This is a genomic window from Bacteroides sp. LFL-34, assembly GCF_027257075.1.
GTDB classification, from domain to species: Bacteria; Bacteroidota; Bacteroidia; order Bacteroidales; family Bacteroidaceae; genus Bacteroides; species Bacteroides ovatus.
The window spans coordinates 1-52335 of the sequence record NZ_JAPQKZ010000045.1; the positions used below are offsets into that span (position 1 = coordinate 1).

The following is a 52335-nucleotide window of genomic DNA, read 5'->3' on the forward strand; positions in this document are numbered from 1 at the left end:
TGGCTTTAGTGCCATTAGCAAAGATATAGGAATGTATTATCCAAACCTATTCATCCTATAACAGAATGATTTACAGAATAAAAAACTGTATTTTTAGGATAATGCTGGGGTTTGGATAATTCTTGTTCGTTGGTGAAGATTATATGCAAGAGAATTATAAGGTAACGTTACATTTGAGTGGTGTTTCTGTTAGTACATTGTTTAATGAGATCCAAAAACAGACCAAACTGGATTTTGTTTATAATACAGAATTATTGGAGACTATAACACCGATTTCCGTTACGGCAGAAAAGGAATCAGTTTTTGATGTTTTGAATCGTTTGTTTAATGGAACAGGTTTTATTTTTAAAAAGTCTGGCAATATTATCACTGTTAATAAAAAAGAAGAACTACAGCAGGATGATAAATTCTTAGTAACAGGAGAAGTAAAGGATGATACCGGTGAACCATTAGTCGGTGTAACTATACAACAAAAGGATACTCGTAATATTACGATAACGGATATGGATGGACGCTATTCAATTCAAGTGTCTAGTAAGGCAGAGGCTTTTTTAACTTTTTCATTTGTGGGGATGAAAACGAAAACAGTACCCGTTAAGGGAAGAGTACTTAATGTAAAACTTGTTCAGGATGCGATTTCTATTGATGATGTCGTGGTTGTAGGAGCGTATGGTACAGCACAAAAGAGGCTAGACCAAGTCGGTAGTGCTTTTCAAGTGAATGCTGACCAGTTAAAAGCATTACCAGCTTTACGAGTGGATAAAATGTTGGATGGCTTGATTCCGGGAGTGAAAATTGATCCGAATACAGATTCACCGGATAATACACGTGCACGTTACAATGTAAGGGTTCGTGGAGATGCTTCTCTATCTGCTTCGAACGAGCCATTGTGGGTTGTGGATGGGACTCCTATTTATACAGGTGAACATACTAATTTGATTCCTGGAATGAGTACGACTATCAGTCCGTTATCTTTTATCAATCCTGATGATATTGAGTCAATAACAGTATTGAAGGATGCTACGGCAACTTCCATTTACGGAGCGAATGGTGCAAACGGAGTCATATTGATAACAACTAAAAAAGGAAAAGAAGGTGACTTGCGTATTCATTTAACGGCTCAATATGGAGTTGCAAAGATTGATAAGAGTACTAGTCCGAAAGTTCTGAATGCCAATCAATATCTAATGTTAGCTAAGGAAGCTTATCAAAATGCAGGGAACGATTTAAAATACTTTCCCTATACTGATAATGAAATGAACAAATACAGCCTTACAAATACAGATTGGACAGATGTGTTTTATGATACCGCTAATACTTTTCAAACAAATTTATCTTTAATGGGAGGGGCTCGGAATACAGCGTATTATTTATCAGCTTCTTATTTAGAGAATACAGCAACGGTGAAAGGGAATAAACAACAGCGTTTTTCTATTCGTTCTAATTTGGATTTTACTTTTCTTCGAAAGTTTAAGGTCTCGGTTGATCTTGCTACTTCTTATAATGTGAATGATTTGTTTAATCCAGGAAGGGATTATTATGAGTACTTACCGATATTCGAACCATATAATGAAGATGGAACTTTTCGTCTTTACAATAAGGTTATATCCGGAAAAGAAACGGATGGAAGCCCTAAATGGTCGGAGAACCGTTTCTTGAACAGTGTAGCGGAAAGGGAAGAGAATATTTATAATCAAAAGACTTTATATACGAATGCCAATTTAATGTTGAGATATGATATTCTTTCAGGGTTATCTTACACAGGACAATTTGGTGTTGATTATCAGTCAGGTAAGGAAGAAATTTATTATGCTCGTACTAATTGGTCCGGAATGACGAGCGCTGATGGTCCGATAGGTTATTCCACTAGAAACTCATTAAATATGATGAACTGGACTACTGTACATCGCATTAATTATAAGCAGTCTTTTGATAAACATGATATAAGTGGATTATTGGGGATTGAGGCTGGTTCACAGGACTATGTGACACTTGGAGTTACAGGGTCAGGCTTCATTAATGATCATATTCAAGATGTGTCTTATGCAAAAGAGCGTAAAGGGACTAATACTAGTAAGACGAAACGCAAAGCTTCTATGTTAGGGCAGCTTAGTTATTCTTACGATCATCGATATTATGTGACATTAAATGGACGTAGAGACGGAAATTCACAATTTGGGTCAGATGTACGCTGGGCTAATTTTGGTTCTATAGGAGTTTCTTGGAATGTTCAGAATGAGAGTTTTTACAATATTCCATGGATGAATATTTTGAAAATAAAAGCTAGTTATGGGGCAAATGGAAATTCCCGCTTAGGTTCTCAGGAAGCTCTTGGCTTATATTCTTATGGGGAAAGTTATTCTTATGCAGGAGAAATAGGTGGTGTTATGTCGGGCTGTCCAAACAGCCGTTTGAGTTGGGAAACTACTTATATGACAAATATAGGTGTTCGTGTACGCTTGTTCGATCGTTTGGATATAGAAGTTGAAGGGTATCATAATAAGACAACTAATTTGTTGAGTAATTTAGATGTTTCTCGAACGACAGGTGATACTCGTGTGTATAGAAATGTAGGAACAATATTAAATAAAGGGATTGAAGTGACTATAACTAGTCACAATTTCCGGCCGAAGAAAGATGGTGATTTCAGTTGGTTAACTGATCTGAATCTAGCACATAATAGTAATAAACTCTTAGAGCTATATAATGGCATTCAGAAAAATATGGGTGAGATGGTTTGGAGGGAAGGATATGACATACATACATATAACTTAGTGCGCTGGGCTGGAGTTGATCCTCGTGACGGAGCACCTTTGTGGTATGATGCAAAAGGGAATATAACACGGATTTACAGTACGGATAACCGTGTCCCGTATAAGAGTTCAACTCCTGTCCTAGCTGGTGGCTTGACAAATACTTTAACGTACAAAGATTTTAGTTTGCGCTTTATGTTCAATTATTCAATAGGAGGCTACGGATTTACATCTTTCGGTAGGGCAAGTAATTCGGATGGGTTGAATATAATGACGGAAAATCAGTCTATTGACCAGTTGAATCGTTGGCAAAAATCCGGCGATTTAGTGCTGAACCCTAAACCAATATGGGGTGTCTCTACTCAGTCGGTGATGAACTCTACCCGTTATTTGTATAACAAAACTCAGGTTCGTTTGCAGAATCTAGTATTTTCCTATCGAATTCCCCGGACAATTCTACATTCGACTGGCTTAAAAGATTGTTCTATTTCTTTAATTGGAGATAATTTATGGGTCTGGACCCCTTATTCGGGAAAGGATCATAATTCTTATAAAACATGTATGAGTGGTTATCCGATGGAAAGATATTTCTCGATAGCACTAAATGTAGGATTATAATTAAATAGGTTTAAGATAACATGAAAAAAAGAATATATCTACTAGTCGGTGCTTTATGCATCATTATGCAATTGGTTAGCAGTTGTACCAATTTTTTAGAAGTTGAAGAAAAAGGAAAAACAACAATCCCTTCATTCCTTTCAGATCCTGACGGACTTAATGCAGGGCTGGTTGGCGCATATAATAAGATGTATGCTTATTATGACAATGAGTTTACAAAATATCCGGATGTTGCCGGAAATATGTTGTCAATGAAGTATGTCTCTGCAGGAGCAGATATGCTTGATCAGTATAATTTTACTTCTGATGCTTTACAAGAGACAGGAGCTGTAGGGTATATTTGGCGTAAAATATATGAAGCCTTGGCAAATGTGAATAATGTAATTCAATATCAGCCTCAGGTGATTTCAGCTTATCCGAATGCAAAGGATATGTGTCAACGTATTCTCGGAGAAGCTTTATTCTTGAGGGCATTGTGCCATTTCGATTTATGTAGGGTATATGCACAACCTTATAATTACACGTCAGATGCTTCACATTTAGGAGTTCCTATTCTATTAAAAACTCCAGGTCCCGATGATAATGTTTCCAGGGAGAGTGTTAAGAAAGTATATTTACAAATTTTAGCAGATTTGGAACGAGCTGCCGATTGTTTCAGGGGCATTGAATCAAGTGGAATATATTATGCTTCTTTACAAGCGGTCAACGCATTATATTCGAGAGTCTATTTGTATATGGAAGATTGGAATAACGCCCTGAAGTATGCAAAACTGGCAATTGGGACAGGGAAACTGTCTCAAGGAGATACCTATTTAAATATGTACCAGGATCTTTCTACTACGGGAGAAGCTATCTTTCGATTGAATGGAATAGATCAATCAGGAAAATTAAAGGCTTTTTATGATGCTTCCTGTGTTCCTGCAGATACATTATTTACGTTGTTCGATGAAGGAGATATCCGTCTTGGCTTACTTAGAAATAAAGATGGAATAGCTTATTGTTCCAAATATTATTCTCTAAAACAGCCAGATAATCAAGTGAATAGGGATGATCCATTTGTTTTCCGTCTTTCCGAAATGTATATGAATGCTGCTGAAGCAGCTTGGCATCTGAAAGATTATACAGCTGCTTCCGGATATCTTAAATCTATTTTGGAGCGTGCTGTAGATACAGACTATGCAGTCAATACACTTAGTCAATATTCAGACGCAAAACTGATACAACTGATAGAGAAGGAACGTGTAAAGGAACTCTGTTTTGAGGGACATAACTTCTTTGACATTATACGCTGGAAGCAGGATCTTAAACGTGAGGAAAATACGAATTCTTCAGTGGAAAAGATCGTTTATCCTAGTGATTATTTTGTATTGCCTATTCCGCAAGTAGAATTGAATGCGAATACAAATATGCAACCCAATCCGACAGTAAACAATTAAAAATAAATCATTTATGAGATCACTATACTTTATATTACTAATAAGCTGCCTTTGGGCATGTACTACTGATGAGAAAGAGCCTTATGATACGCCTTTTATTCATATTATGACAGATAAAGGTGTATCTAAAGTTATTGTCAAGTCGGATGTGAATAACATTAATACTTATAGTGTGTATCTGAGTTCGAAACCTCTGACTGAGAATCTGGAAGTGAACTATCAAGTCATAGTAGGAGATGGTCTGAAATCCGGTGTTGATTTTGAACTGGTAACAAAGGGTAGTACATTAACTTTTCTACCGGGTATTTATGATATGCCCATACGCATCCGATGGATGCCAAATCATTTAGATGAGAACAAAGACAATACAATAACCATTCGTTTGACTGGCAATAATCAAGGACTGACTATGGGGCTTCCAGGTCCCGACGGTTTACAGCGCGAACTGGTGATAGAGAAACAGAATTAATGAAGGAGTAGAATGAAAAAGTTTTTATGGCTGATTTTTATAGGCTTATTGCTAAGCCCTGTTGTATACGGGCAATCATCGGAGTTCTTACAGTATGATAAGAATCTGATTGTAAGAAAACTGGATAATGGATTAACCTATTATATTTACCCGAATACGAATCCCAAAGGGGAAGCCGTTTATCGTTTGTTTGTGAAGGCTGGTTCCGTCATGGAGAAGGAGAATCAACGAGGATTGGCTCATTTCCTAGAACACATGGCATTTAATGGTAGTTATCATTTCCCCTCTGATGGTATGGTTCGTTTCTTAGAGTCGAAAGGAGCCAAATTCGGGAAAGATTTAAACGCGCACACCTCGTTTAATGAGACTGTGTATAAATTGCAGTTGCCTTCATCCAATCCTCAAATGGTAGATTCAACATTAACTATCTTAGCTGATTGGGCAGGCGGGCTTTCTATCGATTCAATGCAGGTAGAAAAAGAACGTGGAGTTATACTTTCGGAATGGTTGTCGAAGAGAGATGCCAAACGCGATAGTGATACAGCTTTTCTATTGGAGCTTCTGAATAGTTCGCACTATTCCGAACGAATGACTATTGGTGATACGGCTGTCATTAGAAACTGTAAACGAGAGGATATTCTGGATTATTATCAAACATGGTATCATCCTTCACTAATGGCTGTGGCCGTTGTAGGTGATATAAATCCTGAACAGGTTGAGACGCTTATAAAGGAGAAATTCGGGAAACTATCGTCTCTTGCCTCTCCTATTTGGAAGCAATGCCACATTCCTGTTTATAAAAAGGAAGCGGTAAAGATACTTACCAATGAATCGCTGAAAACAATAGAATTGGATATGATTCAGTTGCTGCCACTTTCAAAACCGGTTCAGACAGCAAAGGATTATAAGGCTTATTTGACCCGAACATTATTGAATCGCCTTTTTAAGATGCGAATGAATGCTTGGGCTTTTGAAAATCCTTCTTATAGGAAAGCCAGTATTCAGTACTCAAGTTTTCTGAATGCAACTGGAGTATTGCTATGTTCGGTAGAACTACTACCTGGGAAAATGGAAAAAGGTATTTCGGAGTTTATTGCACAGCAACAGCAAATCTTTCGTTATGGGTTTACTGAGACGGAAATAGAACGTGCCAAAAAGGTTATTTATAATAACTTGGAGAATAAACTTCAAAATCAGCAAAATCCTGCTTCCGTTGAATTAATGAACGATATTTATGCCGATTTTTATGTAGGAAACAGATTTACCTCATTACAAGAAGAGTATCGATTAGTTCAACGATATTTTCCAGAACTAGACTCTGTTGCTTTGGTTAGGAATTTGGCAAAAGTATATTCACCCCAAAAGATGCATTATCTATTGCGAGCAAATGAAAAAGCTAATAAGGAAGTGAATGGAGATGCGACTTTGATGTCAATTATAAAAGAAGCCAGAAAACAATCTTCGAAACGGTATAATAAATATTTTTCTGTACCGGATGAATTATGCCAATTACCGTCGGGGGGACATATTGTCAGAGAAGAAAATATACCAGAGATAGGAGCTGTGTCTCTTTGGCTAAATAATGGCACGCGCATTATATTTAAGTCTTCAGAACTCGATAAGGGGAAGGTGTTGTTGACTGGTTTTCGGAAAGGAGGGCTTTATTCTTTAGATTCTTTACATTATTATACAGGTCTATTCGCTCCCAGTATTATTTCACTTTCTGGAGCCGGAAATTTTTCAAGGGATGCATTGAACTATTTTCTGGCAGGAAACTCTGCTTCTATGCGTCTACTTGTTGATAAGACACGTACTGGGCTAGCTGGAGTATCGCAGGTAAAGGATATGGAAACAATGTTTCAACTACTCTATACCAAATGGATGTACCCTCAGTTGGATACAGCAATTTGTAAACAAACAATAGAGAAGACAAAAGAAAATTATCGTGTCAAGCAAAAAAGTCCGACGGAGTTTTTTCAGGAAGAACTAATGTGGCTTTTGAACGGACGAAATTACACAAATACAATACTTTCTGATTCTTTAATAACACGATATGTAAAGCAAGAGGATATGCTTCCTCTATTCAATCGTTTTTATGGTGCAGCGAAAGATTACACATTTGTTATTTTGGGAGACTGTACTATACAGGATATAAAGCCGTTAATCACTACATATATTGGTGGATTACCTAAAGGATCGAATGATACGGATTGGTGTTATACAGAACGTAATATACCTTATAAATCCTGTTCATTGATACGTCACACGGGGGATTCTCCTAAAGCATCAGTTTCATTGATTTTCCAGCAAGACAGTTTGTTAGAGGAGTTTAGCTCATTCACATTGAAATCGAATGTAATGAAAGCGATGTTGCGCACTTGTTTACTTAACCGTTTGCGTGAGGAAATGGGAAAAGTCTATAGTGTAAGCGTAGCTTCGAGTGCGGGTTTATATCCTTCTTTCTTATCACGAACGATGATTGGATTTGTCTGCTTGCCAGAGGATGTTGATAGTTTGGTTAATGCTACACAAGAAGAATTACAAAGACTTTATGAATATCCGGAATCATTTGACGGTATATTAACGGATGTTAAACGTAATCTTTTGAAAGATTTTGAATTGGATAAACAAAAAAACTCTTTTTGGACTTCTTGGATTCGCAATTCCATATTCAATCAACAGGAGGATTGGAAATATCTGAATAATTATGCACAAACAGTAAATAGTATAACAGCAAAAGATATTTCTTCTTTTGCAAAATCTTTATTGAGCACTACTCCCATGATAAAAGCTGTGCTTTACCCTAAAAATTAGTAATAATATGATTGTATAACAGGACTCCGGTCCACAAATATTTATGGTATGAATAGAATGAAAGATTTATTTTGGATGGCAGTAATTGTTTTGTTTGCTGCGTTTTCATCTTGTTCGGATGACAAGAATGATGGGACAGATGAAGGAGTTGAAGCTAAGCTGTTAACCTTTGGGTTTTATGCTGAAGATAATTCAAGTATATTATCAGATGATTATATAGCTACCCTATCTTCCACAACAGCTAAGGTTACTATGCCTGCATTTATAGATAAAAGTGCACTTGTCGCTCGCTTTACGACGAACGATGGTAATATCGTCTTGGTAGATGGAGTTACACAAGTTAGTGGTGCTACTGCCAATGATTTTACAGCTCCTGTAGATTACATTGTTAGTAATGGAAAACAGAATGTAAAGTATACGATAACAGTTGCTAAGTCTTCTAATATGGCTTGGGTAAGAATGCCGGACTTTACAGCGACATCAGTTTTCAGTGGATCTGTTTTAAAAATAAACCCGGTGGATCAAGTTCCATATCTTGGTTTTAAACTAAAAGAAGAAGAGAAAATGGCTGTCATAAAACTTGTTGATGGTACAACTTGGACAGCAGTTGGTTCTTTAGAAGGCTTTGGAGGAGAAGTTAGTTTGTCAAATTATGATTTTGATATTGACAAGGATGGAATTCCTTATGTCGTTTATTCTGATAACAGTGCTACCACAGTTGCAGGTGCTGCGTCTTTAATGAAATGGAATGGGACTACCTGGAATTATGTAGGTAATCAAGGATTTGTAAATGCTCAATCTCAGCAATTACATTTAAGAGTATTAGATAATGGAGAGACTATTGTTTCACAAGTGAACAATAGCAACAAAGTTTCTTTTCCAAGGCGAGTGTTAGTTATGTCTATTTATCAGAACAGTTGGGCGAGTAGTGAATTACCACTTTTGGCTTCCGGGACTCCAATCTATAATTGTAATCTTGCTAAGACAGAGCATGCTGCCTATCTGTTGGTGGTTAACCGTGGGGCAGTAGCAGGCGTAAATTATGGTCATTCAGTATATGAATATAAAAATGGAACATGGAGTATTCTATTAAATAACTATGTAGAACCAAATGCTACTCAGACTGGTATTGTTGGATTGGATATTGAAGCAGAAGAAAATGGTACACTTTATATCTTAACAAGTGATGATGCAGTGACATCAGGTGTGTATAACTTGAGACTAAAGAAATATGATCCGGTAACAAAACAATGGTCCACAGTAGGAGGAAATCCATTGCCTTTGGATTTTAAAACCTCAACTTCAACTTCAGTGGCCATATCAATAGCTCCTGATGGTACTCCTTTTGTTGCCTACAGAGATGAACAAGATCAAGATTATCCAAAGGTTATTTATTTGGATAATGAAACTAAGCAATGGTCAGATCCTCATAAATTAGCAGATATTGCTTCTAGTAATTTGAATATAGCTTTCTCCTCCACAGGAGTTGGATATATTTCATTTACAGATGACAATAACCATGCTATAGTTTTTAAATATACAGATAAGTAAACGTTATGCTTTTAATAAAATAATGTAAATGCGAGGAAGGGTATAGATGGTTTTTATCTTAATATATCCTTCCTTGTTTTTATCTTAATAAGATGAAAAAATGAAAAAGTTCATGATTATATATATATTCTTCTTATTAGGCAGTTTTGTTTCCACAAAATGTTTGGCTCAAGATGTTGCTTGGATAGAAGGTTGTGTCTATGAAGATGGTAATCAAAATGGGATTCAGGACAAAGGAGAAAAAGGTATTTCGGGAATAGCCATATCTAATGGAGATACTGTTCTACTTGCAGATAAACAGGGACATTTCAGAATCAGACTTTCTAAGGGAAACAGTATCTTCCCGATTCTTCCGAATAATTGGACACTATTGTCTAATCAAATAGTAAATTCAGGATTTTATTATTGGAATAGTCATGGGGATACCGAGATGCAACAAATCAATTTTGGATTGAATAAGAAAAAGGTAAATAAGCATTTCTCAATAAACGCAATAGGAGATGTACAAGTCGGTAATTCTCAGGAGTTGGATTATGCTTCCCGTTCTTTATGGCCAGAACTTTTGCAAGCAGATTCGTCTTCGTTCAATATATTTTTAGGTGATTTAGTGAATAACAATTTAAATTTATTTCCCGCTATCAAACAGATGATGGAACTATTGCCTGTACAATCATGGACAGTTATAGGTAATCACGATCGGGATGCTGATTCTATAAGGATTAATCAAACCTTTTCATATAATACAGCTTTTGGATCAGCGACTTATGCTTTTAACGAAGGAAACGTACATTTTATTGTTCTAAATAATGTCTATGGTAAAGGAACACGTTCTTATGTAGGGAAGATTTCTGATAGTCAATTGCGCTTTGTCTCAAATGATCTGAAACTTGTACCTAAAAATGCTCAGATCGTACTTTGTATGCATATTCCATTAGTACATACTACTAATTCATCCGCATTGATTGAAATATTAGAAGGACGAGGGAATGTTTTAGCTTTGACTGGGCACATGCATCAGGTGGAGAGGAATTTTTTACATGGTCAGGATGTTTGTGTACATGAATTAGTAACAGGGGCTTCTTGTGGTTTCTGGTGGGTGGGAGAAAAGGATTGGGAAGGTATTCCGTCTGCTTTGATGCAATGTGGTACTCCTCGTAATTATTTTGTTTTTGATTTTACAGAGAAAGACTATTCTTTCCGGTATAAGGGCATAGGGATGGATGCTTCCCGACAGATGAATATTTGGATTGCAGGTATTGACTCGACAGATGTTTATATCGATGAATTGAGAAACAAACACCAGGGAGAAATGCTTGTAACTGTTTATGGAGCTTCAGATAGTACAATAGTACGTTGTCGTTTGGATAATGGTGAATGGTTATTATGTGAGAAGAAAGAAGAACTTGATGTGAATGTAGCAAGGGTGAGAAGTTGGAATCAGCTAAAAATATATCCAACTCGTTTCAATCGTAGAAATCCGTTCAGAAGGCAATTTTCTCCTCAAATCTGGGGACTACAATTACCTAAAGAGTGCTGCGAAGGTGTTCATTTGATCGCTGTTGAAGCTTCTGATCAATGGGGATTTAAAGCTAGTGGCGAACGCTGCTTTTATTATCAAAGATAGTATTTTTTAAGGAATTCTGTATATCTGTAAATAGAGCCAATATCTGTCTTATTAGACAATCGGATACATTGGGTAATATGACTAACAAGTAACTTCATCTTTTTTATTATGATATAAATGAAGCAATATAAGTCGCTGCTTCTGGTGAAGTCAGAAAAAACAGAATACTTATATTTCTTTTGTTGCAGAACATTTTGCTCCTGTCGTCAACCTTTTTTCGGAATAATTTGTTTACTTTGTGTCACCTTATTTACACTGACACATTTTACATGAAACGAAAATGGATACGTTGGGTAAGCTGGATACTGCTTACTCCTATAATACTCTTTGTAATACTAATGGTATTGCTTTATGTTCCTCCCGTTCAGAATCTTTTGCGTCGGGAGGTTACTGCATACGCCTCTAAAGCAACCGGCATGCAGATTCAGGTGGAGCGGATAGACCTTCGTTTCCCACTTAATCTGTTGGTACGTGGCGTGGAGGTCATTCAACAGCCGGACACCCTTTTGTCTTTAGAAAGCCTCAATGTCCGTGTACAGGCATGGCCGTTGATAAAAGGAAAAGTTGAAGTGGATGAAGTGACTTTGAGCCGGGTAGCCGTTAATTCAGCCGATTTGATGGAGGGAATGAAGATTAAAGGCGTTTTGGGACGTTTCTTCCTGCAAAGTCATGGCGTCGATCTGTCTAATGAACTAGCGGTTATCAATCAGGTCGAACTATCCGACACTCACATGCAGCTACTGATGAATGATACCACAACTACGCCCAAAGATACCACAGCTTCTGCTCCGATCAACTGGAAAGTAGCTCTTCATCAGTTGAAATTGAAAAATGTATCGTTCAGCATGCAACTTCCTGCTGATTCCATGCGTATGACGGCCCATATTGGAGAAGCGGCCATCAATAATGCTCAAGCAGATTTGAAGAATCAATACTACGACTTGAAGAAGTTCTTATTATCGGGAACCTCCGCCAGCTATGATACCGGAACTGCTCAACCGACAGAGGGCTTCGACGCTTCTCATATTGCCGTTCGGGATATTCGCATCGCTCTGGATTCCTTGCTGTATAAAGGGAGGGATATGAACGCAGTCATTCGTGAATTTACCATGAACGAACGCTCCGGATTGAGCGTCACTGCCCTGACGGGTAGAGCCTACTCCAATGATTCTGTTATCTGTGTTCCCAGTTTGAAACTGAACACTCCACATTCTGAAATCGATTTATCTGCACATACCTATTGGGAACTGGTCAACATCCCGACTACGGGCCGCTTATCTGCCCGTCTCAATGCCTATATTGGCAAAGAAGACGTCATGCTATTTGCCGGTGCTCTACCTGAAAGCTTCAAAGAAGCCTATCCATTCCGCCCGCTCGTCATCCGTGCCGGTACGGATGGCAATCTGAAAGAAATGCAGATTTCCCGCTTTACAGTAGACCTGCCGGGGGCTTTTGCATTGGAGGGCGGTGGTCTTTTGGAAAACCTCGCCGACAACCTCACACGCACCGGAACCATCGGTCTGAAAATGACCACTCAAAACCTAAACTTCCTGACCGCTCTGTCGGGAGAAGCCCCTAATGGCACGCTTGTTATTCCTGACAGTATGAATCTGGTGGCGAAAGTGGATATCAAAGGTCCTGAATATAAAGCAAATCTCCGTTTGAAAGAAGGACAAGGAGCTATGGATGTGAATGCGGCCTTAAATACCGCTACCGAAGTCTATAAGGCTGATCTGAAAATAGACAATCTGCAACTTCATAGTTTCCTCCCGAAAGACTCTATCTATGAACTTTCTCTCTCGGCTGCAGCTAATGGTCGTGGATTAGATGTCATGTCCTACCATTCATTTGCCAAATTGAATCTTGCATTAGATCAACTTCATTATGCTAAATACCATCTTTCCGATCTTGATCTGACGGGAGAACTTAAAGGCGCATTGGTCACTGCACATCTGACAAGCGATAATGCTTTATTGAAAATGATAACAGATGCTGAATATAATCTGGCACACAGTTACCCCGACGGTAAAATAACGATTGATGTTACTCAACTGGATTTGCATGAACTGGGAATTATGCCGCAGCCAATGAAGCGTCCGTTGACTTTTAACTTAGTTGCCGAAGCCCGTCGGGATTTAGTTTCGGCACATTTAATCTCCGGTGATATGAAACTCGACTTGAGCGCACGCTCCGGTGTTAATCCTTTAATTCGCCAATCTACTCATTTTGTGGATGTATTGATGAAGCAGATTGATGAGAAAGCATTGAATCACGCTGAATTGCGTAAGGCGTTACCGACGGCAGTTTTCTCTTTCTCTGCAGGGCAAGAAAACCCCTTGGCGTATTTTCTGGCTACTAAAAAGATTGCTTACCATGATGCTTCAGTGAAATTTGGAACGGCTCCTGATTGGGGAATCAATGGAAAAGCCGCTATTCACGCTTTGAAAGTAGACACCTTACAACTAGACACGATTTTCTTTACCGTCAAACAAGATACTACACTCATGAAATTGCGTGCCGGCGTTATTAACGGACCGAAGAATCCGCAATTCTCTTTTTCTACTACACTGACGGGAGAGATTCGTGACCGGGATGCAGAACTGTTGGTAGACTTTAAGAATGGAAAAGGAGAAACAGGCGTACTGCTCGGTGTCAATGCTCGTCCTCTGTTTGAAGGTCATGGAAAAGGCGATGGGTTAGCTTTCACATTAATTCCGGAAGAGCCGATAATAGCCTTCCAAAAATTCCACTTTAATGAAAATCACAACTGGATTTATGTGCATAAGAATATGCGTGTATACGCTAATGTAGATATGTGGGATGATGAAGGAATGGGATTCCGTGTACATTCGGTGCGGGGAGATACTGTTTCTTTACAGAATATTGATGTCGAAATCCGAAGAATCAGTTTAGCCGAATTGAGCAAGGTACTACCTTATTTCCCGGAAATAACCGGTTTGTTCTCTGCGGAAGCACACTACGTACAGACTGAAAAAGATCTTCAGCTTTCGGTTGAATCATCTATTGACGAGCTGACTTATGAACATCAACGAATTGGTGATATAACATTAGGAGCTACTTGGTTACCGGGAGAACAGGGGAAACAATATCTTAACGCCTATCTGAATCATGACAAAGTGGAAGTGATGGTGGCGGATGGTAAGCTGGTTCCAACCCAGACAGGAAAAGACAGTCTGGAAGTAAACGCTACTCTGGAGCATTTCCCGCTACGTGTAGCTAACGTATTTATTCCTGATAAAATGGCTACGCTGGCCGGTGATATGGATGGTAATCTGAATATTGCGGGTAGCACCGAGCAGCCTTTGATAAATGGCGAACTGATATTGGATAGCGTTTCTGTTCTTTCCCGCCAATATGGTGCTAATTTTAGGTTCGACGACCGTCCGGTACAGATAAAGAATAATCGGTTGGAATTTGATAAATTCGCTATCTATACAACAGGAAAAACTCCATTCACGATTGACGGTTATGTTGATTTCAGGGATATGTCCCGACCGATGGCGAATCTGAATCTGCTGGCGCAGAACTATACGCTTCTGGATGCCAAACGCACTCGTGAGAGTCTGGTCTACGGAAAAGTCTTTGCCGATTTCCGGGCAACAGTGAAAGGGCCGTTGGATGGATTGAACATGCGTGGAAACATGAGCCTGCTGGGTAATACAGACGTTTCCTATATCTTGACCGACTCGCCGTTGACGGTACAGGATCGTTTGGGAAGTCTGGTAACCTTTACTTCGTTTAGCGACACCACTACGGTTGTCCAACAAGAAGTGCCGACTGTTTCTTTAGGCGGGTTGGACATGGTGATGATGGTACATATCGATCCATCCGTCCGTTTGAAAGTCGATTTGGATGCAAGCAATGACAATCGTGTCGAACTGGAAGGGGGAGGTGACCTCTCTATGAAATATACTCCGCAAGGTGATCTGACATTGACCGGACGCTATACGTTGAGCGGCGGTTTGATGAAATATGCTTTACCTGTCATTGCTGCCAAAGAATTTGCTATCGATAACGGTAGCTATGTGGAATGGACAGGAAACCCCATGGACCCGATGTTGAACTTCAAAGCAACCGATCGTATCCGTGCTTCTGTTTCCGAGGGAGAGAACGGCGGAACACGTTCGGTTAATTTCGATGTGTCCATCGTTGTCAAGAACCGGTTGGATAATCTTTCTTTTGCATTTGATGTATCTGCTCCCGAAGATGCAACCATACAAAACGAGTTGACAGCCATGGGGGCGGAAGAGAGAGGTAAACAAGCCCTCTATATTATGGTTATGAAAACCTATCTTGGGACCGGACCGATTGGTGGCGGAGGTGGTGGATTGGGTAAACTGAATATGGGTTCCGCACTGAACTCCGTATTAAGCAGCCAAATCAACTCATTGATGGGAAATTTGAAAAATGCCAGTGTTTCTGTCGGTATCGAAGATCACGATTTGTCGGATACGGGTGGTAAGCGTACGGATTACAGTTTCCGTTATTCACAACGTCTCTTTAACAACCGTTTCCAGATTGTAATCGGAGGTAAGGTGTCTACAGGTGAGAATGCGACGAATGATGCGGAATCCTTTATCGATAACATCTCTCTGGAATATCGTTTGGATAGAACCGGAACCCGTTATGTTCGTCTGTTCTACGATAAAAACTACGAGAGTGTACTCGAAGGCGAGATTACGGAAACAGGAGTCGGTCTGGTACTTCGCAAGAAACTGGACAAACTCAGTGAACTGTTCATCTTTAAGAAAAAGAAGTAAGCATGAAAGGGATATATAATAACATATTAGCAAGTTGTCTGATGGGTCTCATCTTATTTTCGGGTTGTTCGGTGACAAAGCATCTGCCCGAAGGGGAGGTACTTTATACAGGAGGAAAAACTGTCATACAGAATAAGTCGACAACACCGGTAGGAGGGACGGCTCTGACAGAGATTGAGGCGGCCCTTGATAAAACTCCCAGTACGAAGATGTTGGGAGGGCTTCTGCCTATTCCTTTTAAGATGTGGATGTACAATGACTTTGTGAAATATAAAAAAGGATTTGGAAAGTGGATGTTCAACCGTCTGGCTGCTAACCCTCCGGTATTTATTTCCACTGTCAATCCGGAGGTTCGTATCAAGGTGGCTACAAACTTACTCCGTGATTATGGTTACTTCAATGGAAAAGTGACTTATGAAACATTGGTTGATAAGAAAGACAGCCTGAAAGCAAGTATTCTTTATACGGTAGACATGAAGAATCCTTATTTTATAGATACGGTTTATTATCAGCGTTTCACTCCCCAAACGTTGCGCATTATGGAACGGGGACGTCGAATGTCTTATATAAGTCCCGGCGAGCAGTTTAACGTGGTCGATCTGGATGAGGAGCGTACCCGTATCAGTACGCTGTTGCGTAACCGGGGATATTTTTACTTCCGTCCCGATTATATGACTTATCAGGCAGATACGACATTGGTTCCCGGTGGACATATCAGCCTTCGTCTGATTCCCGTTCCGGGATTACCCGCTGCGGCACAACGTCCTTACTATGTAGGAGATGCCTCTGTTTACCTGTTTGGCAAGGATGGTGAGGCGCCCAATGACAGCATGATGTATAAGAATCTGAATATACATTATTATAAGAAATTGCAGGTACGTCCGAATATGCTTTATCGTTGGTTGAACTATCAACAGTTTGTGCGGAATGCACAGATGCGGGCTTCCAATCGCACCCGTCTTTACAGTCAGTATCGACAGGAGCAGGTGCAGGAGAAACTTAGCCAGTTGGGAATCTTCAGTTATCTGGATTTACAATATGCTCCGAAAGATACGACAGCCGTTTGTGATACGCTGAACGTAACCATGCAGGCCACGTTTGCCAAGCCGCTGGACGCCGAACTGGAATTGAATGTCGTAACCAAAAGTAACGACCAAACCGGGCCCGGAGCATCATTCGGCGTCACTCGGAACAATGTATTCGGAGGTGGCGAAAGCTGGAACGTGAAGCTGAAAGGCTCTTATGAATGGCAAACCGGCGGAGGAGAAAAAAGTTCTTTGATGAACAGTTGGGAGATGGGAGTTTCCACCTCTCTGACTTTCCCGCGCGTGGTTTTCCCGCATTGGGGGAAAAGGGAGTTTGACTTCCCGGCTACCACTACATTCCGTCTATACATCGACCAGTTGAACCGTGCCAGGTATTATAAACTGTTGTCATTCGGCGGAAATGCTACCTACGATTTCCAGCCGACACGTACAAGCCGGCATAGTATCACCCCTTTTAAACTGACATTCAACGTCCTTCAACACCAATCGGAAGAGTTCAGGGAAATTGCCGATGCCAATCCTGCATTATATATCAGTTTGAAAGACCAGTTTATTCCTGCTATGGAATATACCTATACCTATGATAATGCTTCCGCACGCGGTATTAAAAATCCGATTTGGTGGCAATCGACTGTAACCTCTGCCGGTAACCTGACCTCGGTGATTTACCGTGCTTTTGGTCAGTCTTTCAGCAAAGAGGACAAACGTTTGCTGAACGTCCCTTTCGCACAGTTTGTGAAACTGAATACGGAATTTCGCCATTTGTGGAATATGGACAAGAATAATAAGATTGCTTCCCGTGTAGCTTTGGGCGCTCTCTTCGCCTACGGTAATGCAACGATAGCCCCTTACAGCGAACAATTCTATGTGGGTGGTGCCAACAGCATCCGCGCTTTTACAGTACGTAGCATCGGTCCGGGCGGATACCATCCGGCAGAAAGCCGCTACTCTTACCTCGACCAGACGGGTACTTTCCGTTTTGAGGCAAATGTAGAATATCGTTTCCGTATCTTTAAGAGCATTTGGGGAGCCACTTTCCTGGATGCAGGAAACGTCTGGTTGATGCGCAAGGATGAGGCCCGTCCCAATTCACAACTCGAACTGAAAACGTTCCCGAAACAGATCGCTTTGGGCACCGGTGTCGGTATTCGTTATGATATGGATATTCTTGTGTTCCGTCTTGATTTCGGTATTCCTTTGCATCTGCCTTACGATACAGAACGAAGCGGATATTACAATGTCACAGGATCCTTTATGAAGAATCTGGGAATACATTTTGCTATCGGTTATCCCTTCTAACGTTCTTTCTTTGTCTTGAAACAAAGAAAGAACCAAAGAAAATTCAAGGCTGCGTTTTTCCGGCTACTCCGGTGTTCTCTCCGGCTAAAGGGCAGAAACTCGCTTCGCTCAAACAGTCTGCCCTTTTTAACGCTGGAGAAAACGCCTGCGCTTAACGCCGGAAAAACGAGGCCGATCCCCTTTCGGCGTGTTTGCTGCATAGGTTAATGAATTACCGGATTTCTAGATTTGTCATTGATGTACTTTTGATTCTGCATAGGTTTACATGCCGAAAGGTTTTCCGACCTACTTTTTTCTCCGTTAAGCGAACACCCGTAACGAAGTGTTAAAAGGGCAGATTGTTTGAGCGAAGCGAGTTTCTGCCCTTTAGCGTAGTGAAGGGTGTGAGTAGGAGAAAAAAGTCAGTCTTGAATTTTTCTTTGTTTCTTTCTTTTGTTTCAAGACAAAAGAAAGAAAGTTTTTGTAAATTTGCAACGAAATCTGATGCCGTTGACATCACTAACCTTTTAATATTACACAATTTATGAAACCAACTTTATTCTTATTGGCAGCCGGTATGGGTAGCCGTTATGGAGGCTTGAAGCAATTAGACGGACTGGGTCCTAATGGCGAAACTATTATGGATTACTCAATCTATGATGCTATCAATGCCGGATTTGGCAAACTTGTATTTGTAATCCGCAAAGATTTTGAACAAGATTTCCGTGATAAAATTATTTCCAAATACGAAGGTCACATTCCTTGCGAACTGGTATTTCAATCAATTGACGATCTTCCGGAAGGCTTTACTTGCCCGGCAGACCGTACCAAACCTTGGGGTACTAACCATGCAGTAATGATGGGTGCTGATGTGATTAAAGAACCGTTTGCAGTGATTAACTGTGATGACTTCTATGGTCGTGATTCTTTCCAAGTGATGGGTAAATTCCTTTCTGCTCTTCCTGAAAATTCAAAGAACGTTTATTCAATGGTAGGTTTTCGTGTAGGAAATACATTGAGCGAAAGCGGTACGGTATCTCGTGGTATCTGTAGTACAGATGCTAAAGGATTGTTGACATCTGTAGTAGAACGTACGAAGATTCAACGTTTGGACGGTGAAGTGAAATATATCGGTGATGATGGCGAATGGACGGCTACTCCCGATACGACTCCGGTAAGTATGAACTTCTGGGGCTTTACTCCTGATTACTTCGCTTACAGCCAGGAATTCTTCAAGACTTTCCTTAGCGATCCGAAGAATATGGAAAACCTGAAGAGCGAATTCTTCATCCCATTGATGGTAGATAAATTGATTAATGACGGAACTGCCACTGTTGAAGTACTGGATACTACCAGCAAGTGGTTCGGCGTCACTTATCCGGAAGACCGTCAGAGCGTAGTAGACAAGATTCAGGCATTGGTAGATGCTGGTGAATATCCTGCTAAGTTGTTCTAAAGAAGAGCCATTGATTAAGATAGAGAGCAGCCATTCATAAGAATGACTGCTTTTTTTGTTTTTCATAACGTATCATACTAAGTAGTATCTAATAAATATTCAGTATCTTTGCAGTCCAAAATGTTATAAATCAGAAGCAGAAGTGATTTCAGTAGAAGGATTATCAGTAGAATTTAATGCGACGCCGCTTTTTGAGGACGTCAGCTATGTAATTAATAAGAAAGACCGCATTGCATTGGTCGGAAAAAATGGTGCCGGCAAATCAACCATGCTGAAGATATTGGCAGGTTTGCAGTCACCGACACGCGGAGTGGTAGCTACTCCGAAAGATGTAACCATCGGATATTTGCCACAGGTCATGATTCTTTCCGACAACCGGACGGTGATGGGAGAGGCAGAACTGGCATTCGAACATATATTTGAGCTTCAGGCGAAGTTGGAACGGATGAATCAGGAACTGGCGGAACGGACAGACTATGATTCGGAAGAATATCATCAGTTGATAGACCGTTTCACGCATGAAAACGACCGCTTCCTGATGATGGGCGGTACGAACTTTCAGGCGGAAATCGAACGGACACTTCTTGGATTGGGATTCAGCCGGGAAGATTTTGAGCGCCCTACTTCGGAGTTTTCCGGTGGATGGCGTATGCGTATCGAATTGGCAAAACTGCTTTTACGACGCCCGGACGTGCTTTTGCTCGATGAGCCGACCAATCACCTTGATATTGAAAGTATCCAATGGTTGGAAAACTTTTTGTCTACACGTGCCAATGCAGTCGTATTAGTCAGCCATGACCGTGCTTTCCTGAATAACGTAACTACCCGCACCATCGAAATCACTTGCGGTCAGATTTACGACTACAAAGTGAAGTACGATGAATTTGTAGTCTTGCGTAAAGAACGCCGTGAGCAACAGCTCCGTGCTTACGAAAATCAGCAGAAACAAATACAGGATACAGAAGACTTCATCGAACGCTTCCGCTATAAAGCAACGAAAGCCGTACAGGTGCAAAGCCGTATCAAGCAACTGGAAAAGATAGACCGCATCGAAGTAGATGAGGAAGATAATTCCGCCTTGCGTTTAAAATTCCCTCCAGCCAGTCGTAGCGGAAACTATCCTGTGATTTGCGAAGATGTGCGCAAAGCGTATGGCAGCCATGTCGTTTTCCATGATGTCAACCTGACTATCAACAGGGGAGAGAAAGTGGCTTTCGTCGGGAAGAACGGAGAGGGTAAGTCTACCTTGGTGAAATGTATCATGGACGAGATTGATTTCGAAGGCAAACTAACGATCGGACATAATGTACAAATCGGTTATTTTGCGCAGAACCAGGCACAAATGTTGGATGAGAACCTGACTGTATTTGATACGATTGACCGGGTAGCGACAGGAGATATCCGTCTGAAGATACGTGATATACTGGGAGCTTTCATGTTTGGAGGCGAAGCTTCGGATAAAAAGGTGAAAGTCCTTTCCGGAGGAGAACGTACGCGATTGGCGATGATTAAACTTCTGCTGGAACCCGTAAATCTACTGATTCTGGACGAACCGACCAATCATTTGGATATGCGTTCGAAAGATGTTTTGAAGGAAGCTATCCGCGAATTTGACGGAACAGTGATTCTTGTCAGCCACGACCGTGATTTTCTGGATGGACTTGCGACTAAAGTATATGAGTTTGGCGGTGGACTTGTAAAAGAACACCTTGGAGGTATCTATGAATTCTTGCAAAAGAAAAAGATAGATAGCTTGAACGAGCTTCAGAAAGGAGCGGGATTGTCGGCTTCTCCTACGGCTTCAGCTAAAGGTAATGAACCTGAAACCGTTCAGCCTTCGGAGAATAAGCTCTCTTACGAAGCCCAGAAAGAACTTAATAAGAAGATTAAGAAACTCGAACGCCAAGTGGCGGACTGCGAAGCCTCAATAGAGGAAACCGAATCCGCGATTGCTATCGTAGAAGCGAAGATGGCAACTCCCGAAGGAGCTTCGGATATGCAGCTCTATGAACGGCATCAAAAACTGAAGCAACAGTTGGATGGCATTGTTGAAGAGTGGGAACGGGTTTCGATGGAACTGGAAGAAACGAAAAATTAGAACAAAACGCATACTTCCGGGCAGTATGTGAGAGAAACGTTATACCTCGGTAGAAGGTATTCCTGGCGGGTATCTGTTTCTCGGTGTCGAAACAGGTGTTTCTCGTTGAGGAACGAGGCGTTCCTCGGTGTCGGTCACCTTCTTCCTCGGTGCCGGACTGCGGGTAGGATGATTGTTGATTAGAGAGACTATTTAATTATTTATACAATATGAAAGTAACCAAGTATTTACCAATTCTTGCCGTATGCCTTATGACAACAGGATGTAACAGTAAGAAAGAGGCCGTGCTGACGTCCGGTATCGACCTTGCTAATCTGGATACCACGGCTATGCCGGGTACAAGTTTTTATCAATATGCCTGTGGAGGTTGGGTGAAAGATCATCCGCTGACAGACGAGTATTCACGTTTCGGTACATTCGACATGTTGCGCGAAAACAGTCGTGAACAACTGAAAGCATTGATTGCCGAATTGGCAGCGAAGAAAGATAATGCACCGGGCAGTGCTGCGCAGAAAGTAGGCGATCTTTATAATATCGCAATGGATAGCGTGAAGCTGAACCAGGAAGGTGTAGCTCCGATCAAAGCAGAACTGGCAGCCATTGACGCTCTCAAGGATAAAGGAGAAATCTATGCATATATCGCTGAGAGCCAGAAGAAAGGCATCCGTCCTTACTTCACCATGTTCGTAAGTGCAGATGATATGAACAGTTCCATGAATATCGTACAGACCTATCAAGGTGGTATCGGAATGGGACAGCGTGACTATTATCTGGAGAATGACGAGCAGACTAAAAATATCCGTAATAAATATCAGGAACATATCGCCAAAATGTTCCAGTTGGCAGGTTATGATGAGGCTACTGCACAGAAAGCGGTGAAAGCAGTGATGAACATCGAAACTCGCTTGGCGAAAGCAGCTCGTTCACAAGTGGAATTGCGTGATCCTCATGCTAATTATAACAAGATGGATAGGGCGACGCTGAAAAAGAACTTCCCGACTTTTGACTGGGATACTTATTTCACCGTTTCCGGTTTGAAAGATTTGGAAGAAGTGAACGTAGGTCAGCCTGCTGCCATGAAGGAAGTAGCCGATGTGATTAATACCGTATCACTGGACGATCAGAAATTGTACCTCCAATGGGGATTGATAGATGCTGCCGCTTCTTATCTAAGCGATGATTTTGAAGCACAAAACTTCGACTTCTACAGTAGGACAATGTCTGGTAAGAAAGAAATGCAACCTCGCTGGAAACGTTCCGTGAGCACCGTAGATGGTGTACTTGGCGAAGTGGTAGGACAGATGTATGTAGAGAAGTACTTCCCGGCTGCTGCCAAAGAACGTATGGTTACACTGGTGAAGAACCTGCAAACTTCTTTAGGAGAACGTATCAAAGGTTTGGAATGGATGAGTGAACCGACCAAGGAAAAAGCGTTGGAGAAACTGGCAACCTTCCATGTAAAAATAGGTTATCCTGATAAATGGAAAGATTACTCCGCACTGGAGATCAAAGATGATTCTTACTGGGCAAATATCGAGCGTGCCAACGAATGGGATTACAACGAAATGATTGCCAAAGCCGGCAAACCGGTAGACAAGGATGAATGGTTGATGACTCCTCAAACAGTGAACGCTTATTATAACCCGACTACCAATGAAATCTGCTTCCCGGCAGCTATCCTGCAACCTCCGTTCTTCGATATGAATGCGGACGATGCTATGAACTACGGTGCAATCGGCGTGGTAATCGGCCATGAAATGACTCATGGATTTGACGATCAGGGACGTCAATATGACAAAGACGGAAACCTGAAAGACTGGTGGACAGAAGAAGATGCTAAAAAGTTCGAAGAACGGGCACAGGTGATGGTTAACTTCTTTGACAGTATTGAAGTCGCTCCGGGCGTACACGCAAACGGTAGCCTGACACTTGGAGAGAACATTGCCGACCACGGAGGTTTGCAAGTTTCTTTCCAGGCATTCAAGAATGCAACAGAAGCCGCACCGCTGGAAATTATTGACGGATTTACTCCGGAACAACGTTTCTTCCTAGCTTACGCTAATGTGTGGGCAGGAAATATCCGTCCGGAAGAAATTCTCCGATTAACCAAACTTGATCCTCACTCATTAGGCAAATGGCGTGTGGACGGTGCTCTTCCTCATATCCAGAATTGGTATGAAGCATTCAAAATCACCGAACAGGATTCGATGTTCGTACCTAAAGAAAAACGAGTATCTATTTGGTAATAGTTTTTGAATAGAGAACATATATGCGAAGAGGCGTTGATTTTCCGTTGAGGAGAGTCAACGCTTTTTTTTATTAATTCACACCTTATTTATTACGTACGATAAACAATATTTCGTAACTTTGCACACCAAATACTTAATAAGCAATTCAATGTCAGAGTCTAAAAGAATAAAAACTGCATTGGTATCTGTATACCATAAAGAAGGTTTGGATGAAATTATTACCAAACTTCATGAAGAGGGAGTAGAGTTCTTGTCAACAGGCGGAACTCGTCAGTTTATTGAATCATTGGGATATCCTTGCAAGGCAGTGGAAGATTTGACCACTTATCCTTCTATTCTCGGTGGTAGAGTAAAGACATTACATCCGAAAATTTTCGGAGGTATTCTTTGTCGTCGTGGTCTGGAACAGGATATGCAACAGATTGAGAAATATGAAATTCCCGAGATAGATCTGGTTATTGTTGATTTGTATCCGTTCGAAGCTACCGTAGCTTCCGGTGCATCTGAAGCAGACATTATTGAAAAAATCGATATAGGCGGAATCTCACTGATTCGTGCCGCAGCCAAGAACTACAACGATGTAATCATCGTAGCTTCTCAAGCTCAATACAAACCATTATTGGATATGTTGATGGAGCACGGCGCTACTTCTTCACTCGAAGAACGTCGCTGGATGGCTAAAGAAGCATTTGCCGTTTCTTCTCACTACGATTCGGCTATTTTCAATTATTTCGATGCCGGCGAAGGTTCTGCTTTCCGTTGCTCTGTTAATAGCCAGAAGCAACTTCGTTACGGTGAAAACCCACATCAGAAAGGTTATTTCTACGGAAATCTGGAAGCAATGTTCGACCAGATTCACGGAAAAGAAATCTCTTATAACAATCTTCTCGACATCAACGCAGCCGTTGATCTGATCGACGAATTCGATGACCTCACTTTCGCTATCCTGAAACACAACAACGCTTGCGGATTAGCTTCCCGTGCTACAGTTTTGGAAGCTTGGAAAGACGCATTGGCCGGTGATCCGGTTTCTGCTTTCGGAGGTGTATTGATTACGAATGGTGTCATCGACAAAGAAGCTGCGGAAGAAATCAACAAGATTTTCTTCGAAGTGGTTATCGCGCCGGATTATGATGTGGATGCACTCGAAATCCTGGGACAGAAAAAGAACCGCATCATCCTCGTTCGTAAGGAAGCTAAATTGCCTAAGAAACAATTCCGTGCTTTGCTGAATGGCGTATTGGTGCAGGATAAAGATACTAATATTGAAACGGTAGCCGACCTGAAAACCGTGACAGACAAAGCTCCTACTCCGGAAGAAGTGGAAGATATGTTGTTTGCCAACAAAATTGTAAAGAACAGCAAATCCAACGCCATCGTATTGGCAAAGGATAAACAACTTCTTGCAAGCGGTGTAGGACAGACTTCACGTGTAGACGCATTGAAACAAGCAATTGAAAAAGCCAAATCATTCGGTTTCGACCTGAATGGTGCAGTAATGGCTTCCGATGCCTTCTTCCCGTTCCCCGATTGTGTGGAAATTGCAGATAAAGAAGGTATTACGGCTGTTATCCAACCGGGAGGTTCGGTAAAAGACGATTTATCATTTGCTTATTGCAATGAGCACGGTATGGCGATGGTGACTACCGGTATCCGTCATTTTAAACACTAATATTAATGAAGAATGAAGAACTAATAATGAAGAATGACTGCACGTGACAGCATCCTCATTCTTAATTCTTCATTCTTAATTCTTCATTTAAAAATATGGGATTATTTTCTTTTACACAAGAGATAGCAATGGACTTGGGCACAGCCAATACTATCATCATCACGAACGGAAAAATCGTGGTGGATGAGCCTTCGGTTGTAGCTCTGGATCGCCGTACAGAAAAGATGATTGCCGTGGGGGAAAAGGCGAAGTTGATGCATGAAAAAACCCACGAAAACATACGTACCATCCGTCCGTTGAGAGACGGAGTGATTGCCGACTTCTATGCTTGCGAGCAGATGATGCGCGGTTTGATAAAGCAGGTGAATACTCGCAACCATTTGTTTTCACCTTCTCTTCGCATGGTGATTGGCGTTCCTTCGGGGAGTACGGAAGTTGAACTCCGTGCTGTCCGTGACTCTGCGGAACATGCTGGCGGTCGTGATGTTTATTTGATTTTCGAGCCGATGGCTGCGGCAATCGGTATCGGCATCGACGTGGAAGCTCCGGAAGGAAACATGATTGTCGATATAGGTGGTGGATCTACGGAAATTGCCGTTATCTCTTTGGGAGGTATCGTTTCCAACAACTCCATCCGTACTGCCGGTGATGACCTGACGGAAGATATTCGCGAATACATGAGCCGTCAGCACAATGTGAAAGTCAGCGAGCGTATGGCAGAACGTATCAAAATCAACGTGGGTGCTGCTTTAACCGAACTGGGTGAAGACGCTCCGGAAGATTATATCGTTCATGGTCCGAACCGTATCACAGCTCTTCCGATGGAAGTGCCTGTATGCTATCAGGAAGTGGCTCACTGTTTGGAGAAATCTATTTCAAAGATCGAAACGGCTATCTTGAGTGCATTGGAAAATACGCCTCCTGAACTGTATGCTGATATTGTACACAATGGTATCTATCTCTCCGGAGGTGGTGCATTGCTTCGTGGACTGGATAAGCGTTTGACCGACAAGATCAACATTCCTTTCCATATTGCGGAAGATCCTTTGCACGCAGTTGCCAAAGGTACAGGTGTGGCATTAAAGAACGTAGACCGTTTCTCTTTCTTAATGAGATAAACCGGGAATGAGGAATTTATTAAACTTCCTTCTGAAATACAATTACTGGTTCCTCTTCATCTTATTGGAGGTAGCCAGTTTTGTTTTGTTATTTCGGTTCAACCGTTATCAGCAGAGTGCATTCTTCACTTCTGCCAATACGGTTGTGGGGGCGGTTTATGAAGTTTCGGGAGGGATTTCCTCTTATTTTCATCTGAAATCGGTCAATGAAGATCTGTTGGATCGCAACATGGTGCTCGAACAACAGATCACTAATCTGGAAAAAGCATTGAGAGAGCAGCAGCTCGATTCTATGGCCATCAACAGCATCCGGCAGGTGCCGCAAGCAGATTATCAGTTGTTTAAAGCGCATGTGATAAAGAACAGTTTGAATCTGGTTGATAATTATATCACGCTTGATAAAGGTTCCTCTTCTGGTATTCGCTCCGAAATGGGAGTGGTGGATGGTAATGGGATTGTAGGGATTGTTTATGAAACCTCTCCTTCCTACTCGGTGGTGATTTCGGTACTGAACAGCAAGTCGAATATCAGTTGCAAGATTATCGGCAGTGATTATTTCGGCTACCTGAAATGGGAACATGGAGATTCGCGCTATGCTTATCTGAAAGACTTGCCTCGACATGCAGAGTTTAATTTGGGAGATACAGTCGTTACCAGTGGTTTCTCCACCGTCTTTCCCGAAGGTATAATGGTGGGGACGGTAGATGATATGTCCGACTCTAATGACGGACTTTCCTATCTGTTGAAAATCAAGCTGGCTACTGATTTCGGTAAGTTGAGTGACGTTCGGGTGGTAGCCCGGACAGGTCAGGAAGAACAGAAGAAACTTGAAAACAAGGTGATGAAAGAATGATTATTACTTATATACATAGAATCGGATGGTTTATCGGCTTGGTACTTCTTCAGGTGCTAATCCTTAATAGTGTACATATTGCCGGCTATGCTACTCCTTTTCTCTATATCTATTTTATTCTGAAATTCAGCTCCGGCACTTCCCGGAATGAACTGATGCTGTGGGCTTTTTTCTTCGGGCTGACCATTGATATATTCTCCGATACTCCGGGAATGAATGCGGCAGCTACCGTGCTGCTAGCCTTTCTTCGTCCCTCTTTACTTCGTCTGTTCACGCCCCGTGATAATCCGGACAGCCTTATTCCCTCTTTCAAGACGATGGGAATCAGTCCTTTCTTAAAATATACTACTGCAAGTGTTTTTGTGCACAGTCTGGCATTACTCTCCATTGAGTTCTTCTTATTTACCAGCATTTGGCTGTTACTGTTGCGAGTGCTTCTTTGCACTATTCTGACTGTAACCTGTATCATAGCTATAGAAGGGATTAAGAAGTAACGATGGCAAAAGATTATATCTTAGAGAAGCGCAAATTTGTAATCGGAGGCATTGCTATCTCCATTGTTTTGATTTATCTGATACGTCTTTTTGTATTGCAGATTACGACTGATGACTACAAGAAGAATGCTGACAGTAACGCTTTTCTGAATAAGATCCAGTACCCCTCGCGTGGCGCTATTTATGATCGGACCGGTAAACTGTTGGTATTCAACCAGCCGGCATACGACATAACGATCGTGCCAAAGGAAATAGAGAATCTGGACACACTCGATTTATGCCAATCGCTGAATATCACCCGTGCACAGTTTCTCAAAATAATGAGCGATATGAAAGACCGTCGCCGCAATCCGGGGTATTCCCGCTATACCAACCAGTTGTTTATGTCGCAACTTTCGGCGGAAGAATGTGGTGTCTTTCAGGAAAAGCTGTTTAAGTTTCGTGGCTTTTATATCCAACGGCGTACCATCCGTCAATATTCGTACAATGCTGCCGCCCATGCTTTGGGAGATATCGGAGAAGTCTCCGCAAAAGAAATGGAAGCGGATGAAGAAGGATACTACATCCGTGGGGATTATGTCGGCAAGTTAGGAGTCGAGAAATCGTATGAAAAGTACCTGCGTGGCGAGAAAGGAATTGAGATTTTGCTTCGTGATGCACACGGTCGTATCCAGGGGCATTATATGGATGGTGAATATGACCGTCCTTCCGTTCCCGGCAAGAATCTGACATTGAGTTTGGATATTGACTTACAGATGCTGGGCGAACGTTTATTAAAGAATAAGATTGGAAGCATTGTGGCTATTGAACCGGAGACCGGAGAAATCCTTTGTCTGGTATCCTCTCCCAATTATGACCCGCATTTGATGATTGGCCGCCAACGTGGCAAGAACCATCTGGCCTTGCAACGTGATATGACCAAACCGCTTTTGAATCGTGCTCTGATGGGAGTGTATCCTCCGGGATCTACGTTCAAAACAGCGCAAGGACTGACGTTTCTGCAAGAAGGAATTATCACTGAACAAAGTCCGGCATTTCCTTGCTCACATGGATTCCATTACGGAAGATTGACAGTAGGCTGTCATGCTCACGGATCTCCCTTGCCATTGATTCCGGCTATTGCTACATCGTGCAACTCCTATTTCTGTTGGGGATTGTTCCGTATGTTTGGCGATCGTAAATACGGTTCGCCACAAAACGCCATTACGGTCTGGAAAGACCACATGGTTTCGCAAGGATTTGGCTACAAACTGGGAGTTGATTTGCCGGGAGAGAAACGGGGGCTGATTCCGAATGCGCAGTTCTACGATAAAGCTTATCGCGGACATTGGAACGGACTGACAGTAATCAGTATCTCTATCGGACAGGGGGAAATTCTATCCACTCCCCTTCAGATTGCTAACTTGGGAGCAACGATTGCTAACAGAGGATACTTTGTGACACCGCATATTGTAAAGGAAATCCAAGATAATCAGTTGGACAGCATCTATCGCGTACCACGTTATACCACTATTGAGAAAAGACATTATGAATCAGTCGTAGAAGGGATGCGTGGCGCAGCCACCGGAGGAACTTGCCGTATGCTGTCAGTGATGGTTCCGGATTTGGAAGCCTGTGGAAAAACGGGTACTGCGCAGAACCGCGGACACGACCACTCGGTATTTATGGGCTTTGCTCCGATGAACAAACCGAAGATAGCTATTGCCGTCTATGTAGAGAACGGCGGATGGGGGGCTACTTACGGAGTTCCTTTCGGCGCACTGATGATGGAACAGTATTTGAAAGGCAAGCTCTCGCCGGAGAACGAGTTGAGGGCGGAAGAATTTAGTAACAGAGTGATATTATATGGTAACGAGGAACGATAGTTTGTGGAAAACGCTGGACTGGGTAACGATTTTTATTTACCTGCTCCTGATTGTTGGCGGATGGTTTAGCGTCTGCGGAGCCAGCTATGACTATGGCGAACGCGACTTCCTCGACTTCTCGACCCGTGCCGGCAAGCAGTTTGTATGGATTATCTGTTCCTTCGGACTCGGATTCGTGCTGTTGATGCTGGAAGACCGTATGTATGATATGTTCGCGTACATTATATATGTGGGGATGATTCTCTTGCTCATTGTTACCATCTTCATAGCGCCGGACACCAAAGGATCACGCTCCTGGCTTGTCATGGGGCCTGTGAGCCTGCAACCCGCCGAGTTTGCCAAGTTCGCTACGGCTTTGGCGTTGGCCAAATACATGAATTCTTATTCATTCAGTATCAAGAAAGAAAAGTGTGCCTTTATCCTGGGATTCATCATTCTTCTCCCGATGTTATTGATTATCGGGCAGCGGGAGACAGGGTCTGCATTGGTTTATCTTGCTTTTTTTCTGGTGCTTTATCGTGAAGGAATGCCGGGAGTAGTGCTTTTTGCGGGCGTATGTGCGGTAATCTACTTTGTGGTCGGCATTCGTTTTGATGAAGTCTTTATCGCCGATACTCCTACACCACTGGGAGAATTTATCGTATTACTATTGATCTTATTATTTGCCGGTGGTATGGTGTGGGTATATCGTAAGAAATGGTCTGCTACCCGCAATATCATTGGTGGAAGTTTGGCTATATTACTGATTGCTTATTTAATATCCGAATATTGGGTACATTTTAGCCTCGTTTGGGTGCAATGGGCACTTTGTATTGTGGTGATAGGCTATCTGATTTATTTGGCATTAAGTGAGCGGCAGCGTACTTATTTCCTGATTGCCCTGTTTACAATCGGTTCTGTCGGCTTCCTGTATTCCAGTAACTATGTATTTGATAATGTGCTCGAACCTCACCAGCAAGTCCGTATCAAAGTAGTGCTCGGTTTGGAAGAAGATTTGACCGGTGCCGGATATAATGTGAATCAGTCCAAGATTGCCATCGGTTCCGGTGGGTTGACAGGAAAAGGATTCCTGAATGGTACGCAAACAAAATTAAAGTACGTGCCCGAACAGGATACCGACTTTATATTCTGTACAGTGGGTGAGGAGCAAGGATTTGTCGGTTCGGCTGCTGTCCTGTTGGCTTTCCTTATTTTGATCTTACGATTAATCTTCCTGTCCGAACGGCAGACTTCCAACTTTGGGCGGGTTTATGGATATTCGGTTGTCAGTATTTTCCTTTTCCACTTATTTATTAATATCGGTATGGTGCTGGGGTTAACTCCGGTTATCGGTATTCCATTGCCTTTCTTCAGCTATGGAGGTTCTTCTTTATGGGGATTTACGATATTGCTGTTTATCTTCCTGCGTATTGATGCAGGACGTGGCAGAAGACTCTAATCTTACTGCTTCTCAATACGGATACCTACATCGCTCAATCCTTGTAACTTTTCATCTTTCATTCCGCTCATAATTTTAATAGTATAATTTGTAGGATGTAAAGGGCGAACAGATGTAATAAAAGTTTCCGATTGGTAAATGCTTCCCCATCCGTGTCCCGTCCATCTTCCGGTAGAGTCAGCCAGGCAGAAAGCAATGGTATCAGTGCGCCATACCGTAGAATCCTGTAGATTCTGACTGATAAATAAATGGAGGTCATGATAAGGATATTCGATACTGTTGCGGACTTCCGCAAAAAGCCGGAGAGTAGTGGGAACGCTGTCAGTTATGGGAATCTGAAAAGAGAGTGTATCACTCTTTCCCCATCCCTTGTTGGGAAGGGATTGATAAGAGTGATACACTGTATGTTCATTGCAGGCTGTCAGTAAGCAAGCGCTGAATAGACTCAATATACTATTCTTGAGTAGGCTTTTCATTAGTTGACTGTTTCTCCTGATTCTGATTTCTTTCCGGTCTGGAAGGACGCTCGTGGTTGGGACGACGTTCTTGACGTTCCTGTCCTTGCTGTTCGCGTTGACGGTCTTGTTGCTGCGGACGTTCCTGATTCGACCGTTCCTGTCCTTGTGGACGTTCCTGATTTGATCCTCTTTCCGGACGTCTGTTTTCGTTGTTCCGTCCTTGGTTCTGTCCTCTGTTCCGGTTGTTGTTATTGTTATTTCTCGGGCGGTTGTCTCTTTCCCCTCTGTTGCCGTTTTCTGACTGTTGCGGGCGGTTTTCATTTTCCCGTTGAGGTTGTTGCGGACGATTGCCGCCTTCTGCTTGCTGTTGCGGGCGGTTTCCGTTATTATTGTTTCCTTTCTTCTTCTTTTTATTATTCCGGTTAGCGTTATTGCCGCCCTCTTTATTATTCCGGCTGCGGTCGAAACGGGTAACACTTTCCTGTTCCAGCAAATCAACTGGTTTTCTCGGTTCCGGTTTCTTTTCTTCTTCGAGCAAGCTGTCCGGTTTCATCCCTTTCTTATTCATGGAGATTACTTCGAACGCACGTTTGCCGCTGATAGTGACCAGATTGGCTGGGAAGTTTTTATCCGTAGAATAAGAAACCTGATTGCTTAGAATATCCGCTTTGAAGAAATAGAAAGTACCATCCTTCGTTTCCAGTTCTATCTCTCTCGAAGGGAGACGTTTTTGAGCTTCCACGTAACAGTCCACCTCATAATTCAGGCAGCATTTCAGCTTGGCACATTGTCCGGCAAGTTTCTGCGGATTTAATGAGATGTCCTGAAAACGGGCTGCACTGGTAGAAACAGAGACGAAGCTCGTCATCCACGTAGCGCAGCAAAGTTCGCGTCCGCAAGGGCCGATACCGCCGATGCGTCCTGCTTCCTGACGGGCACCGATTTGTTTCATTTCGATACGTACGCGGAATGCTTCGGCCAATACTTTAATCAGCTGCCGGAAGTCTACCCGCTCATCGGCGATATAGTAGAAAATAGCTTTGTTGCCATCTCCCTGATACTCCACGTCTCCGATTTTCATATCCAGATTGAGATTCAACGCAATCTGACGCGCACGAATCATCGTTGCATGTTCTTTGGCTTTGGCTTCGTTGAACTTTTCCATATCTACCGGCTTGGCTTTCCGATAGACACGTTTGATTTCCGTATCTGCTTTGAAGTTTGCTTTCTTCATTTGCAGGGGAACGAGCCGGCCGGTCAATGTAACCACGCCGATGTCATGGCCGGGAGCCGCTTCAACGGCAACTACATCTCCTTTTTCCAGTTTAATCTTGTTGCTGTTTCGAAAATATCCCTTCCGGGTATTTTTGAATTGCACTTCCACCATGTCACTCTCTTCCGCATTGCCCGGAATGTCCGCCAGCCAATCGTAGGTGTTCAGCTTTTTATCTTGTCGGGAGCATCCTTTGCAGCAAAGGCCACCGCTTCCATTATGAAGTTTATATTCCATAAGTTTATATATTTATTATTGCTTCAACAGTACAATCATCTTCAGCGAGAAGTTGAAGAATACCATTTTAGCATTTACATTCTGTTCTATATGTAGTTGCGCTTCGCTTAATTCGTCCATGATGCCCATCACGTTACGTTCGTTGACAAAAGGCGCAAAGCGGGTTGCAAAATTCTGTTCATTGATAGTCATATACGTCAAGTTGCGCTGGTGCAGGTTGAAGATAAAATTCTCCCGAATCATGCGCTGGCAATATTCCAGGAAGTTCTTCTGACGTTCACGTCCCATGCCCGCCACTTGCTCGCTCCACATTTTCATCTCCTTGATTTTCCGTTGGTAAGACAACCGCATCAGGCTGACAAACAAGTCAAAAAACAACTGGTTCTCTTCATTCAGATGAATTGTTTCGAGTGCCTTGATAAAATTCCCGTTTGCCAGATGGGCAATGGAAATACTGTCGGCAGGCAAAATGTTATATTTAGTCTGTAATACCCGGTCGATGCTGGCTTTATCAATCTTCCGTACATTCATGCGCTGGGTACGGCTTAGGATAGTGGGCAGAATCATGTCCGGCGCTTCCGATACCAATAAGAAAACCGTTTTTTCGGGCGGTTCCTCAAGCAACTTCAGCAGTTTGTTGGCACACACCGGATGCATTTTTTCCGGCAGCCATACAATCGTAATCTTAAATCCCCCTTCACTGGATTTCAAACTAAGTTTTTTCAGAATCTCGTCACTCTCTTTGGCATAGATCAATGCTTGTGAGTTTTCCGCATCCATCTCTCCCAACCAGTGATTGAGATTAAAGTAAGGATGATTGATAACAAACGGTCGCCAGTCGGCTATATAATCATCGCATACTTCCTTTTTCCCCTTTGCGCTTTTCACGATAGGGAATACGAAATGTACGTCGGGATGCACCAATTTATTGAATTTCACGCAGGACGGACACGTTCCGCAGGCATCAGTCTCCCCCCGATTAGTGCAACTGATGTAACGTGCGTATGCAATAGCCAACGGCATTTTCCCGACCCCTTCCGGTCCGCAAATAAGCTGGGCATGTGGAATACGCCCCTCATTTACTTCCTGAATGAGCCGTTGCTTGATTTCTTCTTGTCCGATTACGTCTCTGAAAAACATATCAATAAATGATTTTGGCTACTTCTTTGATACTGTCTACTGCTCCGATAGAGTAGAAATGAATACTCGGCACTCCGTGAGCCATCAACTCCTTGCACTGGGCTACACACCATTCGATACCTACTTGCTCGGCTTCCGCGTCATTTTTGCATTTCAAAGCCTCTTTCACTAAGTCTTCCGGCAAGTCCACTTTGAAAGTCTTTGGAATCATGCTCAATTGAGACAGCTTCTTGAACGGTTTGATTCCCGGAATGATAGGTATATTGATACCTGCCGCCTTCGCCTGCTCCACAAATTCAAAATATTTCCTGTTATCGTAGAACAACTGTGTCACGGCATATTCCGCCCCGTTCTCCACTTTTTTCTTCAGCCAGTAAAGGTCAGTCTCGATATTAGGCGCTTCTTCGTGCTTCTCCGGATAACAAGCCACCCCGTAAGAAAATGGCGTACTGCTGACTTTCATCTCCGAACCGTCCACAAAAATACCTTTATTGAAATTATTGATTTGCTCCTGCAACTCGATAGCATGATGGTATCCGTCACCTTCCGGTGTAAATACCGACTCATGTTTCGCTTTGTCACCACGCAACACCAGTAATTCCGTGATATTCAGAAATTGCAGGTCGAGCAACACATACTCGGTTTCTTCACGTGTGAATCCGCTGCACAAAATATGTGGGACTACCGTAATATTGTATTTATTCTGGATGGCGGCAGCCACGGCAACCGTTCCCGGACGCCTTCTCAAGCGGTTTCTCTGAAACAATCCGTTACCGAGGTCTTTATACACATATTCGCTGCGGTGGGTAGTGATATTGATATATTTCGGGTCAAATTCCCGAAGCGTATCGATTGTCTGATATAACTTTTCTATTCCCGTTCCTTTCAGCGGTGGAAGTATCTCGAAAGAAAAAGCAGTTTTCTTGTTGCTATGTATTAAATCAATTACTTTCATTCTTTTTTTGCTAATGTTCGTTATCTACTTGGATTAAACGTGCATATTGGGACAAAAATACGAAAAAAGAAAGATTTCTTCTTGATTTACTCTAAAATAGTTTTGTTTTTATCGCACTATTGTCGGACTTTTCTGTCTTCCGGCTTTCGATGTATTCCTGTGGCGTGCATCCGGCAATCTCCTTAAACTGTTTAAAAAAGGTGGTACGGCTCTTAAAACCGGAAATTGCATGAAGCGTATCGCAGTTGATAACGCCTTTGTTCAATTCGATCAGGTGAAGTATATACTCCACACGGAAACGGTTGATAAGTGTATAGAAATTCACCTCAAACTCTTTGTTGATAAAACGGGAAAGCGCATAATGATTTGTCTGCAACGCTTGTGCCACCTCTTTCAGCGAAAGTTCCGGATTCAGATAAGGCTTTTTATGATTAAAATATTCCAGCAATTGTATTTTGAGTTTTGCTTGCTTGTCATCCGTGGTGACAGGTAACTCTTCCACTTCCTTGAAGCTCTTCTTCTTCGGCTCAATATCCACCGGTGGAATCGCGCTCTGGCGGGAACCATACCAGAACAGTGTCCACACCGCTCCCAAAGAAACGACATTGAACAGCATTTTGTATCCGGCGGAAGTGTTCACCATCCAGAGTATATCGAGGATACCCATGATAATAAACAAATAAATCGTAATGCTCACCCACGAAAGGGTAATCCCTCCCACAAAAGAATAACTGTTGACGATAAACTTACGGTAATCACGGTAGATACGTAGTATAAAAACCCCCATCCAGGTATAAAAAAGAAGGATGCAACAGATAGTCAGAAGGTGGAAAACCATCGGCAGCGAAGATAAATCCGCCAACCTGTGGATACCCTGAACCGGTTGAAAACGGGCAGAAAACGTGCCGGGCAACAGGACAAATATAGAAAATAGCGCCCAGCCCCCACTAAAATAAAGCATATATTTCCGGGTAAGCAATTGGGGACGCATCAGTGAAACATAGTAAAACAGAATGACGATGGAATTTGCCGTGGAAAAGATAAAATTGACCGGGCGGAATATTTCGCTATGGCTCGCGCTGAAATAGCGGTCGAACAGGAAACTGGCAGCCATGCCGGTTCCGAATGTAACTAAGACAAGAGCCAACCACGTTTGCGAAGGAGTTCGCCGACGGTTGGCAAGTAGGGCGAATGCAGCCATAAAAGCACTCACGATAGGGGTATAATAAAGAAATATGCCCAAGTCTCCGTAATAACTCGTAATATTATTCATCTTGCTTACTGTTTATATGTTGTTTGTTTTCCAGTCTCTGGAAAACATGATCTATTTTCCTTCTCCGCCATCCTCTTTACACGTTGATAGCTGCGAAAATTGCTGAATCCTGCCAGGCAGGCGCGTTCCTCTTCGGGAAGGCGGGAGCAGGCCGGGTCGTTGCGCAACGCTTCCATTTCACGAAGGCGTAGCATATTGATATAACGGGAGAAATTCATTCCATATTCGCGGTTGATAAACCGGGAGATATACGTTCGGTTCGTGTGAAAAGCCTGCATCAGATCCGTTATCCGTAAATCGGGATTCAGATACGGGCGATGTTCATATATATATTTTTCAAACTTTTTCCGTTTATACGCCCGCTCCGATTCAGTTTCTTTTTCCATTTCCATTTCGGCATCTTCCTTTGATTCTGTTTCTATTTCTTCTCCCGGATAATAAATAACCACGAAATTCCCGACAGCCATATTGTAACAGACCACAGCGTGCTGCGCTACCAGCAACAATTGGGGAATCAGCAGCAACAGCGACGCTATCAGTATCTTTTTGGAGAAAATGGCCGAAAGCAGAGAAGGAGGAACCAGGCTGAACGAAATAAGCAGCAAAAGTGTCACCCAAGCCAACGAAGTGCGGTCGGCATTGGCAGAATAGTCGGATATAGAACGGCGGTAAGCCAGCAACCGCCACCAGGCAAGGGCGGTGTAGGCTATGTTCCATATTCCCCGTAGCAGCAGGCGGGCGGTAAAGAAACGGGAGTAGGCTTCGTAACCGGGCGCAACTTCTCCCCGCGATGTGACAATATACACTTGCGTTTCAAAAGGCACGAAAGCCGACCATACGGCGAATGTGCCGACTATCACCAAAGGAAAAATATAGTGGATTCTTGAGAACGGTTTTTCTCCGGGCAACCGGGTAAGTGTATAGATAAACTGGTAGAAGACCACCTGGCTCCAAAATACAATCAGATAATAAAGGATATTGATACGCACATACAGCAAAGGGAGATAGACATAGACGAGCGAGCATATCCACCCTAAGCTCACCAACAGGAAGTATGACACCAGCAGGCGGTGCAGTGTTCCCTCTTCTGATTTGGCATGGGTATGGCGGAAAAGGACAAGCATAATCGCGCACCCCAATGAAGAAATAATGGGGGCACAAAAGCCGGTGTATTGCAAAAACTCTTTCGTAATCATGTCGCTGCGTATTTAACTTTCCTGATTGTAAACCTTCTTTTTAATTCTAAGATAAGTCTGGTAGTTGGGAAATCCGGCTCTCGCATAGAGTTTGGTTGCCGCTTTTTTCCGGTTACTGGGCAGGTTCATCAGCCGTTCGAATTCGCGAAGCCGCAGCCGGTTGATATATCCGTTGAAGCCGCAGCCATACGTTTCATTGATAAAACCGGAAAGATAACTGCGGTTGGTGTTGAAAAGCTCCATCAGGTCGGCTAACCGGAGTTGCGGATTCAGATATAATTTTCTCCCGACGACTTGCTGTTCAAAGAGTTTACGGTTGAGAGGTGCCGGTTCTACCTTCACGGGAACACCGGTTTGTGTCCAGCGGGTATATGTACGATGCCTTCCGCTACCGTTTCTTTGCTCGAAAAGTTGTTCCCTGGAAGGCATTTTCAGGGGAATAGGAGCAATAGTGAGCGGCAGGAAGAGCAACGACCTTCGATTGAAGGTGTGGCAACAGAGATGAATGGCCTGTATCCAGGCCGCGACAATCGCTATGGATAAAGCGGCTACCGCTACCTGGCGGCACGTCGTCAGGCAGAACGCTCCCGACCAAATGATGGTGAGACTGCATAGGAAAACGGAAATGTGAAACCATTTCTTCCACAAAACACTTTTTGGCCCGTTTTGGCGGTAACATATTGCCAGCTTTCGGAATACGAGCGACATATATAGGATGGCAAGGGCGAACTGTACCAACGGAATCGTTTTGAAGATAAAGGTAGTGACCGGATAACCGGCAACAGTCCTTTCCACCACCAATTGCAGGCGGATGGCGGGCGGGGACAATATAAAAGAAGGCGCAAAAACCGAGAGCGGACAGAACCGGAAAGAGGTAATGTCTGCTGAAGTGAGAAGTTTCCTTGTTTTCCGTATTGGTCAGCAGGTAAACGAAACGATAATAGAGGACGGGAGCTATGTAAAGGGAAAAAACAGTGAGTGGTAATATCTGTATGGCAATCTTCGGCAATGCCACTCCGGTAGCCACTCCGGTACCAATAAAAATAAACATCAGGAAGTAACACATAAGCATCCTCTTGACATGTGTTTCACGGACGGTCACACTATCCTGTAAGGAAATAGCTTCGATAATCGTCCCCACTACTGCTGTAAAAAGCGGTACGAAACAAGTGAAAAGCAAGATAAGTGTTCTGTTGTCCATGAGGTTTGTGTATCTGTTTTGCAAATTTAATAAAATGAATAATACCTTCGTTGATTTATCTCAAAAAACACCTTATATGGGCTAAAATACAACCAGACGTACTAAAAAACGCAACCAGACGTACTGAAACAACTAAACGTACTAAGAAAAATGCAAGATTTACTTTTTGATATAGGTTTTATTTACCTTTTTGTTAAGAGAACCCAAAGCATGCCTTTAACTTTGTTGTCAGGTGATTTATATCCTATTGATGCCCTATAAATAACATTACATATTTAGAGTGAAATAAATAAAAATGAACCTTATGAAACAATTACAAGAAAAACTGCTGGCTCTGCTTCTTATATTCATATTATCCGGAGCAACAGCTTCCGCACAGAAAGCAGAAGACAAAGTAATCACTTTCCGTTTTCTTCCGGGCGAGGAGATGTTTATCCTTGCGGGCAATGAGGCGGAACTTGAAAGGCTCTATGGATTGATAGACCATCACAAGGCGGAGATTGCGAAAGGTAACCTGCCCGTTTATGTGGACGGCTACTGTGCTTCGCTGTCCACCACTAAAGAGAATCTGAACACGGCATTCGCCCGTGCCAATCGCGTGAAGTCGGAACTTATTATCCGCAAAGGGCTGAAAGAAGCGGATTTCATCACCGCCAATTGCGCGCGTGCGTATGAGGATAATAAGGATATAGTGGTAGTGACGCTCCGTATCCCTTCGGCTAAGGCTATGCCGGAGACGACACCCGTCAAAGAAAGAGTAAAACGGGAAGAACCCCAACCAAAACAAGGAGTTGTGGAGCAAAAAACGGAAACCGCCGTGGAGCAACCATCCGAACCCTCCGCAGCGGAGCAACAGACTGCCCTTGTATCAGAGCAACGCATCCGGGAGACGGAACAGCCTTATTGGTTTGCCGTCCGCACGAATGTGTTGTATGACGCCTTCCTGCTTCCTACGCTTGGCGTGGAATGGCGGGTGAATGAGAATGTCGGCATCAAGCTGGACGGCAGCCTCTCGTGGTGGGGCGGTGAGCGTGATAAAGTACAGAAGATGTGGCTCGTCAACCCTGAAGTACGCTGGTACCTTTTGGATAAAAAACATTTTTACGCTGGAGTCTCGGGCAGCTATGGGGAATATAATATATATAAGTATATGTTGGGCGGTATCGTTTCAAAGGATACCGGCTATCAGGGTAAGCTATGGAATGCGGGCGTGACGTTGGGTTACCAATTATCCCTCTCCCGCAGTTTCTCCCTCGACTTCAACCTCGGCCTGGGCTATACCCGTTCCGAATATGACAGCTTCGGCATGACCGATGGCGTGCGCGTATATAAGAAACGGAATGAGAGCAAGAACTTCTGGGGGCCCACACAAGCAGGCATCAGCCTCGTATGGACTATGGGAAGCAACAAGTAGAATCATCTAAAACCAACGAATATGAAAAGAAACATCAGACAATGTCTTATCGTAGCAGCCACAGCGCTATCCTTTGCCGCCTGCGACGTGAAAGACCCCATCTACAACACCCCGCATCCGGAGCAAGGGGCAATTACCCTCGTTACCGACTGGAGCGGCATCGGCGAGGGACTGACCGCACCCGCAAGCTATACGGTAGAAGCCGGTGACTACTCCGCCATCCTCATCGGCACCACGAACCTGCTCGAACCTCTTTTTGAACCGGGCAGCTACCATCTGCATGTCTACAACACGCCGCAGCACATCACCATGAGCGGCAGCGTGGCAACCGTCGCCGGGGCTTCGGGTAACGTGGACGGAGCGGGTCCCTTCGTGCAGGAGATGCCGGGCTGGTTGTTTACGGGCGTGACGGAAACTATGATAGAAGCGGACACCGACCACACCCTTACCGTTGCGATGCAGCAGCAAGTACGCCAACTGACGCTCTTCATCGAGCCGACGGGCAGTACCACGGACAGGATAGAGCGAATCGAAGGCTACCTTTCGGGGGTTGCCTCGACGCTGGATATGGATAACGGCACGCATGGTACGCCGCTGAACGTGGCACTGGCGTTTGCGAAAGTAACGGAAGGAGCCAATGCCGGAAAATGGGCGGCCACGGTGCGCCTGCTCGGCGTGGCGGGTGTGCAGCAGAAGCTGGATGCCAAACTCTACTTTGCAGGAGACAGTCCAAAGCCGGTCACTCTCGACAGTGACCTCACCACGGAGCTTGCCACCTTCAACGCCGACAAGCATAAGCCACTCGCCTTGGGCGGGAAAATAGTGGAAACACCTACGGAAGCGGACTTCTCCGCCACCATTACCGACTGGACACCGGGCAATGGCGAAGACGGCGAAAACGGCTCGGCCGGAATGGAAACGAACAATTGAATCAATAATGCTAAGAATGTAAGATTATGAAACTTAGAAACTTATCAATCATTGCCGCAGCAGCCCTTGCGCTTGCCGCCTGCAACAACGACAACGAAGCAGTCACCGACAACTGGAACGGCGAAATCCGCCTCACCAGCGGCGTCACCTCCCAGACCCGTTCCTACGGCCTCGACCAACAGCTTGGCGCAGGACTGGAAGTATCTGCCTGGGTGGACGACAGCAAAGCCGCCCCCCTCTATCAGAACAACGTGCTCACTGCTGATGGAACCGGCGGTTTCTCTTACGCCAGCGACATGTACTACGTCTCGTCCGACCCCGTGAACATCTATGCCATCCATGCCAACCCTGCCCCGGCAGGAGAAGCCTTCCCCGCATCGGTGTCCCACGAAGTGAAGGCCGACCAGACCACGCAAACCGCCTACGCCGCCTCCGACCTGCTCTATTCCACCAAGCGGAACGTGGCCCCCACCGCCTCTAACGTGGCCCTCACTTTCTATCATTTGCTATCTAAAGTAGAAGTAGTGCTGAAGCGCGGCAACGGCGCCCCCGACCTCACCGGTGTCATCGTGACCCTGGAGAACACCGCCCTGAAGGCCACCTTCACCCCCGGGAAAGCCGTCGATATGAGCAGCCAGCCCGCACGCCAGGCGATGATAGCCCTCGCTACCGACCCCAACCCCGCCACTCCGATTACTATCCCCACGGTGGTGACGACAGACTTTGACGCCAATACCCAGTACGCCGAAGCCATCGTGGTGCCCCAGGAACTAACCGCAGGCACCGTCTTTATCCGCGTGAAGCTGGCAGACAAGACGAGCTTCGCCTACAAAATCCCCGCCGGAGATGCCTTGAAGCTGCAAAGCGGTAAGCGGTACATCTATAAGATAACCGTGGATTATAAGGGACTGACGCTGGAAACCAACATCAAGGACTGGGAAACCATAGGCGCACCCGTAGAAGGCTCTGCATTTCAGGAGTAATCCGTAAACAATAAATATAAAGAAAAAAATGAAGACGACGAACATACCAATATATATAATGTACCTGTGGGCAGCCTTGGTTTTGGCTGCCTGCACAGGCGATGACGACGCGGCATGGCCCGAAGGCGGCGTGCCGCTGGAACTCTACGCCGCCGTAGAGGGATATTCCTCCGCCAACGCCCAGACACGGGCTACCACCGAAAACAGGTGGGAAGGGGGAGAAAGGGTGAGGCTGTGGATTAGCACTAGCATCTCCGGCATGCCGGATCAGGATGTATACCCCTCCGTCGATTCCGATGGAAAGCTGATTACAGACATCGACTGGGTAAGCCCGGATGAGGAAAAGGGGATTCGAGGGTTATATCCGTCGGTGAGGAATATTGATCCATTCTCTGTACAGGCCGACCAGAGAGATGAAGGATATCAGGATAGCGACTGCATGGTTGCTCCCTACCTCCGCATCGCCGTAACGTCCCCCGATAAGACCCTCGTCTTCCGCCACGTCACAGCCAAAGTGGTGGTACACCTCAAAGCGGGCAACGGCGTGACCGACGATGAACTGCAGCGCGCCACTGTAACCTTTGAAAACCTCGCGTGCACGGGAGGGAGTATCGATTTCAGAAATGGAACCGTAGGGCAAGTGCCCCCCGACACCGACCGCATCACCCCCAACGAAGTGACCCCTGCCGCCGACGGATACGTACGCACCGTGCGCGCCCTGCTCCTTCCCCAAAATATGTTGGAACGGAAGTTCGTGAAAATAGTCATCGGAGGAAAGACCTTTTACTACACCCCCGCCGCAGGCGAAGCGAACTTCTTCAGTGGCAAGATGTACGAGTACCGCCTCACCGTGACCTCGGAAGGTATCGAAAATATCCGTGTGGAAGGAGGAGGAGAAGGAGGAGGTACGTGGCATCCGGTCGAGTAGAACAGTAACAACTAAATTCATCAATAAAAAAGAAACCGTATGAAACAACATCATTCCATATTTCCCCCGGCAGCATCCCTGGCCTGCGCCCTCATCCTGATGCTGGCGGCATGCACGTCCGACGCACTGGACGAACTGCCCCCTGCCGGCACCGACCCCGATGCCCGCCCCCTCACCATCACCGTGAGCGACGGCGGCATGTACGCCACCGGACAAACCCGCGCCCAGGAACGCGGTTACCGCACTGCTTTCACCGAAGGCGACCGCATCGGCCTCTACGTGGTGAAGGACGGAACCCTGGAGGTGGAGAACCTCTGCCTTACCCTACAGGGAGGCAAGTGGACGCTGCCTGCCGGCACTTCCCAACTCTTATACTCACCCGGCAGGAGTTATCATGCCTATTATCCCTACCAGGACGATAGAGATTTGAACGACAGGGTATCGCCCGGCGATGAAGACTTCTTTAAGTCTGTAGTCTATGATTGGCCTGTTAAAACCAACCAGAGTACCTACGCCCAATACACCGCCTCCGACCTGATGACGGCCCGTGGCGTGTATAGCAACCACACGCTCAGCTTCGCGATGGAGCACCGTATGTCTCTGCTCATCCTTCAGGTGCCTGCTACGAAATATAACTATACAGAAAAGATAGACGGCCAAGAGATTTCTAAGAGCTATTACCGCTACACGGCAGTGATCAGTAAAAATGTATATTGGCAGGAGAACCCCTGTACGGCCCGCCTGCTGGTGAATACTAAAAACCCCACGGTCTTTAAGCCGGTACCGTATGAGTATTACTACAAGGGAAATCGGGAGACTTTCTATTTTGACTATTCCCAATTAAATCTTCAGCCCGGAAAATACACCGTCCACAAGGTTGACGGCAATGAGGCGATAGAAGAGCGGCCGTTAGCGGCGGGTGACTACTATATGCAGGACGGTAGCATCCTGCCCGGGAATGAAGATGGCAGTCTGTCCCGTGATGAACAGGAGAGTTGTCTCGGCGTAGTCTTCTGGGTGGGTGAGAAGCCTAATAGTCTACACTACTCCTATCATTGGACGCATACCGCCAATAAGCGGGGCGACCACCTGCTGATGCACGACCATCCCGGCTGCGTGCACGGCATTGTGGTGGCGCTCACGAATGCTGGTAAGACAGAATGGTCTTCTACGAGTACGGGCAATACGTACACATGGCTCGTGAGTTATGCGGCTACCGGACAGGAAGCGGAAAAGGAATTGATGCTTGAGTCTACCCGCACTTTTGGTTACAATACTAGCCGCTGTATCCAATGGTATCGGGATTACGGAGGACAACGCACCGAAGCCTATGATGCCATAGAAGCTTTTGCAAGAACCAATCCTACACCGGCCGGTTGCAGCGGTTGGTACTTCCCCAGTGATTATGAGATGTTCATCATGACCCGCGGAACGCTCAATCTCGATGAAGACTACCACATGGACACCCTCCTCGATGCCCAATTCGAGAAAGCCGGAGGCAGTAAATTTAATACAGATGACTTCTATTGGAGCGGTACTGATTATGAACACGAGAGCCATTGTATAATATTTAGCTATCATTCTTATCCTTTGGCAGACAAACGGAATAAGTACTACGTCCGTGCCGTGCTTGCCTTCTGACCCATTATTGCGCACTGCCGGAGCAAGCCCTTCGCCGGAAATGACCGGAAAACTTGCGACGGCGGTGCAGACCGTTCAGTTCTTTGTAACAATCATTAAAACGAATGAAACATGAATAATTACATGCTTCTTATCGCTTCAATAATCGTCTGTTGTTCACTGATAGCGTTGCTCGAAAACGAAACCGTGTCGCTGGTTGAACCCAGTTGGGTGAAGCTCTCCCTGCCGGACACCGCCACTTACGATGCCACCTACAATACTATCATCGTTCCCTGCGACTATACCTCCACCGAGGTAGCGGAATAAGAATCTCATGTCAGGCACTTTAAGTCCAGTCGTTTCTTTACCAAGCGCTAAAAAGGTTCTGCCACAGAAAACAATACACCGGAACTCCGACCAAATCTAATGGTTTGAGTTCCGGTGTATGCTTTCAGGCTGTCCGTTATAATATTGCCATTTTACTTTTCAAGAAATGATTTCTTCATTCTCGCAATGTCAGTCAGATAATCCTGCAAATCCTGTTCATGTTCTTCCTCTTCGGCAAGAATATGTTTGGCGATGTCGCAGGTAGTGAAATCTTTCCCATTGGTAAAATCTGCAATTTCCTGATAACGAAGGATTGCGCAGCGTTCGGAGGCTACATTATCTTTCAGCAAACTGACAGAGTCGAACCCCTGCGGAGTATCATATTTGCATCTTGCCAACTCGAACCATTGCTTAGGGTCGAGCACCGGAACTCCTTCCAGCTCGATGATACGGTCAGCGAGCAGTTGCGCATGTCTGCGCTCTTCTTCGGCATGTTCCTCAAATTCACCTTGTACATCGGCACGCATGGCACCTTCCACTACTAATGCACCTACCCAATATTGATAGTATGCCAACCATTCTTCAGCTAATGCTGCGTTCAACTGTGCGATCAAACTTTCTACATCTAGTTTTCCTTGTAGAATTTTTACACTTTCTCTAGCCATAATTTTTATGTTTAGGTTACTATGTTTAAGTTGCCAATGTAACAGACAGGCGGGATTTTTGTTTATGGCTCATTGAGAATTTAACAGAAAGATAGGTTTACCTACACATAAGTTTGTAAAGTGCTGTTTTATCTGCCACCTGCAACGAAATTGAATTATCTTATTGAGAATGAGTGTATTACATCGTTGCAGATACCTGTTGCAGATACGTTGCAGATGTAGTATCTGCAACGCATCTGTTGGTCTTATAAAACTCGTACAACATGGTAGACAGTACCTCTGTGTACACGTTTCGACGGGATTTCATGTTTACGCAGAACTCGCCCGAACACACTTACCCGCTTGTTTGACAACGGTATGGCACTGCTTTTCTTTATATCTTCCAAAATCTCCGCCGGTGAAAGCCATTCGCCATTCTCTTTCTCTTTGGCCGGACGGAAATAACGGTAAAACAACTGTTCTTCGAGTGAAACTTGTTCAAATTCACGGTTGCTTCTGGTCATAATCTGCTCTTCGGACTGGTCGAACCAGTAACGTTCGCCATGATCGAGCTCATACATGGCCTGCGCGTAAAGCTGTTCATAATCTATCGCCTTGTTTGTATCTATCGTTCCGGTTACTTCGATACAGATAAAGCGGCGGCTGCCCGTAGGGTCGGTCAGCAAATCCTTTTGGTTGCTCGTTGCGATGAATGAAGCATAACGGCGTATTTCAAGCACGGCGTTTCCATAAGGTTTGCGCATATTTACAATCGGTTTTTGCAGGATATGTTTCAGGTATCCTTGTTGGGTGGCGCTGATCTGGTCGAACTCGTCAATGTTGATGAGCGCAAAACGATTGAGATACAATTCGGCATCCGTCTTTCGTGAGAAATCGATGCTGTCCGTATAGTATGCACGCATGGCGGGCGGGATGAGGCTGCGGCAGAATGTCGATTTACGGCAACCTTGCGGGCCTACCAGCAGGGGCGAAACATTATTCGCATATTTCTTATCTGTCCCACGCCAGTGCATGACCATGTTGAGAAACCAGCGGTGAAACAAGTCCACCCAATGCTTGTTTTCGCAGGGAACGGTTTGCGCCAGTCCGCGGATACGGTCTTTGCCGTCCCAGACGGGGAGATGGTAGAGGAAATCTTCCAACGGATTGAATACAGGGATGCGGTTGGAGTAGATATACCGGCTTATGTCCCTGTCCCATAGTGGAATACCTTCGGCTTGCGCATCTAGTGCGATACTGTTCAGCACCCGTTTGTTGATAGGATTGAAGTAAAAATGGAATGAGTTCCGTTCGCGGTATTCCACTTCTCCCACTTGGGTGTTGTAACGGAATTCGTAGCGCCTGTTCATAAACTCCTCTGTCTGGAGTGACAGGTACTGTTCTTTCCCTAAGCTGCTCTTCTTTCCGAACCCTTTTTGTTCTTCATATACATTCTTGACCAACTGGCGGATGAGCACCTCTTGCCGGCGCAGGTAATAGTGGAAAATAGTACGTTTCACCGTTTCCTCTTCGGGAATGCCCGAATGGAAGCAGTTGACAGCCAGTTGTGTCACCATAGCCTGAAAGTCTTCCCCTCTTTCGGGTGCACCTTCATCTTCCGCTTCGTAGATTTCTTCATGGGTCTTTCTCAAAGCCGCTTCGAAAAGCATGAATACAGCGCGCTCCGTGTCATATCCCGGCACGGCCCGTGTCAACGGTGACTTTTCCGAGCGTACCGCTTCCCGATAAGTCAGTTCTTCGGGCATCCCTGACGGTTGAGAGAGATAAAACGGAACGGAATCCGGTCTGTACATAAGTTCCGGGTCGTATGACAGCCGTGAGTACTGTTCCAGACTAGGCTCTTTGGGTAAAATGCTGAACGGGATTTGCGGCTGATAGCATTTCACGGCCAAACGATAGGCATGCGCGTGAAATATCTCCGCTTCTTCTCTTTTCTGTGGAAGCGAATTGTCTGGGCGGGTAAATTTCGCCCATATTTTCACTGTCCGTCCGCTCGAACCGGTAAAGACGCAGTGAGTCTGCGGCTGTTCCCATGCCAATTGTTTTACCAATGTAATCTCCGGGCCGCCTGACAACGGTCCGACGGTCAGTTCTACTATTCCGTTATAACTTTTCATTTGTTTCCCACCTTCCGTCCTGCGGAATTCCGCAGCCGGAAGAATCTTCGGAAGCTTGTCTGCTTCGTAGCAGCGTGAGTCGGGCAGGGAATATCGCAACACTTCTCTGAAGGCGGACACAGGCTGTGTCTTTGTTTCTGTCCGTGTTTTTCCTATCCACGTTTCCATATCCATTGTAGTCAGCGCAGTAGTTTTGTCCTTGTCTCTTAATTGAGTAATTTTCATCTTTTGTTTTGTTAATAATATTCTGCTAAGTTAGTCATATTTGCCCGTTCTTGCAAATAAACATGGATATTTTATCTGTTTATCCTTTTTATCCGTACATTTGTAGAATTTAATAACAATAAAACCGATAAACAGCAATGAAAGAACCATTCGATTATTCAATCGTTCCTTATACTTTCGGCTTGTGTGCAGCCGAAGAATGTCCGCGTGCCACGACTTGTCTGCGGCATATCGCCTTAGAGTATGCTCCGGCGGAGCGGGCTTTCCTGTCAATAATGAATCCCAACCGGCTGAAAGCGATGAAAAGTGCTTGTGATTATTACCGTTCCAATGAGAAAGTGCGTTATGCACGCGGCTTTATGCGTACGATTAGTGCTCTTACGGTTCGTGTGGCAGATACCTTTCGCTATCGTATGATTGAATATATGGGTAGAAAGAACTATTATTTGAAACGTAGGGGAGACATGAACCTTAGTCCGGTCGAACAACGGCGGATTATTGCCGTAGCCAAGGAACTTGGCGTTAGTCTGGATGAGTATTTCGACGGTTACGTGGAGGATTATAACTGGGGTTAGTCTTGTATATCTCCTTCTCTGAAAATCTTAGCTACGGTTTCGCTGTCGTTTCTCTATATGGAAACTCCAGTGTCTCTAGCGGGAAACGCTAGTATCTCTGGCTGGAAACTCTCGTTTCCATGCGCGGAAACTGTAGTTTCCCGCCTGGGAACCGGAGTTCTGACGCAGGAAACGAGCGCTTCAATGATAGGAAAATAAACTTTGATGCTTGGTGTGCAATATTTCTTCTTACCGCTGTGTTGCAGATATTTTTATCTGCAACGTATCTGCAACGGTATCTGCAACGCTATAATTGTTTATCAGTCAGTTTGTTATTTCGATTTTGTTGCAGGTGGCAGATGTTTTTTTATTTTTCAAACTTTATTGTAGGGAAAATTAGAGGTAATAGTGGTTTGAGGAAAAGAATCTTTTAACCTTGCGTGAGGAGGAGTTCTATTAAAAATATATATCTTTGCAAGACAGGTGACTGGCGTTAATTTATAAAAGCAGAGATTATGAGCAATAAAATTTATCCTATCGGCATTCAGAATTTCGAAAAGATTCGTAATGACGGTTATTTCTATATTGATAAAACGGCATTAATGTATCAAATGGTCAAGACCGGAAGTTATTACTTCTTGAGTCGTCCGCGCCGTTTTGGAAAGAGTCTGCTCATTTCTACCTTGGAGGCTTATTTCCAAGGGAAAAAGGAACTGTTTGAAGGATTGGCTGTGGAAAAGTTGGAAAAGGATTGGATAAAGCATCCTATATTGCATCTCGATCTTAATATTGAGAAGTATGACACGCCGGAAAGTCTGGATAAAATATTGAATGATAATCTTGAATATTGGGAAAGCCAATACGGCACCCGTCCGTCTGAAACATCCTTTTCCCTGCGCTTTGCCGGTATCATTCAGCGTGCTTGCGAAAAGACGGGGCAACGTGTAGTTATTCTGGTAGATGAGTATGACAAACCTATGCTGCAAGCCATCGGCAATGAAGAACTTCAAAAGCAATTCCGAAATACCCTGAAGCCATTTTATGGCGCTTTGAAAACGAAGGACGGGTATATAAAGTTCGCTCTGCTTACCGGCGTGACAAAGTTTGGTAAAGTCAGTGTATTCAGTGACTTGAACAATTTGGATGATATTTCAATGTGGAATGAGTACGTCGAAATTTGTGGTGTCAGCGAGCGTGAAATCCATGAAAATCTGGAAACAGAACTACATGAATTTGCAGCAGCACGTGGAATAACGTATGATAAACTCTGTGAAGATTTGAGAGAGTGTTATGATGGCTATCATTTTACGCACAATTCAATCGGCATGTACAACCCGTTCAGTCTGCTTAACGCTTTCAAGCGTAAAGAGTTTGGTAGTTATTGGTTTGAAACGGGTACGCCTACCTATTTGGTGAAATTGCTAAAAAAACATCATTATGACCTGGAGCGGATGGCACATGAAGAGACCGATGTCCAAGTGTTGAACAGTATAGATTCTGAATCCACCAATCCCATCCCGGTAATTTATCAGAGTGGATACCTAACCATCAAGGGGTATGATGAAGAATTTGGAATGTATCGCTTGGGTTTCCCCAATCGCGAAGTGGAAGAAGGTTTTATCCGCTTCCTGCTTCCTTTTTATGCGAACGTAAATAAGGTCGAGTCGCCTTTTGAGATTCAGAAGTTTGTTCGTGAAGTGCGTTCCGGTGATTATAACTCTTTCTTCCACCGCCTGCAAAGCTTCTTTGCAGACACTACTTACGAAGTGATTCGGGATCAGGAACTACATTACGAAAATGTTCTTTTTATCGTTTTTAAACTGCTAGGTTTCTACACCAAGGTAGAGTATCATACGAGTGAAGGGCGCATTGATCTTGTCTTGCAGACTGATAAATTTATTTATATAATGGAATTTAAACTGAATGGCACAGCAGAAGAGGCTTTGCAACAGATTAACGATAAGCATTATGCTTTACCTTTCGAGACGGATGAGCGAAAACTTTTTAAAATAGGAGTAAATTTTAGCGCAGAAACTCGTAATATCGAAAAGTGGATCGTGGAATCTTGAATGTATATAGAATTTCTGTTAGGTATAGGAAAATAGAACTTACATTTGAGTGCACTATATAATAATGTATAGGTGTTCCATATAAGGATGTGTCTATCTGAAAAAACATACTCTATGACATCGTTATCAATCAATGAGTTACAAAAAAAGTTTCAAGAAAGAGCCGAAAAATAGTCAGATATATTTGGATGTTATTGATAAGTTGTCTACTTTTGCACCCGCTTTGCTAGAGAGACAGAGCCTAATGGTTGACATTCTGCTACAAGATTAAGGCATCAGAAAATAAAAACAAAAAAACTTCGAAAAAGTTTGGAAGTTATCTGAAAAAGTCCTTATCTTTGCATCCGCTTTCGCAAAGAAAGCAGGCGCGGCGGAAGCCACGTTAGTTCTTTGAAATATTGATAAACAATACAAGTAGTACAAGTAAAAAAATAGAACCGTCAATACTTGTCCGAGAGAGTAGCGATACGATTGAAGATAATAGGTATTTGAATAAGGTCAATAAATTTACGGCATCCTGAACAGAGCAAAAAATCATCTTAACAGATGAAAAGATACTTTTACAATGAAGAGTTTGATCCTGGCTCAGGATGAACGCTAGCTACAGGCTTAACACATGCAAGTCGAGGGGCAGCATTTTAGTTTGCTTGCAAACTAAAGATGGCGACCGGCGCACGGGTGAGTAACACGTATCCAACCTGCCGATAACTCGGGGATAGCCTTTCGAAAGAAAGATTAATATCCGATGGTATATTAAAACCGCATGGTTTTACTATTAAAGAATTTCGGTTATCGATGGGGATGCGTTCCATTAGTTTGTTGGCGGGGTAACGGCCCACCAAGACTACGATGGATAGGGGTTCTGAGAGGAAGGTCCCCCACATTGGAACTGAGACACGGTCCAAACTCCTACGGGAGGCAGCAGTGAGGAATATTGGTCAATGGACGAGAGTCTGAACCAGCCAAGTAGCGTGAAGGATGACTGCCCTATGGGTTGTAAACTTCTTTTATATGGGAATAAAGTATTCCACGTGTGGGATTTTGTATGTACCATATGAATAAGGATCGGCTAACTCCGTGCCAGCAGCCGCGGTAATACGGAGGATCCGAGCGTTATCCGGATTTATTGGGTTTAAAGGGAGCGTAGGTGGATTGTT

The 52335-nt window shown here is 43.8% G+C and carries 35 protein-coding genes and 1 rRNA gene; 26 read left to right on the forward strand and 10 right to left on the reverse strand.

Annotation, left to right across the window (positions count from 1 at the left end):
- Positions 1-143 precede the first annotated feature (143 nt).
- The 17 genes from N5O98_RS21495 (at position 144) to rodA (ending at position 31613) form a co-directional block, all read left to right on the forward strand.
- A complete protein-coding gene (locus N5O98_RS21495; protein WP_269496021.1) occupies positions 144-3371 on the forward strand; it encodes a SusC/RagA family TonB-linked outer membrane protein in 3228 nt (1075 codons plus the stop codon).
- 20 nt (positions 3372-3391) lie between these two features.
- Complete coding sequence (locus tag N5O98_RS21500; protein ID WP_004324639.1) at positions 3392-4807, forward strand: RagB/SusD family nutrient uptake outer membrane protein; 1416 nt, start codon at positions 3392-3394, stop codon at positions 4805-4807.
- A 13-nt stretch (positions 4808-4820) separates the two neighbouring features.
- Positions 4821-5276 carry a hypothetical protein gene (locus N5O98_RS21505; protein WP_004304925.1) on the forward strand — a complete coding sequence of 152 codons (456 nt, stop codon included), beginning with the start codon at positions 4821-4823 and terminating at the stop codon, positions 5274-5276.
- Positions 5277-5288: 12 nt separating this feature from the next.
- Positions 5289-8090, forward strand: a complete 2802-nt coding sequence (locus N5O98_RS21510; RefSeq protein WP_004304924.1) for a M16 family metallopeptidase — start codon at positions 5289-5291, stop codon at positions 8088-8090.
- A 48-nt stretch (positions 8091-8138) separates the two neighbouring features.
- The gene (locus N5O98_RS21515) at positions 8139-9641 is read left to right on the forward strand and encodes a hypothetical protein (protein ID WP_225450265.1); all 1503 of its coding nucleotides are present in this window, start codon (positions 8139-8141) and stop codon (positions 9639-9641) included.
- A gap of 100 nt (positions 9642-9741) precedes the next feature.
- Positions 9742-11265, forward strand: coding sequence for a calcineurin-like phosphoesterase C-terminal domain-containing protein (locus N5O98_RS21520; protein ID WP_118161281.1), 1524 nt, complete (start codon positions 9742-9744; stop codon positions 11263-11265).
- A gap of 269 nt (positions 11266-11534) precedes the next feature.
- Positions 11535-16046: a translocation/assembly module TamB domain-containing protein gene (locus tag N5O98_RS21525; protein ID WP_182423463.1), complete on the forward strand. Its 4512-nt coding sequence runs from the start codon at positions 11535-11537 to the stop codon at positions 16044-16046.
- A 2-nt stretch (positions 16047-16048) separates the two neighbouring features.
- Positions 16049-18391 carry a translocation and assembly module lipoprotein TamL gene (gene tamL / locus N5O98_RS21530; protein ID WP_118161283.1) on the forward strand — a complete coding sequence of 781 codons (2343 nt, stop codon included), beginning with the start codon at positions 16049-16051 and terminating at the stop codon, positions 18389-18391.
- Between the two features lie 523 nt (positions 18392-18914).
- A complete protein-coding gene (locus N5O98_RS21535; RefSeq protein ID WP_004299937.1) occupies positions 18915-19826 on the forward strand; it encodes a nucleotidyltransferase family protein in 912 nt (303 codons plus the stop codon).
- 142 nt (positions 19827-19968) lie between these two features.
- Positions 19969-21924, forward strand: a complete 1956-nt coding sequence (locus N5O98_RS21540) for an ABC-F family ATP-binding cassette domain-containing protein (protein WP_004314402.1) — start codon at positions 19969-19971, stop codon at positions 21922-21924.
- 209 nt (positions 21925-22133) lie between these two features.
- The gene (locus N5O98_RS21545; protein WP_008776374.1) at positions 22134-24170 is read left to right on the forward strand and encodes a M13 family metallopeptidase; all 2037 of its coding nucleotides are present in this window, start codon (positions 22134-22136) and stop codon (positions 24168-24170) included.
- A 151-nt stretch (positions 24171-24321) separates the two neighbouring features.
- Positions 24322-25845, forward strand: a complete 1524-nt coding sequence (gene purH, locus N5O98_RS21550; protein ID WP_008645257.1) for a bifunctional phosphoribosylaminoimidazolecarboxamide formyltransferase/IMP cyclohydrolase — start codon at positions 24322-24324, stop codon at positions 25843-25845.
- Positions 25846-25940: 95 nt separating this feature from the next.
- Positions 25941-26963, forward strand: a complete 1023-nt coding sequence (locus N5O98_RS21555; RefSeq protein ID WP_004304915.1) for a rod shape-determining protein — start codon at positions 25941-25943, stop codon at positions 26961-26963.
- A gap of 7 nt (positions 26964-26970) precedes the next feature.
- Positions 26971-27816 carry a rod shape-determining protein MreC gene (gene mreC / locus N5O98_RS21560; protein WP_004299942.1) on the forward strand — a complete coding sequence of 282 codons (846 nt, stop codon included), beginning with the start codon at positions 26971-26973 and terminating at the stop codon, positions 27814-27816.
- Entirely contained in the window at positions 27813-28310 is a 498-nt protein-coding gene (gene mreD, locus N5O98_RS21565) for a rod shape-determining protein MreD (protein WP_118161284.1), read from the forward strand. The genes mreC and mreD overlap by 4 nt, the downstream gene beginning before the upstream one ends.
- Positions 28311-28312: 2 nt before the next feature.
- Positions 28313-30175 (forward strand): penicillin-binding protein 2, encoded by a 1863-nt coding sequence (gene mrdA / locus N5O98_RS21570; RefSeq protein ID WP_004324644.1) that lies wholly within the window; start codon positions 28313-28315, stop codon positions 30173-30175.
- A complete protein-coding gene (gene rodA / locus N5O98_RS21575; protein WP_004304911.1) occupies positions 30156-31613 on the forward strand; it encodes a rod shape-determining protein RodA in 1458 nt (485 codons plus the stop codon). The genes mrdA and rodA overlap by 20 nt, the downstream gene beginning before the upstream one ends.
- A 2-nt stretch (positions 31614-31615) precedes the next feature.
- On the opposite strand, the gene gldH is transcribed toward rodA, so the two are convergent.
- From gldH to N5O98_RS21615, 8 genes are all read right to left on the reverse strand, one after another.
- Positions 31616-32089: a gliding motility lipoprotein GldH gene (gldH, locus tag N5O98_RS21580; RefSeq protein ID WP_008018384.1), complete on the reverse strand. Its 474-nt coding sequence runs from the start codon at positions 32087-32089 to the stop codon at positions 31616-31618.
- On the reverse strand, positions 32067-33581 hold the full coding sequence (locus N5O98_RS21585) for a PSP1 domain-containing protein (RefSeq protein ID WP_008776373.1): 1515 nt from the start codon (positions 33579-33581) through the stop codon (positions 32067-32069). Before N5O98_RS21585 ends, gldH begins: the two co-directional genes overlap by 23 nt.
- A gap of 15 nt (positions 33582-33596) precedes the next feature.
- Positions 33597-34721, reverse strand: a complete 1125-nt coding sequence (locus tag N5O98_RS21590) for a DNA polymerase III subunit (protein ID WP_118161285.1) — start codon at positions 34719-34721, stop codon at positions 33597-33599.
- Between the two features lies 1 nt (position 34722).
- The gene (gene metF / locus N5O98_RS21595; RefSeq protein ID WP_004304907.1) at positions 34723-35676 is read right to left on the reverse strand and encodes a methylenetetrahydrofolate reductase [NAD(P)H]; all 954 of its coding nucleotides are present in this window, start codon (positions 35674-35676) and stop codon (positions 34723-34725) included.
- A 91-nt stretch (positions 35677-35767) separates the two neighbouring features.
- Complete coding sequence (locus N5O98_RS21600; protein WP_118161286.1) at positions 35768-36949, reverse strand: helix-turn-helix domain-containing protein; 1182 nt, start codon at positions 36947-36949, stop codon at positions 35768-35770.
- A gap of 5 nt (positions 36950-36954) precedes the next feature.
- A complete protein-coding gene (locus N5O98_RS21605; RefSeq protein ID WP_004310428.1) occupies positions 36955-38145 on the reverse strand; it encodes an AraC family transcriptional regulator in 1191 nt (396 codons plus the stop codon).
- Positions 38146-38157: 12 nt separating this feature from the next.
- Positions 38158-38574, reverse strand: a complete 417-nt coding sequence (locus N5O98_RS21610) for an AraC family transcriptional regulator (protein ID WP_004310427.1) — start codon at positions 38572-38574, stop codon at positions 38158-38160.
- Positions 38534-39346 carry a hypothetical protein gene (locus N5O98_RS21615; RefSeq protein ID WP_147398959.1) on the reverse strand — a complete coding sequence of 271 codons (813 nt, stop codon included), beginning with the start codon at positions 39344-39346 and terminating at the stop codon, positions 38534-38536. The genes N5O98_RS21610 and N5O98_RS21615 overlap by 41 nt, the downstream gene beginning before the upstream one ends.
- A gap of 304 nt (positions 39347-39650) precedes the next feature.
- On the opposite strand from N5O98_RS21615, the gene N5O98_RS21620 reads away from it, so the two are divergent.
- From N5O98_RS21620 to N5O98_RS21645, 6 genes are all read left to right on the forward strand, one after another.
- Positions 39651-40760 carry a DUF3575 domain-containing protein gene (locus N5O98_RS21620; RefSeq protein WP_004310425.1) on the forward strand — a complete coding sequence of 370 codons (1110 nt, stop codon included), beginning with the start codon at positions 39651-39653 and terminating at the stop codon, positions 40758-40760.
- A gap of 21 nt (positions 40761-40781) precedes the next feature.
- Complete coding sequence (locus tag N5O98_RS21625; protein WP_004310424.1) at positions 40782-41690, forward strand: FimB/Mfa2 family fimbrial subunit; 909 nt, start codon at positions 40782-40784, stop codon at positions 41688-41690.
- Positions 41691-41716: 26 nt separating this feature from the next.
- Positions 41717-42673: a fimbrillin family protein gene (locus tag N5O98_RS21630; protein WP_004310423.1), complete on the forward strand. Its 957-nt coding sequence runs from the start codon at positions 41717-41719 to the stop codon at positions 42671-42673.
- Positions 42674-42701: 28 nt separating this feature from the next.
- Positions 42702-43601 carry a fimbrillin family protein gene (locus N5O98_RS21635; RefSeq protein ID WP_118161288.1) on the forward strand — a complete coding sequence of 300 codons (900 nt, stop codon included), beginning with the start codon at positions 42702-42704 and terminating at the stop codon, positions 43599-43601.
- Between the two features lie 99 nt (positions 43602-43700).
- Positions 43701-45242 carry a fimbrillin family protein gene (locus N5O98_RS21640; protein WP_259326211.1) on the forward strand — a complete coding sequence of 514 codons (1542 nt, stop codon included), beginning with the start codon at positions 43701-43703 and terminating at the stop codon, positions 45240-45242.
- 111 nt (positions 45243-45353) lie between these two features.
- Entirely contained in the window at positions 45354-45548 is a 195-nt protein-coding gene (locus N5O98_RS21645; protein ID WP_032856042.1) for a hypothetical protein, read from the forward strand.
- 152 nt (positions 45549-45700) lie between these two features.
- On the opposite strand, the gene N5O98_RS21650 is transcribed toward N5O98_RS21645, so the two are convergent.
- Positions 45701-46213 carry a ferritin-like domain-containing protein gene (locus N5O98_RS21650; RefSeq protein WP_004310420.1) on the reverse strand — a complete coding sequence of 171 codons (513 nt, stop codon included), beginning with the start codon at positions 46211-46213 and terminating at the stop codon, positions 45701-45703.
- Positions 46214-46458: 245 nt separating this feature from the next.
- Positions 46459-48555, reverse strand: a complete 2097-nt coding sequence (locus N5O98_RS21655; protein ID WP_118161289.1) for a BT4734/BF3469 family protein — start codon at positions 48553-48555, stop codon at positions 46459-46461.
- Positions 48556-48692: 137 nt separating this feature from the next.
- Here N5O98_RS21655 and N5O98_RS21660 point away from each other — a divergent pair, with 137 nt between their 5' ends.
- The 3 genes from N5O98_RS21660 to N5O98_RS21670 all read left to right on the forward strand — a co-directional run.
- Positions 48693-49130, forward strand: coding sequence for a DUF6078 family protein (locus N5O98_RS21660; RefSeq protein ID WP_004310418.1), 438 nt, complete (start codon positions 48693-48695; stop codon positions 49128-49130).
- A gap of 494 nt (positions 49131-49624) precedes the next feature.
- Positions 49625-51178 carry an ATP-binding protein gene (locus tag N5O98_RS21665; protein WP_004310417.1) on the forward strand — a complete coding sequence of 518 codons (1554 nt, stop codon included), beginning with the start codon at positions 49625-49627 and terminating at the stop codon, positions 51176-51178.
- A gap of 562 nt (positions 51179-51740) precedes the next feature.
- Positions 51741-52335 (forward strand): 16S ribosomal RNA (locus N5O98_RS21670); the annotation flags it as partial.

Excerpts from the sequence above, each read along its gene's own strand:
- N5O98_RS21535 (WP_004299937.1), top strand. The coding sequence starts at position 18,915 with ATGAAACCAACTTTATTCTTATTGGCAGCCGGTATGGGTAGCCGTTAT.
- mreD (WP_118161284.1), top strand. The coding sequence starts at position 27,813 with ATGATTATTACTTATATACATAGAATCGGATGGTTTATCGGCTTGGTA.
- N5O98_RS21615 (WP_147398959.1), bottom strand. The coding sequence starts at position 39,346 with ATGGACAACAGAACACTTATCTTGCTTTTCACTTGTTTCGTACCGCTT.
- N5O98_RS21650 (WP_004310420.1), bottom strand. The coding sequence starts at position 46,213 with ATGGCTAGAGAAAGTGTAAAAATTCTACAAGGAAAACTAGATGTAGAA.
- N5O98_RS21515 (WP_225450265.1), top strand. The coding sequence starts at position 8,139 with ATGAATAGAATGAAAGATTTATTTTGGATGGCAGTAATTGTTTTGTTT.
- mrdA (WP_004324644.1), top strand. The coding sequence starts at position 28,313 with ATGGCAAAAGATTATATCTTAGAGAAGCGCAAATTTGTAATCGGAGGC.
- N5O98_RS21625 (WP_004310424.1), top strand. The coding sequence starts at position 40,782 with ATGAAAAGAAACATCAGACAATGTCTTATCGTAGCAGCCACAGCGCTA.
- N5O98_RS21645 (WP_032856042.1), top strand. The coding sequence starts at position 45,354 with ATGAATAATTACATGCTTCTTATCGCTTCAATAATCGTCTGTTGTTCA.
- N5O98_RS21640 (WP_259326211.1), top strand. The coding sequence starts at position 43,701 with ATGCTGGCGGCATGCACGTCCGACGCACTGGACGAACTGCCCCCTGCC.
- N5O98_RS21520 (WP_118161281.1), top strand. The coding sequence starts at position 9,742 with ATGAAAAAGTTCATGATTATATATATATTCTTCTTATTAGGCAGTTTT.
- mreC (WP_004299942.1), top strand. The coding sequence starts at position 26,971 with ATGAGGAATTTATTAAACTTCCTTCTGAAATACAATTACTGGTTCCTC.
- N5O98_RS21605 (WP_004310428.1), bottom strand. The coding sequence starts at position 38,145 with ATGATTACGAAAGAGTTTTTGCAATACACCGGCTTTTGTGCCCCCATT.
- N5O98_RS21495 (WP_269496021.1), top strand. The coding sequence starts at position 144 with ATGCAAGAGAATTATAAGGTAACGTTACATTTGAGTGGTGTTTCTGTT.
- N5O98_RS21610 (WP_004310427.1), bottom strand. The coding sequence starts at position 38,574 with ATGCCTTCCAGGGAACAACTTTTCGAGCAAAGAAACGGTAGCGGAAGG.
- rodA (WP_004304911.1), top strand. The coding sequence starts at position 30,156 with ATGGTAACGAGGAACGATAGTTTGTGGAAAACGCTGGACTGGGTAACG.
- N5O98_RS21555 (WP_004304915.1), top strand. The coding sequence starts at position 25,941 with ATGGGATTATTTTCTTTTACACAAGAGATAGCAATGGACTTGGGCACA.
- N5O98_RS21525 (WP_182423463.1), top strand. The coding sequence starts at position 11,535 with ATGAAACGAAAATGGATACGTTGGGTAAGCTGGATACTGCTTACTCCT.
- metF (WP_004304907.1), bottom strand. The coding sequence starts at position 35,676 with ATGAAAGTAATTGATTTAATACATAGCAACAAGAAAACTGCTTTTTCT.
- N5O98_RS21510 (WP_004304924.1), top strand. The coding sequence starts at position 5,289 with ATGAAAAAGTTTTTATGGCTGATTTTTATAGGCTTATTGCTAAGCCCT.
- N5O98_RS21620 (WP_004310425.1), top strand. The coding sequence starts at position 39,651 with ATGAAACAATTACAAGAAAAACTGCTGGCTCTGCTTCTTATATTCATA.
- N5O98_RS21545 (WP_008776374.1), top strand. The coding sequence starts at position 22,134 with ATGAAAGTAACCAAGTATTTACCAATTCTTGCCGTATGCCTTATGACA.
- purH (WP_008645257.1), top strand. The coding sequence starts at position 24,322 with ATGTCAGAGTCTAAAAGAATAAAAACTGCATTGGTATCTGTATACCAT.
- N5O98_RS21600 (WP_118161286.1), bottom strand. The coding sequence starts at position 36,949 with ATGAATAATATTACGAGTTATTACGGAGACTTGGGCATATTTCTTTAT.
- gldH (WP_008018384.1), bottom strand. The coding sequence starts at position 32,089 with ATGAAAAGCCTACTCAAGAATAGTATATTGAGTCTATTCAGCGCTTGC.
- N5O98_RS21635 (WP_118161288.1), top strand. The coding sequence starts at position 42,702 with ATGAAGACGACGAACATACCAATATATATAATGTACCTGTGGGCAGCC.
- N5O98_RS21585 (WP_008776373.1), bottom strand. The coding sequence starts at position 33,581 with ATGGAATATAAACTTCATAATGGAAGCGGTGGCCTTTGCTGCAAAGGA.
- N5O98_RS21665 (WP_004310417.1), top strand. The coding sequence starts at position 49,625 with ATGAGCAATAAAATTTATCCTATCGGCATTCAGAATTTCGAAAAGATT.
- N5O98_RS21630 (WP_004310423.1), top strand. The coding sequence starts at position 41,717 with ATGAAACTTAGAAACTTATCAATCATTGCCGCAGCAGCCCTTGCGCTT.
- tamL (WP_118161283.1), top strand. The coding sequence starts at position 16,049 with ATGAAAGGGATATATAATAACATATTAGCAAGTTGTCTGATGGGTCTC.
- N5O98_RS21505 (WP_004304925.1), top strand. The coding sequence starts at position 4,821 with ATGAGATCACTATACTTTATATTACTAATAAGCTGCCTTTGGGCATGT.
- N5O98_RS21655 (WP_118161289.1), bottom strand. The coding sequence starts at position 48,555 with ATGAAAATTACTCAATTAAGAGACAAGGACAAAACTACTGCGCTGACT.
- N5O98_RS21660 (WP_004310418.1), top strand. The coding sequence starts at position 48,693 with ATGAAAGAACCATTCGATTATTCAATCGTTCCTTATACTTTCGGCTTG.
- N5O98_RS21590 (WP_118161285.1), bottom strand. The coding sequence starts at position 34,721 with ATGTTTTTCAGAGACGTAATCGGACAAGAAGAAATCAAGCAACGGCTC.
- N5O98_RS21500 (WP_004324639.1), top strand. The coding sequence starts at position 3,392 with ATGAAAAAAAGAATATATCTACTAGTCGGTGCTTTATGCATCATTATG.